The organism is Bradyrhizobium sp. Kon58 (genome assembly GCF_055807455.1).
Genome location: NZ_JBVVOT010000037.1, coordinates 1 through 54,042 on the forward strand (window position 1 = coordinate 1; position 54,042 = coordinate 54,042).

Here is a 54,042-nt window from a genome sequence, read left to right on the forward strand (position 1 = left end):
GCGCAGACATCTTCCTGTCTGCAATCTTGCTCGCAGCCGCAATCTCATGGTGGGCTAAATGAGTCCGGACCCTAGTGTCGGCTACTGTGCATGGGGTTGTTTTCGCGTTTTTTTTTGCGCCGGCCTGTGCAATCGGCCTCACGCCGCGTGCGACACCACGCGATTGCGGCCGTCGTGCTTGGCGCGGTAGAGCGCGGTGTCGGCGCGCTTGAGGACGTCGCCAACCGCCTCGCCCTTCTGCTCCAGCGTGGTCAGGCCGATCGAGATCGTGACCTCGATGCGCTTGGTGCCCTTGTGGATCGCAAAGGGCTCGCCGGCGATCGAGCGGCGCAGGCGCTCGGCGACCATGCCGGCGACGTGGAGATCGGTCTCCGGCATCACGATGACGAATTCCTCGCCGCCGTAGCGGCAGGCAAGGTCGATGCCGCGGATCGACTTGCGCACCCGCACGGCGAATTCGCGCAGCACGTCGTCGCCGGCGTCGTGGCCGTAATTGTCGTTGATCGACTTGAAGTAGTCGATGTCCAGGATCATCAGCGCCAGCGGCTTGCCGCGGGTTGCGGCCTGCTCGGCCAGCGTCGCGAGATGGCTTTCCATGTAGCGGCGATTGTGCAGCCCGGTGAGCGCGTCCGTGATCGCCATCTCGATCGAATTCTGCACGTTGTCGCGCAGATGGTCGGTGTAGCGGCGGCGGCGGATCTGGGTGCGGGCACGCGCCAGCAGCTCGATCTTGTCGATGGGACGCAGCAGATAGTCGTTGACGCCGATCTCGAGCCCACGCAGCAGCCGCGTCGCGTTCTCGGGGTCGGCGATCGCCAGGATCGGCACATGCCGCGTGCGCTCCAGCGAGCGCGCCTGGCTGCACAGCCTGAGGCCGTCGAAATTGTTGAGGTCGAGCGAGACGATCAGCAGATCGTAATTGCCCTCGGCGGCGTGGAACAGCGCCTCCGTCGGGTTCGGCTCGACGTCGATAGTGTGCTCGGCGGCAAGGATCGTCGCCAGCCGCTCATAGGAGGACTGGCGGTCGTCGACCAGCAGGATGCGGCCGCCCTTGCCGGTGTCGGAGATTGCACTGCGCTCGGGCGCCTGCATGCCGATCTCGAGCGAGGTGATGGCGCGCATGCGCAGCTCGTCGGTCATCATCTTCAGCCGCGTCAGCGAGCGCACGCGCGCGATCAGCACGACGTCGGAGACGGGCTTTGTCAGGAAATCGTCGGCGCCGGCTTCCAGCCCGCGGTTGCGATCGGACGGGCTGTCGAGCGCGGTGACCATCACGACGGGAATGTGGTGCGTAGCCGGATCGGTCTTGAGGCGGCGACAGACCTCGAAACCGTCCATGTCCGGCATCATGACGTCGAGCAGGATGATGTCGCATTCGGCGCGGGCGCAGATCGCCAGCGCCTCGGTGCCGTTCGCGGCGGTCATCACGTCGAAATATTCGGCGGACAGGCGGGCTTCGAGCAGCTTGACGTTGGCAGGGACGTCATCGACGACGAGGATACGCGCGGACACTGTGAACTCACTTCCTATCCGATGAAACGTCGGACCGTCTCAATGAATTTGCCGACCGAGATCGGCTTGGACAAATAGGCCTCGCAGCCGCCCTCGCGGATGCGCTCTTCGTCGCCCTTCATCGCGAACGCCGTGACGGCGACGACGGGAATACTGCGCAGCTCCGGATCGTCCTTGATCCAGCGCGTCACCTCCAGGCCCGAGACCTGCGGCAATTGGATATCCATCAGCACGAGGTCGGGCCGCATCTTGCGAACGAGGTCGAGCGCCTCGTAGCCATTGCTGGTGCCGGTGGTCTGGTAGCCGTGCGCCTCCAACAGGTCGCGGAAGAGCTTCATGTTGAGCTCGTTGTCTTCCACGATCAGGACGGTCTTAGCCATCCCGCCCTCCTGATTGGTCCGCAGACCGATGCATGTGACGCCTCAGGCGCCGGTCGCCGGCGCTTCGAAAACTGGATTCAAACTAGCCTCGAATTCGCTTGAGTTTCGTTAAACCCGAGGGCCGACTTTCTGCGATGTGGTTTCCAGTTGCTTGTCGGGGGTCGCAAGACTCAGGAACGAGACTCGGGCATGGTGACCCCAAAGTAGACACCTAAAGTTAACGGAAAGGCAAACCGGCCACGTGAAAAAGCCTGTTCACAACCCGCGCGAAGTCGCTGAAATCGTTGCGCTTCAGGCGCTGTCTTTCGTCGCGGGCGAGCCGGAGCGGCTGGGCCTGTTCCTGGCCGAGACAGGGGTCGGCCCGGAGATGCTGCGCAAGGCGGCCTCGGACCCCAATTTCCTGCTCAGCGTGCTCGATTTCGTGATGCGCGACGACGCCACCGTGAAGGCCTTTGCCAGCACTGCGGAACTGCATCCGACCAACGTTGCCGCAGCGCGGCAGGTCCTCGGCGACGCGCTCGGCGACCCCAATTGGGAGCGCGACGTGCCGTGACCTCCCTGGAGACGGCCGGACCCCGCTGCTTCTGCCGGGATTGTTCGGCCGATCTGGATATGGGGGTGCGGCGCTGTTCCGCCTGCGGTTCCCCCCGCCTCGCCCGCCACCGCGCGCTCGCTAGCCTGACCATCGCCCATATCGACTGCGACGCCTTCTACGCGACCGTCGAGAAGCGCGACAATCCCGACATCGCCGACAAGCCCGTCATCATCGGCGGGGGCAAGCGCGGCGTGGTGTCGGCGGCCTGCTACATCGCCCGCACCTACGGCGTGCGCTCGGCCATGCCGATGTACAAGGCGCTGGAAGCCTGCCCGCATGCGGCCGTGATCCCGCCGAACATGACGAAATATGTCCGGGTCGGGCGCGAGGTGCGCCAGGCCATGCAGGCGCTGACGCCGCTGGTCGAGCCGCTCTCGATCGACGAGGCTTTCCTCGATCTCTCCGGCACCGAGCGGGTTCACGGCATGATCCCGGCCAAGGTGCTGGCGCGGTTCGCAGGCAACATCGAGCGCGACATCGGCATCAGCGTCTCGGTCGGCCTCTCCTGCAACAAGTTCCTGGCGAAGATCGCCTCCGACCTCGACAAGCCGCGCGGGTTTGCCGCGCTCGACCAGGAGGAAGCGCGCGAGATGCTGGCCGACAAACCGGTCGGTTTCATTTTCGGCGTTGGACCCGCAACGCAGGAGCGTCTGGTGCAGCGCGGCTTCCGCATCATCGCCGACCTGCAGAAGGCCGACGAGATCGAGATGATGCGGCATTTTCCGAGCGACGGCCGCAGGCTGTGGCGGCTCGCGCGCGGCATCGACGACCGCCGCGTCGAACCCGATCGGGGCGCCAAGACGATTTCGAGCGAGACGACGTTTGAGACCGACATCCGGGATTTCGCGACGCTGGAGAAGATTCTGTGGCGGCTGTGCGAGAAGACGTCGTCTCGCCTCAAGAGCAGCGAGCTCGCCGGCTCGACCGTCACGCTGAAGCTGAAGACCGCCGATTTCCGCCAACGCACGCGCTCGCAGTCGATCACGGCCCCGACGCAGCTTGCCGCAAAGATCTTTTCGATCTGCCGCGAGATGCTGGCGAAAGAGATCGACGGCACCGCCTTTCGCCTGATGGGCGCCGGCGTCAGCGCCCTGCGCGAGGGTTCGGTCGCCGACGACACCGACATGCTCGACCGTCGTGCCGCCCACGCCGAGCGCGCGGTGGACAGCTTGCGTAAGAAATTCGGCAGCGCCGCCGTGATCCGCGGCATCGCGTATGAGGGGCCGGAAAAGGCGCAGGAGTGATGACAGGCGAACACGACCTCGACGCGCTGCTGAGAGACATGAAGCCGGATCTGCGGCCAGGCATCTTCGTGTTCTGCACGATCCCGACAGACCAGCCGCCTCCCGCGGCGCTCAGCCCTTTGCTGACGTTCCGCGAGCAGGAAGGAACGACACTCGTGATCCCTCGCGACGAGGCCGAAGCGGCGGGACTACGCTACGCATTTGCATCGTGCCTGATCACCCTGACGGTCCACTCCGCACTCGATGCGGTCGGTTTCCTGGCGGCGATCACGGCACGTCTCGCTGGAGCCGGCATCAGCGTGAACGCCGTGTCGGCATTCCACCACGATCATCTGTTTGTGCCGGCTGACAGGGCAAACGACGCGATGATTCTTCTGCAAGAGATGTCGCGCACGAGGGAAGCGTAGCCCGGATGGAGCGCAGCGCAATCCGGGATGGCGCATCTGCGTACACAGCTTCCCGGATTACGCTTCGCTCCATCCGGGCTACGGGATCAATCCGCGACCGCCACCGCCTCGATCTCGATCATCCATTCCGGCGCGGCGAGCGCCGAGACACCGACCAGCGTGCTCGCCGGCGGCTCCATGCCTTCGAAGAAGGCCGAGCGGGCCTTGCCGATGATCGGGCGCAGTTCCGGCTTGTAGTTCACGACGAAGGTCGTGATCTTCACGATGTTGGCGTAGCTCGCGCCGGCTGCTTTCAGCGCGTGCCCGAGATTCTGCATCACCTGCGTGGTCTGCGCGGCGAGATCACCCTCGCCGACGATCCGCCCTTCCTCGTCCACCGACACCTGACCAGAGATGTAGATCGTCCGCGCCCCCGTGGCGGTGACGACATGCGAATAGGCGGGATTGTGATGCAAGCCGCTGGGGCGAAGATGATCGAGCTTGGGCATGGTGAACCTCCCGGATGTTTGTGGTTGGGAGGAGCGTAGCCAGAGACCGCGTTGCAGGCCAGCCCTCAATTGCAGGGCTTGCTGTCCTTCGCGTCGAACTTGCCCATCGCGCCCGAAATCACAAAATCGTTGTAATCGAGCACAAGCTGGCGCGAGACGCCGTTCTCGTAGAGCTCGAACGCCATCGCATAGACCGGCGTCTGCTCGCCTTCCTTCTGCTGGGCCTCGCGGTCGAAATAGCTGACGGTGACGGGCCAGCGCTTGAGCGACTTCATGTGCTCGTCTGACGTCGACGGATCGGGCGAACCTTCGCGCTCCGCCGGGATCGGCTGACCGATCACGGTCAGCGTGTTGTAGACCTTCTGGCCATCGTCGGAGCCGTCATAGACGGAGAGCTCAAGCAGGGACTTGCCCTCCTTCGCGGCAGCAATGATGCGCTGGATCTGTTCGGTCGGAAACACGATCTTTCCGTCGAGCGTAAAGCTCTTCGGCGCCGGCAGCTTCAGCTTGACATTGATGTGGTCGCCGTCGCGCTCCGCCGAGCCGTCGACCCGGCCGGCATCCGCCTCGTTCATCCGCGTCTCGATCTTGAAGCGGTAGCTTTTGCCGCCGGCGTCCTCCCAGGAATTGGAGCGGAGGTCGCTGAGCGTGACCTTGCCCTCGCCGCTGTCGAGCTCGGAGACCTGGCGGAATTCGGAGGTGTAGCCCTCGCACGAACTTCCGGTGAAATTGTAGAGGATGCGGCCGCGCGCGCTGTTGATCGAATTGGAGCGCGATTTCACCAGGCTCAAATCATAGAGCGCCTGATGCGCGAGGAACGGACCGTTCGCGGCCAGCGCACCGCCTCCGGGGCCGAGAGCGGCCGCCGCGAGCGCCGTCACACCGAGCGAAGTCCGGAAAAGGTGCAGCATGTCTGGTCCCTTGGGGAAAGCGCAGATTCGACATTTTAATGAACGTTCCATTGCGTCGCAACTGAGGCCGTTTCACGTAAAGTTGCGGCCTTTGCGTTGAACCTCCTGCCCTGCCTCAACAAATTGCCACCCCCGACGGTTGCTTGCATGTGGCGGCACGATGGGCGAAACAGGGCCCGCCCGCGCTGCAAGGGATGCGCCCGGGCGGATGGATTTTTGGACAACGAGGTCGGACATGGCGGGCACGGTCGAGCAAAAGCTGGCGGAACAAGGCATCAAGCTGCACGAGGCCCCCACCCCCGTGGCCAATTACGTCCCGTTCGTGCGCACCGGTAATCTGCTGTTCGTCTCGGGCCAGGTTTGCTTCGATCCAGCCGGCAAGCTGATCGCCAAGGGCAAGCTCGGCGCCGGCGTGACCATCGAAGATGGCGCCGCCGCCGCCCGCGGCTGCGCCGTCAACCTGCTGGCCCAGGTCAAGGCGGCGCTCGGCGACCTCGACAAGGTCGTGCGCGTGGTGCGCCTCGGCGGCTTCATCAACTCGGCCCCGGACTTCCTGGACGGGCCGAAGGTCCTCAACGGCGCCTCCGACCTGATGGTCGCCGCCTTCGGTGACAAGGGCCGTCATGCCCGCACCACCGTCGGCGTCGCCTCCCTGCCCGCGGATGCGGCGGTCGAGGTCGAAGGCGTGTTCGAGGTCGCCTGAGGCGAATGCGCGCTCCTGATTGGCTGACAGCCCGCCCAGTCGCCCATCGCGGCCTGCACGACATTTCCCGCGGCATCGTCGAGAACATGCCGGGCGCGGTGCAGGCTGCGATCGCGGGCAATTTCTCGATCGAGGTCGACATCCAGCTCTCCGCCGACGGCGAGGCCATGGTGCATCACGACCATGCGCTCGGCCGCCTGACCGGGGCCACCGGCCCGCTGGTCGAGAAAACCGCCACTGAACTGAAGGCGCTCACGTTCAAGGACACGGCCGAGCGGATGATGTCGCTCAGCGACCTCTGCGCCCTTGTTGGCGGCCGCGTGCCGCTGGTGATCGAGGTCAAGAGTCATTTTGACGGCGACCGCAAGCTGGTGAAGCGGATGGCCGAGGTCCTGGCGTCCTATGACGGCCCCGCCGTCGGCATGTCCTTCGACCCGGACCAGGTGCTGGCGCTGCGCGAGCTGTTGCCCTCCCGTCCCCGCGGCATCGTCGCGCAGCGGAGCTATGAGGACGAATACTGGGCTTACCTGACCCAGGAGCAGCGCGACAGCATGCTGTACCTGCGCCACGGCTTCCAGACCCAGCCGCATTTCGTTGCCTTCAGGGTCGACGACCTGCCCGCCGCCGCCCCCTGGATCGCCCGCAATGCGTTCGGCTGCGCCCTGCTTGGCTGGACCGTGCGCACGACCGAGCAGCGCACGCGGGTTGCGCAACATGCGGATCAGATGATCTTCGAAGGCTTCGTACCGTAGGCTTGATGTTTCCCACTCTTGAAGTCGCTGCTGCAATGCACGATCTTGGGCACGATGGCACCATCCGAAATCACCCTTGAGGCCGTACCTTCCATTGGCGAAGTATCGCCGGACGACTGGGACGCCTGCGCCAATCCCGGCAAGTCTTGCAACGGGCATGACAAGGGAACCGCATCCGGGCTTCCAGGCGATTCTCTCGGCCTCTCAAAGCCTGCCTATAACCCCTTCGTCTCCCACGCGTTTTTATCGGCCGTTGAGAAATCAGGTTCGGCCACGATCCGTACCGGCTGGGGGCCGCGGCATCTCGTGGCCAAGATCGACGGCCGCGTCGCCGGCGTCGTGCCCTGCTATCTGAAATCGCACTCGCAAGGCGAGTACGTCTTCGACCGCGGCTGGGCCGATGCCTATGAGCGCGCAGGCGGGCGCTACTATCCGAAGCTGCAGGTTTCGGTTCCCTTCACGCCGGCCACGGGACCGCGGCTGCTGGTCCGCGACGGCGTCGACCGCGAGCGCATCATGGAGGCACTGGCGAGCGGGCTGGTGGCGCTGTGCGGCGTCAGCAAGGCTTCCTCGGTCCACGTCACCTTCGCCCGCGAGGCGGAGTGGAAGCTGCTGGCCGAGCACGGCTTCCTCCAGCGCACCGACCAGCAGTTCCACTGGCACAACGAGGGTTTTGCAAGTTTCGACGATTTCCTGGCGACGCTGAACTCCCGTCACCGCAAATCGATCAAGCGCGAGCGGCGCGATGCGCTGGCAGCCGGGATCACCATCCACTGCCTCACGGGCAAGGACATCACCGAAGATGCCTGGGACGCCTTCTTTCAATTCTACATGGAGACCGGCTCACGCAAATGGGGCCGGCCTTATCTGACGCGGGAGTTCTTTTCGCTGATCGGCGAGACCATGAGCCAGGACGTGCTGCTGGTGATGGCACGCCGCAACGATCGCTGGATCGCGGGCGCGATCAACTTCATCGGCTCGGACACGCTGTTCGGCCGCAATTGGGGTGCGGTCGAGCATCATCCCTTTCTGCATTTCGAGGTCTGCTACTATCAGGCGATCGACTTCGCCATCAAACGCGGCCTGGGGAATGTCGAGGCCGGCGCGCAGGGCGAGCACAAGATCGCACGCGGCTACCTGCCCCGGACCACCCACTCCGCTCACTTCATCGCCGATCCCGGCTTGCGCCGCGCCATCGACGATTACCTCAAGCGCGAGCGCGCCTATGTCGCGGAAGCCGGACGTGAGCTGGCCGAGCTCGGCCCGTTCCGCAAAGGCGCCGACGAGGCGCCTTGACGGTACGCTGCGGCTGGTGACAGTAAGCGCAAAATTCCAGGGAGCCGCCGCCATGACCGCCTACGACCCCAACAACATTTTCGCGAAGATCCTGCGCGGTGAATTCTCCTGCCACAAGGTTTACGAGGATGAGCACGTCCTCGCCTTCCTCGACATCATGCCGCGGGTGCCGGGCCACACCCTGGTGATTCCAAAAGCCCCTGTCCGCAACATCCTCGACATCAAGCCGGACGACTACGCCCATGTCGCCCGCGGCGCGCACAAGATCGCAGCCGCGGCGATGACGGCATTCAAGGCCGACGGCATCACCGTGCAGCAGTTCAACGAGGCCGCCGGCGGACAGGTGGTGTTTCATCTCCACATGCACGTGATGCCGCGCCACGACGGCGTGGCGATGCTTCCGCCCGCCAGCCGCAAGGAAGACGTCAAGGTGCTGGAAGAGAACGCGACCAAGCTGATCGCGGCGTTGAAGGCGGGCTGACGCTCTCCACGCGTCATTGCGAGCGCAGCGAAGCAATCCAGACTGTGTCCGTGGTGGCAGTCTGGATTGCTTCGTCGCAAGAGCTCCTCGCAATGACGGAGGAGAGACTTCACTCCGTCTGGAAATCCCCCGGCTGCGGGGCGGCCAGTGGCGTGAACTCGCAACGATCCGGCTTGATGTCGATCAGCGGCGTGTTGTCGAGGCAATCGAGCCCGCGCACCAGAATCGCGTTGCCCTCGATACCGACGAGCTTCACGATCGACGTGCCGATCGGATTGGGGCGCACCGGCGAGCGCAGCGAAAACGTGCCGCGGGTCTTCTCGTTGTTCTTCGGGCTTTGCAGGACAATGTCGCGGCGCGACTTGTCGAGCCAGTAGAGCACTTCGAGATTGCTGTAGAAATCGACGCCCTTGATCGCGGGCACGAACGGCTCGAAGATCTCGAGGCGGCATATCGGGCCGTCATGCCGGCCCTGGCGTGGGGTCTCCAGCCGCGAACTCCATGGCGTGCGGATGCGCCCGATGAAGACGAGGCCGGCATCCTGCGTCGGCGGCAGCTCGATGGAGACTTCACCCTCGCGGAGCTCGTTTTCGCGAACCATATTTCCAATTCCCTGCTGTTCGCCAGCGGTTTTAGCCCAACCACCACTTGCCGGCCAGCATGAAGACTTCGCCCGCGACCACGCCCGCGAAGATCGAGCGGCGGGTCAATAGGAAGACGACGAGGCCGGCGCCGACCGCACCGTAGCGCAAGGCATCCGGCACGCTCGCAAGCGCCCCGGGCGGCTCGACCACGATCTGGGCGATGACGCCGGCCAGGATCGCGGTGGCGACCGCCCGTACCCAGACCAGAAGCTCGGAGCCCTCGTCGATGCCGCCGCCAAACCACAGGCCGAGCATGCGCCATATCTGGTTGGGAACGACGCCGGCCACGAACAGCACCGCCAGCGCGTGCCAGTCGCCAATGAGCTGCGCAAAGCTCATGCGCGCACCTCCCGCCACCAATGCACGCCATAGGCAATCGTGCCGGCTACGAGGCCGCTGACGAGGATGTCGAGGCCGGAGTTCATCTTCGCGGCCAGCGGATAAAGCAGAACCCCGAGCGCGAGTGCGACGACGTCGGCGACCTCGCGGCTGTTGCGTGCGGTCGAGAACAGGAAGGACAGCGGCGTCAGCAAAAGGATCGCGGCGCCAAGCGTCTGGGTCAGATTGGCGGCAAGGAAATAGCCGACCGTGTTGGCGGTGAGACACACCGAGACGAGACCGAAGCCAAGTCCGTTGACAAAGGCGATCCGGCGCTCACGCGGTACCTGCGGCAGGAAGCGATGGCATTCGACCCACAGTGTTACCGCGGTGAGATGCGCCGCGAAAAACAGCTCGCGCCGTTTTGTCGTCGGCGTGCGCATCAAGGGCAGCACCGAGACCACCATCGGAAACAGGCGGATCGCACTGACGGTGACCGCGATCGCCGACTGGATGACCGTCGCGCCGGAGCCGAGCGTGGTGATCAGGATGATCTGCGCCGGCCCCGCCCAGACGAACAGCGTCGAGCAGAGCGCCCATAGCAGGCTGAAGTGGGTGTCGTGGGCGAGCGCGCCAATGCCGAGATAGGTCGCGAACAGGACGAGGGTGAGGATCGTCTGCGTGATCGAGCGCAGTCCCCACGCAAAGGCGCGCCAGGGACTTTGCCATTGAGGTGAATCGAGCGGAGGAAGCGCCACGGGAGTCTTGGCCGGGTGAGGAATCGTGCCTGCATAACGGGCAATGCGGCGCCTCGCGTCAAGGAAGCACGCGGCGGGGCTGGCATGCACGCTGGGACAGATGCCCTATCCGCTCACACCGCGATTCTTCAGCACGAAGCATGCCCCGCCAGCCTTGCGGATACGACCGCAGAGTTCATCGGCCTCGCTCCGCGTATCGGCGCCGATGCGCACCTGGTAGAAGGCGCGCGTGCCACGGCTGCGCATCACTGAACTCAGCAGGCTCGGATCACGTTCGCCGATCGCGGCGCCCAGCCGCGTGACCGCGCGGGAATACATCGCCAAAGCCCGGTTGCGGTCAAAGCCCGCGGCGAGCTGGACGCCCCAGATCTTTGCAGCCGCAAGCTCCACATGCTGCTCGAGCTCGGCGACGAAGGCATTCGGCGCGCGCTTCAACAGCGCCATCAGATCGCGGCAGCTTGTCGGCGGCGCGCTCGGCGGCCCCTTGCCGGTCGCGCCTGCCTTGGCCCAGGCATCGACGCTCGTGCCAGTGATGGCAAGAACGTAGTTGCGGGTCTGCTCCGGCATGCCGCCGGTGCCGGCGAGCCATTCCTGCACCCGGCGCGGCCCGGCATTGTAGGCGGCCGCCGCCAGCCCGAGATTGCCGAACTGGTTGCGCAGCTCGTTCAGGAATTCCGCCGACTTCGGCAGCGCCTGCACCGGATTGAAGGGATTGAGCAGCCCGCGCTCGCTCGCGGTGCCCGGCATGAATTGCGCGATCCCCTGCGCGTGTTCGCCGCTGCGCGTCATGGGCCCCACCGCATCGGCCTGGAAGCGACTCTCCTGCCAGATCACGCGGGCGAAGAACTCCAGCGGCAGATTGGCATCGCGCGCTGCGGCCTCGACGATCAGGCAGATCGATTCCCGCGTGTCGCTCTCCCGCACGTCCGCGGGCTTCGCCGGCGGCGTCGCGAGCTCTTCGACGCTGGGGACAGCGACATCGGTCTTAGCGGGCGAACTGTCCCCCGCCGCGGCCCATGTCGCCGAGACAAGCAGCGCGGGGATGATGCACATCGCCATCTGCACCCATCCTGTGCGGGCATGGCGGTGGCGCGCCTCGGCGCGGCATGCGACAGTGTGATCTGCCATGTTGTGGCATCGTGCCATGGTTCGACGAGTTGCCAATATATGCTGCCTGACCTGCTTCTCCCAATGCGTTACCCGGCCAAACGGATCCGCGCGATCCTTGTCCTCGCCGCGCTCACCCTGAGCGTCGCGCCAGCCTCCGCTCAGGTGGCGTCTCGGGACGCGTCTCAAGTCAATTGGCGGATGACCACGGAATACCCTGAGAATAACATCTCCGGGATTGGACTCTCGACTTTCGCCAGCCGCGTCTCCGACCGTACCCACGGTTTCGTGACCGTGACCAACGCCTTCGACAACCAGCTCAAGATCAACTCGGGCGAGATGCCGCGCGCGGCGCTGGACGGCCGGATCGCGGGCGGTGATGCCTTCGCGGGCGCGCTCTCGGGCCTCGATCCCGTGCTCGGGCTGTCCACCCTGCCCTTCCTGGTGCAATCGGTGGATCTCGCCCGCGCCACCAATCTGCGGGCGCGCCCGCTCTATGAGAAGGCGCTCGCGGCGCGCGGCCTCAAGCTGCTGTATGTGACGATTTGGCCGGCCACGGGCCTCTGGTCGGAGCGGCCGCTCGAAGGCGCCGACGACCTGCCGAAACTGAACTTGCGAACCTACGATGCCAACTCCACCGACGTCATGCGCGCGGCCGGCGCGAACGCGCAATTCCTGCCGATGGACGCGGCGCTCGCCGGACTGAGGGAACACCGGCTGAATGCCTTCCTCACCTCCGGCGACGGCGGCGCGGGGCGCAAATTGTGGGACTTCCTGCCGCATTTCACGGCCATCAATTACGCGATGCCAATCTCGATCGCCTTCGTCCGCAGCGAAGCCTTTGCCGAACTGTCCGAACCGATGCAGCGCGAGGTGCTTGCCGCGGCGGTCGAGACCGAACAGAGCCAGCTCGCGCTACTAACCCACCGCACCATCGAGAACTATGCGCGCATGCGCGACAATGGCGTCCATATCGCCGAGCCGGCGCCAGCGTTCCTTGTCACGGAGTTGCGGAAGGCAGCAACGAACGCGGTCACCGCCTGGGAAACCCGGGCAGGCGCGGAGGCGACCGCCATCGTCGAATGGGCGAGACAGCAATGAGGGAGCGCTAGCGGCATCAGCAATGTACGTTCCGCTGGTGTCGCTGCCTACTGCCTTAGTTCTTGACCGGAACCGGGATTTCGCCCCGGATGGCGCGGTCGAGGGCATCGATCAGCGCCTGGATCTCGATAAACTTGTTGCGCGCGCGCTCGGCCGTGTCGCGCACAAAGGGAGCGGCCAGCACTTTCGCATGCGCGTCCCTGTCCTCGATCATGCGATCACGGGCCTTCTTCAGAGTTTCAAGTCGCTCGCTCATCCGGCCTCTCCTGAAAAATTCTCTCGATCCGAGCCCGGAATCGCCGATCAACGAGAACGCGGCGAACGAGCAACCCTCAACAGCCGCGGCAGATGTTCTTCAGCTTCGCTGCGGTTCTGGCCTCTTCCGCCACGAACGGGTCCTTGTAGGCAGCACGGGACCCATCGTTCTCCGCAGCGGGCTTTTTTTCCTTCGGAGGAAACGCAGCATCGTAGCAGGCGAGACGTCCGCTCGTGCTTTCGATCGCGCGGCAATCCGGTCCTGCCGCGACAGCGCCTTGCGACAGTGGGCCAAGTATCAATGTGCCAAGCATCAATGCGACAAGAACCGCTCTCCGGCGGATCCAGTCGACCAGACGAAATCGAATCATGCACGCTCCTGCTCAGTCGGCGGGAGCGCTGGTGACCCTCAGTCACCGGTCGATGCCAATGGAAGGCGGTGATGGCGCGACTCTACGCTTCCCTCCCGCGAATAGCGAGCTTTAAGGGATACGCGGTATCAAGAAGGCGATTTTCGGCGTGGCAATGGTTGCGCGTTTGCCTTGGTCCGCGGCGTCGTTTAGGTCTGGCATAGACGGCGGTAGCAACACAGGCGCGGCAACATGGTTACGATCTATTTCGATCTCGACGGCACGCTGACTGACCCGAAGCCCGGGATCACGCGCTCGATCCAGTACGCCCTTGAGCGGCTCAACGTCGCGGTGCCGAGCGAGGACGAGCTGACCTGGTGCATCGGCCCGCCGCTGCATGCCAGCCTGCAAAAGCTCACGGGCAGCGCGGAACTCGCCGACCGGGCGCTGCTGCTCTATCGCGAGCGCTTCAGCGATGTCGGCCTGTTCGAGAACGAAGCCTATGCCGGTATCGTGGACACGCTGACAACGCTTGCTGCGACAACACCGCGCATGTTCGTGGCCACCAGCAAGCCCGCGGTCTACGCCACCCGTATCGTCGAGCATTTTGGCCTGAAACCGTATTTCGAGCGCGTGTTCGGCTCCGAGCTCGACGGCACGCGCGTCGACAAGCGCGACCTGCTGCGCTACGCGCTCGACGAAGCCAGGGTCGATGCCGCCAGCGCGATCATGATCGGCGACCGCAGCCATGATGTGGTCGGCGCCCGCACCAACGGCATGACCGCGATCGGCGTGCTCTATGGCTACGGCAGCGAGGCCGAGCTGCGGGACGCCGGCGCGCATCACATCTGCGCCGCGCATCCCGAGCTGCTCGGTCATTGCGTGATCTAGCCGATCAAGCGCTGACGGTCTCCGCCGCCGCCAGCATGCCGGTCCTGGCGTGACAGTTCAGATATTCGAAGAACTGCTCGTCGGCAGCCGCCACGGTGACCTCGTGGTAGAGCCGCAGTTTTGCCGAGGGGCCGAGCGTCGACAGGTATTTCATTGCGGCGCCGAATATCCTGACATGGGTCGGATGCGATTCCGCCCACCGCTCCAGCGCCGCCAGGCTCTTCCACCAGCTTTGACCGTAGGACTTTTCACTCGCGTCCCCACCGGCTGCAAGGACGCGCATGTAACGGTTGGCGTAGCAGCCGATGCCGAGACCGTCATCGCGCAGGAAATCCATGCCCTCGCGCAACACCGGTTCGACGTCGTCGAGATAGAGCTTTCGCTCCGAGGTCTCGGTATCGCTCCAATCCTGGCCTGATCGGATCAGGCAGAGATTGTCGTGCGCCTGCACGCGCAGTCGCGCGCCGTCGCGGATCAATTCGGGATTGCCGCCCGGCGACATTGGATCGGTCTGCGACAGCGGGATGCGGTCACGCATGCCGCCCCAATAGGCGTGCTCCTGCACCTCGCCGCTCATGCCGTCGGCGATAGCGGCGACGCCCTCCGGCCGCCCCAGCGAGGAAAACAGCGTCTCGTGCCGCGCCACAATGGGGCGCAGCACCTCGATGAAAGTGCCGATGCCCTCGGGCTGCGTTCCGGTCCAGACCTCGCGCGCCGGTGTAAACCACTGGTCGAACCGCGCAATGTCGTCCCAATAAGCCACCGAGACGACGTTCTCATAGCCGGCCTGATCAACATATTGCGCCCGGTCCCAATGCGAGGGACCGCCTTCCGCGGCAAACCGCGCCGCGATGTCGGCGAGCGCATCCGTCGCAGCCGCCGGCGCCGTGCCGCGATATTGCAGGCCGAAATAGGCCATCGCGACCCGGTTCACTCCAGGCTTATAGCGCGCCACGAAGGACGGGTATGGCGGCTGGTAATCGTCCGGCACGCGCTTGTGGCGCGTGCGCGGGGTCTCGAGATGCAGAGGAATTGCGGATTCCATGATCGTGCCTCCCCTTGATTCGGCGATCAGCTCGCCGCCGCGGCAATGTCCGTGGGCTCGACCGTGTCGACCGGCAGCGCAAACTGCTCGACGCGCTGGTATCGCTTCTTGTTGAGCAGCAGCCGCGTGACGTCGGGGCGCGAATAGTGCCCGGCTGGATCAGCGGCGTTCTTGGCGACGCCGATGGCGCCAAGATCGATCTCGGCGATCAAGAGGCCCTCCTGGTCCGGCGCGAGCTTGTCGCCGATCTGGCTGCCATCGGGGCCGTAGATCGCAGCGAAGCCACCGCCGGCATGCAGCAGCGCATGCTTGTCCGGCCGATCACAGAGTTCGTCGATCATCGCCTGCGAGACCGTTGCGCAAGGCGCCAGCACGAAGCAGGAGCCCTCCACGGCATAGACGCGCGAGGCGGCGTTGTTCACCTCGGCGCCGAGCGCCGGCGCGAAGGGATCGTAGAGCGAAAAGCTCGGCCAGGCCGCGACATGGACCTGCTCGTTCTGGGCGTACATCGCGTATTTCGACAGCGGTTGGAGATGCTCCCAGCAGCACAGTGCGCCGATGCGGCCGATGTCGGACCGCGCGTGCACGGCGAGATCGCTGCCGTCGCCCTCGCCATAGACCGTGCGCTCGGCATGGGTCGGCCGCAGCTTGCGGCGCTTCGCGATGGTCTCGCCGTCAGGCCCGATCAGCCATTGCGCCAGATAGAGACTGCCGCCGTCGCGCTCGGACAGACCGAGCACGGCGGTGAGCTTGGCCTTGCGCACGGCATCACGCAGCCGCTCGGCCTGCGGACTGTCATAGGACAGCGAATTGTCGAAATAGCGCTGCACAAAGCCGCGACCGATCGCCCAGGCCGGCGAATCCATCCAGATGTGCCAGGGGTAGCCGGGGATGAAGGCTTCCGGAAAGGCGATGAGCTTGGCGCCCTTCTCGGCTGCGTCCCTGATCAGGGCGATCGACTTGTCGATCGAGGCATCGAGATCGAGCCAGGCGGGCGCCGCCTGCACCACCGCGACCTTGTATTTCGGATGTTCGATGCCCATTCCCACCTCCCTTGCCGGTTGATCGGAAGCCAGGTCCGATGCAGTCTATTTGACCAAGCCGGGCGGTGGGCGCTCGACCACGGCGGAACAAAAACTCGACCGGACGGAATCGCCGGCCCGGTACGGGATTTGCCTGCGATTAGGCGGGACCTGCGCCGACACGCGATGTTGCGGGATGTGAAAGGGAGGCTCTGCAGATGCCAATCCAGTTCACCACGGACGACAGCCCAGGCCACCGCCGGCTTGCGCTCTGGCAGGATATCGTCTGCGACGTCTTCGTCGGGCTCGACTGCAGGTCAGATCTTGGCAGCGCCTTTCGCGGCTCGGTCACCCGGGCGCCATTAGGCAAGGCGGAATGCTCCGAGGTCTGCTCCGACCGTCAGCACGTGTTGCGCACGCCCTCGCGCATCGCGCGCTCGGATCAGGATTTCATCCTGATCGCGCTCGGCAATCACGGCACCGGCGCCGTGGTGCAGGACGGCCGCGAGGCCGTGGTGCATCCGGGAGAATTTGCGCTCTATGATACCACCCGTCCCTACGAGCTGAAATTCGACGGCATGTTCACGCAGACCATCTTCAAGGTGCCGCGCGAGATGCTGCAGCGCCGGCTCGGCGCGACCGAAACCCTTACCGCCAGCGCTTTCGGACCGGACTCACCGCTGCAGCGGATCGCCTACGATTTCATCTACCGGCTCTGCCAGAACGCGGATCAGATCGATCCACACCACGCCGCCGCTCTGTCGGAACAGGCCGTCGATGTCCTGGCGATGGCGCTGGGCGAGCGGCTAGGCAAGACGCCGCTGCCGCGCTCGACCCATCGCTCTGCCCTGCTCTACCGGCTGAAGGCGCATATCCGGGCTCATCTTGCCGATCCCGATCTCTCGCTGTCCGAGACCGCAGCGGCGCTCGGCATCTCGTCCCGCTATGTCAACGATCTCCTCGCCGACGAGGACACCTCGTTCCAGCGCTACGTCCTCAGTGAGCGCCTCGCTCAATGCAAGCGCGACCTCGCCTCCCCCGTGCTTGCGCACCGCCACATCAGCGAGATCGCCTTCGCCTGGGGCTTCAACGACCTCTCGCATTTCGGCCGCGTCTTCCGCGAGCATTTCGGGATGTCACCGCGCGACTTCAGGCAGAGCCAGTCGCGGCATTGACGCAAGGTCTGCCGAGAGCTTCGCCTACGGCACAAGCGCATCGCTGGGAGATACGACGCGGGCCTTCATCGCTTCGCTCATCGGAAGCTGGAGGTTCTGCCCTTTCGGCGGAATCGGCGACTCGAACCACTTCGCGTAGAGCCTCCCGAATTCACCGGACACCATCTTCTCCTTGATCACGGCATCGACGACGGCCTTGAACTCGGGATCTTCCCTGCGGGTCACTAGCCCATAGTAAGAAGGCGCATAGGTGGCCGCCAACATCCGGAAAGCCCTGGGATCGGAGGCGTTCGCGACGAGACCGGCAACCAGGATATCGTCCTCGAACCACGCCGCGGCGCGACCCGTTCCCAGCACGAGGAGCGACTCGGCGTGGTCCTTGGCCTGCACGATCGTCACATTCAGCTTCTGATCATCGAGGAGCTTCTTGGCGACCCCGAAATTCAGCGAGCCCTGCGTGATGACGACCGTCTGCCCGTCAAGTCCTTTCGGCTCCATCAGCTGCGACGAGGCCGATACCAGCCAGCGCGGCGATGCCACATAGGTCGCAACGGAGAACGCCACCTGTTTTTGCCGTTCGGCCGTATTGGTCGTGCTGCCGCACTCGACGTCGATGGTACTGTTCTGGAGCAGCGGGATGCGATTGGACGCATTCACCGGAACATATTCGACCTCCAGCTCAAGCCGCTGCAACATGACCTTGACCTTGTCGGCCACTGCGGCACAGAGGTCGAGCGAGAGCCCGGTCGGTTTCTGATCTGCGCCGAGATAGGCGAACGGAATCGACGCCTCGCGGTAGCCGAAGGTGATCTTGCCGACCTCCCTGATCTTTTCCAAAGTCTGACTCGCCGCTTGCGCGGCCCCCATCTCGAGCAGCGCAAGTGATGCGGCGGCAATGGCGAGCTTCGGCGCGTGTACGCGGATCATGTCAGCCTCCAACCAGTTGCTAAGCAGTGGGATTTCGCGACAGCTCATCGAGACTTTCCCTCAAAGCCCGATCAAGGATCTCAATGGCGCGGTCGATCTCCTCGGTCGAGACGGTCAACGGCGGCGCGATACGCCACACCGATCCGCGCTCGGGGCGGCGGCGGATGTTCATGCTCAGCCCGTACTCGAAGCACTTCTTCGTGGTGAGGCCGCCAAGCTGGTGGGCTGGGCGTCGGCTGTTGCGATCACTGACCAGCTCGACGCCAAGCAGAAGGCCCATGCCTCTGATGTCGCCGATCTGCTCGTATTTCTGCTGGAGCCCTTCGAACCGGCCTCGCAGGTAGGCACCCATCTCGTTGGCGCGTGCGACAAGTTTCTCCTCAGTGATCACGCGCAGCACCGCGAGCCCGACCTCGGCAAGCAAGGGATCGGAGACGTGGCTGGTGTAATAAGTAAAGTGATCCTCGTGGAGCTTGCTCTCGATCGCCTCGGTGGTCGACACCGCCGCAAGCGGAAGCCCACCGCCGAGCGTCTTCGACATGGTCATGATATCCGGAACGACCCCGAAATATTCGGATCCGGTCTTCTTTCCGATACGCCCGAAAGCAGTCTGGGCCTCGTCGAAGATCAGCAGCATGCCGCGCTCATCGGCCGCCTTTCGCAGGGCCTCCATGAACGCCTTCGGCGGCACCAGCACGCCGCCGGCGCTGATCACGGGCTCCGCGATGATCGCAGCACCCCTCCCGCTCGACTGCATGTCGAACATCTTCAGGGCGAGTTCGAGATTGGCGAGCGCAGACTCGTCCTCGCTGCCCTTTGCGATGTAGGGCCGGTAGGCGTTCGGCTCCGGGATGACGAACACGCCGGGCGGCGGCACGCCATATCCCTTGCGGTCGCTCGCCATCGAGACCGAGGCGGCTCCGCCGGTGATGCCGTGCCACGAGCCGCCGAGAACGAGCACCTCGTAGCCGCCGGTGTACATCTTGGCCATCCGGAGCGCGACTTCGGTCGCTTCCGAGCCGGTATTGATGAAGATCGAGCGCTTGAGATTGCCGGGCAGCCAATCCCTCGCCAGCACCTGGGCGAGCTCGGCGACCACTTCGGGGATCATCCCGCTGAAGAGATGGAAGGCCTTCTTCCCCGCACTCTCCACCGCCGCGACGATAGCCGGATGGTTGTGGCCGATGGTGGCGCACATCTGGCCCGAGGTGAAATCGAGATAGTCGCGCCCGTCGCTGTCGGTCACGATCGTCCCCTTCGCCGAGGTGAAGAGGTTCGGAAACACGTCTCCGCCATAGCGGACGAGGAATTCGTCGGCGGCCTGTTTCAGCGCTGAAGTCATGGGTTCTCCTCGGGCAAGCGGCATCCGCCGCACAGCCGTGCGGTGTGGCGATGCACTCGCCGTTGTCGGGTCGGTCTTTTGGGGCACGAAGCTGTTGCTTCAGGGCGTTTGCGGTACAAGAATTGCCTGAGCAACAGATAAATTCGTACCGGGCAGACATGATGGGCGCCAGTTCAAAAAACTCAGCAGCCGATGAGGTGGAGTCAACACCGCGGTCGAGAATGCCGCCGCTCAAGGCGCTGTCGGCATTCGAAGCCGCTTCGCGCCACGGCAGCTTCAGCCGCGCCGCAGAGGAGCTCGGGGTTACGCCCTCCGCGATCAGCCACCACATCCAGAAGTTGGAGGATTTCCTCGGCGTTCGTGTTTTTTCGCGGCACGCCGGCCGCGCGGTGCTCACCAATGCCGGCCGCGTCTATGCCGCCGAGATCGAGCGCGCCTTCGGAATGATCATGGGCGCGACGCGGCTGGTCGCGCCGCAGTCGCAGCGCAATCATCTGTTCATCGCGAGCGGCCCGAGCTTTGCAGCCAAATGGCTTCAGCCGCGGATCGGGAATTTCATCGGCGAGCATCCGGAGATCGGGATCAGGCTGTCAACTATCGCCGACTTGCGTGACCTCGATACCATTCGCTTCGATCTCGCCATCGCCTATGGACGCCCGCCCGTCCTCAACGACCGGCAGATCGAGCCGCTCCTGGCTGAGCGTCTGCGTCCGCTCTGTAGCCCGCTTCTGATCGAGCAACTCGGACTTCACGAGCCCGGCGATCTTGCCCGCGCCACGTTGATTCATTCGTCGAACGCGCTGACCTGGACCGACTATCTGCGAAAGGTCGTCGGCACGACGATCAAGGCACACCACGAATTGTGGTTCGATCGGTCCACCATGGCCATCGACGCCGCTGTCGAAGGTCTCGGCGTCGTCCTGGAGAGCGAGATCCTCGCCGCCGACGAGCTGGAAAAGGGCACCTTAGTCGCGCCGTTCCATCAGCCCCAATTCGAGGTCGAGACCGTGTCTTATTATCTCGTGCGGTCCTCCGAGGCCAAAGGCCGCAGCCATGTCGACGCGTTCGAAGCCTGGCTGCGCGCGAAGATCACGGCTGCGAATTTGAAAGGGACAATCGTGGCGTAACGCGTGCGGCCCCAGCAGAGCCGCTATGTGAGCACGCAATAGGACACGGCGCGTGCTTGCTCTACCATCCGGCACAGGGGCTGCGGGGATCAATCAGCGGCCAGCCAAGGAGCATATTGATGGAATACCGACGCTTGGGCCGCTCGGGCCTCATGGTGCCCGCCTTGAGTCTTGGGACCGGCACCTTCGGCGGCGTTGGCCGCCTCGCTGCGTGGGGCACCACTGATGCGACCGAAGCGCGGCGCCTTCTGGATATCTGCCTTGATGCCGGCGTGTCGATGTTCGATACCGCGAACGTCTATTCGCTCGGCGAATCCGAGCGCGTTCTCGGCGAGGCCATCAAGGGCCGCCGCGACAAGGTTTTGGTCTCGACCAAGGCGACGTTCCGCTTAGGCGACGGCCCCAACGACATCGGGTCGTCGCGCCAGCATCTGCTCGCGGCCATCGATGCTTCGCTGAGCCGGCTCGGCACCGATTACATCGACCTGTTCCAGCTCCACGGCTTCGACGCCTTCACCCCGCCCGAAGAGGTGCTTAGCACTCTCGATGTGCTCGTGCGCGCCGGCAAGATCCGCTACGTCGGCGTGTCGAATTTTTCGGGCTGGCACCTGATGAAATCGCTTGGCGTTGCCGACAAGCATGGCTTCCCCCGCTACGTCGCCAACCAGACCTATTATTCACTGATCGGGCGCGACTACGAATGGGAGCTGATGCCGCTCGGCCTCGACCAGGGCCTCGGCGCGGTGGTCTGGTCGCCGCTCGGATGGGGACGCCTCACCGGAAAGATCCGCCGCGGCCAGCCAAAGCCTGACGTCAGCCGCCTGCCCAAGACGGCCGAGTTCGGCCCACCCGTGCCGGACGAGCACGTCTATCGCGTCGTCGATGCGATCGACGAGGTCGCCAGGGAAACGGGCAAGAGCGTCTCGCAGATCGCGCTGAACTGGCTGCTGCAGCGTCCGACCGTCTCGACACTGATCATCGGCGCGCGCAACGAGACGCAGCTGCGCGAAAATCTCGGCGCGGTCGGCTGGTCGTTGACCAAGGACCAGATCGCAAAGCTCGATGCGGCGAGCAAGGTGACACTGCCCTATCCTTACTGGCACCAGCGCACGGCCTTCACCGATCGCAATCCGCCGCCGGTGTAGCGACCGCGCGCGGCGCAGTCCGGCTTGAGCTGCATCAAGCCGGCCCGCACCGACAGTGGCATCGTGCGCACCCGCGAGGCAGCCCGATGCGCCGATTTGCCATGAAGGCCCTGTTCACCGCTCTCAATCTCAACCGCGCCGAGCGGAGCGGAATCGATTGGGACCGCACCATCCTGATCGTCTCGACCGCGGTGACGATTGGGCTCGTCGCGCTCTATGTGTTTGGGAAGTCGACCTCGCGCTGGTGAGCCCCGCGAATGCCGTCCCGACCCATGCCCGCGGTGCCAGGAGACCCGCGCCCGGCGCAGGAACCGTCCGTATCCTGCCGGGTTGCGATGCATCTCGCAATTTCCTAATCCGGAGACGAACCACGGCTCGAATCAAGCACGCCGCCATTATGTCGCCAGCCCTCATGGAGCACGCCGACGGCCTGCCGCAGCCGCAGCGGGGCCAGGCGGTCCTGACCATTGCGCTCGGCATCATCATGGCAGTGGTCGACAGCGCCATCGCCAACGTCGCGCTCCCGACGATCGCGGCCGACCTCGACGCGAGCCCGGCGTTCTCGATCTGGATCGTCAATGGCTACCAGCTCGCGATCACGATCTCGCTGCTGCCGCTGGCTTCGCTCGGCGAGATCGTCGGTTATCGCCGCGTCTATCTGGTCGGGCTGGTGCTGTTCACGCTTGCCTCCGCATTCTGCGCGCTGGCGCACACGCTGCCGCTGCTCACGATTGCACGCATCGTGCAGGGGTTCGGCGCGGCCGGCATCATGAGCGTCAACGCAGCGCTGGTGCGTTTCACTTACCCCCGCAGCCAGCTCGGCCGCGGCATCGGGCTCAATGCCCTCGTCGTCGCCTTCTCGGCCGCGGTCGGTCCGACGCTGGCCGCCGGCATCCTCGCGTTCGGCAGCTGGCCCTGGCTGTTCGCCATCAACGTTCCGCTCGGCGTGGTGACACTGGTGCTGGGCCTGCGCAGCCTGCCGCACACCAGGCCTGCGAGCCATTCCTTCGACTGGCAGAGCGCGGGGCTGTCCGCGATCACTTTCGGCGTCGGCATCGCGGCCGTCGATAGTGTCGGTCATGGCGAAGCGGCGATCACCTGCCTCGTGCAGTTCGCCGTCGCGCTCGTCGCCGGCGCGCTGCTGATTTACCGCGAGACCCACATGGCCTCGCCGCTGCTGCCGATCGACCTGTTGCGCATCCCGGTGTTCGCGCTGTCGATTGCAACTTCGATCGCCTCGTTCTGCGGGCAGATGCTGGCCTTCGTTGCGATCCCCTTCTACCTCCAGAGCCGCTTCGGCTATTCGGCGGTGCATATGGGCCTCTTGATCACGCCGTGGCCGATCGCGGTGGCGTTCGCAGCCCCCCTCGCCGGCCGCCTGGTCGAGCATTATCCGGCCGGCCTGCTCGGCGGCATCGGCCTCACGCTGTTCGCCTGCGGCCTCGCTGCGCTCGCCTTGCTGCCGGCGGCGCCGACGCCACTCGACGTGATCTGGCGAATGGCGCTGGCCGGCGCCGGCTTCGGCCTGTTCCAGACCCCCAATAACCGGACCATGATCGCAGCCGCCCCGCGCGAGCGTGCCGGCGGCGCCAGCGGCATGCTGGGGACGGCGCGGCTGCTTGGGCAGACCACCGGCGCAGCGCTGGTCGCGCTGTTCCTCGGCCGCTATCCGATCGAGGGAACCAGAATCGCGTTGCTGACCGGCGTCGGCTTTGCGCTCTGCGGCGCGGCGCTGAGCATGTTGCGGCTGTCGCCCGCAGGAGCGCGCGGCGCCGAGCATGTTCGCGTACAGGACGACCAGCGCCTGCGCGGCGAATAGCGCGCGACCATTTGGGAAGGCCGATTTCGGCTGCCTCCGCCCCTCCTCACATCTTCACCATCTCGGTGCGATATTTCGGCAGCAGTGCTGCGATCAGCCTGCCTTTCTCGGCCGTCTCTTCCGGAGTCGGCTTCGGCGGTGGCGACGTGCGGCCTTCGACGGGAAAGCCAACCGCCAGGAAGAATTCGTCCTGTCCCGCTGGCGTGCACATGCAGAGCATACGGGCCGTCTTGCCGGACACGTTCTTGAACGCGTGCGGCGCGTTGGCCGGAACGTTGACGGTCGACCCCGCACTTACGGTGTGGGACTTGCCGCGAAAGGTGAATTCAAGTTCGCCTTCGAGCAGCGTGAACATTTCCTCGAAATCGTGGCGGTGCGGCGGGGGCCCGCCGCCGGCAGGCACCAGCATGTCGACCAGGCAATAGCGTCCTGCGGTCTGCGCGCCTGACACCAGGACCGTGTAGGTGCCGCCGGCCACAGAGATATGCGGCACGTCAGCGCCGTCGGGATCGGCGACCGTCAAGGCGCGTGCGGGATCGTCGGCGGGGATCGAGGAAGCTGACGATGAGTTTGCAGAAGGCATGTTGGTCATGTCGGATCTTCTTGCTTATATTTGGCTGCCAATAAGAAAGGCCGGCTTTTCAGCCGGCCTTTTCAATTCATCGCGTGCGGATCAAGCCTTGACCAGCGGGCTCTTGGTCGGCCCCTTCGAGCCGCCGGGGCCGCCGGGTTTGGACTTGCCCGGCGGGCGCTTGCGGGCTCCGGGGAGCTTCTCCTGCTTCGGCGTGACCGGACCCTCGACGAACTCGAAGCCGATCTTGTCCTTGGTCTCGTCGGCCTCGTCCTTGACCAGAACGACGCGGACATGGCCGCCGCCCTTGAGCTTGCCGAACAGCACCTCGTCGGCCAACGGCTTCTTGATGTGCTCCTGGATCACGCGAGCCATCGGACGTGCGCCCATCTGCTCGTCGTAACCATGCTTCACCAGCCAGGTCTTGGCGGGGTCGGACAGTTCGATGGTGACATCGCGATCGCCGAGTTGCGCTTCGAGCTGAAGCACGAACTTCTCGACCACCGTACCGATCACCTCGACGCTGAGATGGCCGAACGACACGACGGCATCGAGACGGTTGCGGAATTCCGGCGCGAACTGCCGGTTGATCGCCTCGTGGTCGTCGCCTTCCCGCTTCGAGCGCGTGAAGCCGAACGCCTGCTTGGCGAGATCGGACGCGCCCGCATTCGTGGTCATGATCAGGATCACGTTGCGGAAGTTGACCTGCTTGCCGTTGTGGTCGGTGAGCCGGCCGTGATCCATGATCTGGAGCAGCACGTTGTAGAGATCGGGATGCGCCTTCTCGATCTCGTCCAGCAGCACCACGCAATGCGGATGCTGGTCGACGCCGTCGGTGAGCAGGCCGCCCTGATCGAAGCCGACATAGCCGGGAGGCGCGCCGATCAGGCGCGACACGGTGTGCCGCTCCATGTATTCGGACATGTCGAAGCGCAACAGCTCGACGCCGAGCGACGCCGCGAGCTGTTTCGCGACCTCGGTCTTGCCGACGCCGGTCGGACCCGAGAACAGATAGCAGCCGATCGGCTTCTCCGGCTCGCGCAGGCCGGCACGCGCCAGCTTGATCGAAGCGGCGAGCGACTCGATTGCCTTGTCCTGACCGAACACGGTGCGCTTCAGGGTCTGCTCGAGATGCTTGAGCACCTCGGCATCGTCCTTCGACACGCTCTTCGGCGGGATCCGCGCCATCGAGGCGATCGTGGTCTCGATCTCCTTGATGCCGATGGTCTTCTTGCGCTTGTTCTCGGCGACCAGCATCTGCGCCGCGCCGGATTCGTCGATCACGTCGATCGCCTTATCCGGCAGCTTGCGGTCGTGGATGTAGCGCGAAGAGAGCTGCACCGCAGCCTCGATCGCCTCATTGGTGTATTTCAGCCGGTGATAGTCTTCGAAGTACGGCTTGAGGCCCTTGAGGATCGCGATCGCGTCCTCGACCGTCGGCTCGTTGACGTCGATCTTCTGGAAGCGCCGCACCAGCGCGCGGTCCTTCTCGAAGTGCTGCCGGTATTCCTTGTAGGTGGTCGAGCCCATGCAGCGGATGGTGCCGGAAGCGAGCGCGGGCTTGAGCAGGTTCGAGGCATCCATCGCCCCGCCCGAGGTCGCGCCCGCACCGATCACGGTGTGGATCTCGTCGATGAACAGGATGGCGTTGGGATGCGCCTCGAGCTCCTTCAGCACCTGCTTCAGGCGTTCCTCGAAGTCGCCGCGATAGCGCGTACCGGCGAGCAGCGTGCCCATGTCGAGCGAGAACACGGTTGCAGCAGCCAGCACCTCCGGCACCTCGCTGTCGACGATGCGCTTGGCCAGGCCCTCCGCGATCGCGGTCTTGCCGACGCCGGCCTCGCCCACGAACAGCGGATTGTTCTTCTGCCGGCGGCACAGCACCTGGATCGCGCGGTTGATCTCGGAATTGCGTCCGATCACCGGATCGATCTTGCCGTCGCGCGCCTTCTTGTTGAGGTTGACGCAATAGGTCTCGAGCGCCTCGCCCTTCTTCTTGGCGTCCTCGCTGCCCTTGGTCTCCGTCTCCTCGTCGACGCCGCGCACCGGCCGCGCCTCGGAGACGCCCGGTCGCTTCGCGATGCCGTGGCTGATATAGTTGACGGCGTCGTAGCGCGTCATGTCCTGCTCCTGCAGGAAATACGCGGCATGACTCTCACGCTCGGCAAAGATCGCGATCAGCACGTTGGCGCCGGTCACCTCTTCCCGACCGGACGACTGCACGTGGATCACCGCGCGCTGGATCACGCGCTGGAAGCCTGCGGTCGGCTTGGCGTCGTCGGCGCCGTCCGTCACCAGGTTCTCGAATTCGGTCTCAAGATAATTGACGAGGCTCGTACGGAGCTTGTCGAGGTCGACGCTACAGGCGCGCATGACGGCGGCTGCATCGGAGTCGTCGATCAGGGAGAGCAAAAGATGCTCGAGCGTCGCGTATTGGTGATGACGCTCGTTTGCGATCGCCAGTGCACGATGCAGGGATTGTTCAAGGCTTTGGGAAAAAGTCGGCATTCGCGTCCTCTATGGCCCCCACCATCATGATCGCCATCGCCCGGTCAGGCAACAACAACCTTTGTCACATATAGTTATACAAGATCGCGGCGAAAGACCGGTTCCGCGACTCAGGCGGCTGCACAGCTGAGGTATTTTTCGATGCAAAACCCGTTCCGGTTTGGGTACGATCGGCCTCGGTCCGAAATTCCGTAGTTTTGCCGTCTGCAACGAACATCGCGCGCAGACATCACGCGGCAATCACACTGCGGCATGCACAAGCCGGTTTCGAACGCGCCGTAACGTGTCGAGTCTTACTTCTTTTCCATCACGCATTGCAGCGGATGCTGGTGCTTGCGAGCGAAATCCATCACCTGCGTCACCTTGGTCTCGGCGATCTCGTAGGTGAACACGCCGCATTCCCCGATCCCGTGATGATGAACGTGCAGCATGATCTTGGTTGCAGCCTCGGCGTCCTTCTGGAAGAATTTCTCCAGCACATGAACGACGAATTCCATCGGCGTGTAATCGTCGTTCAGGATCAACACACGGTACAGGTTCGGCCGTTTGGTCTTCGGCTTGACCTTGGTGATGACGGACGTGTTTGGCGCGGAAGGACCGCCGGAACGGTTCTCGTCGTTGCTCATCAGGGCAGCGTGGGCGGCGGCGGCCGCGGACGGGTCTGGTCTGGAAGACAGTTGCGGCATGGCTCAGGCGTTCAAATTCCCCACGGAAACGTATGGTGGTTCGCCGCGCGGCCCCGGCTTTCGGAGCTTCGCACAGGCGCACCGCCTTGTTGGATCGCCGCTTCCAGCCGGTCCGGTCCAAGCCGGATCGGCCTCACCGAATATGGGCCTGCCCCCGGCTCGCCGCAAGCGTGCGACAGCTCGGCCGAGGCGGCCATGGCGGTCCCGATTCCCGGTCCGGGCGATCCTTGCCAAGGTTAATCAATCCGGACTGATTTGACAAAAGCTTCCGCCCCGCCCGTTTAGAAGATGTTGACCAGGAACCCGGCCGGTAACGCGGCTGCGGCGGTTTCGCGCGGGCTATCTCCGGTTTTCTACGGACCGATTTACCCTGCGTTCAACGGCGTGGCGCGAAAACGGGCAAAGTCACAGATTTCCGGGAATCGTCATGTCTCGCCTGCCATTCGCCAGCCGTATTGGTCGACACCTCGCCCGGTTTGCTGCGGCCGAACAAGGCAATATCGCCGTGATCTTCGCCATCGCGCTGCTCCCGGTTCTAGGCTTCGTCGGAGCTGCAATCGATTACAGCCGCGCGGCCCAGGCTCGTTCCGCAATGCAGGCGGCCCTCGATTCGACCTCGCTGATGGTCTCCAAGGATCTGTCGTCCGGCACCATCACGACGTCGCAGATCGGCATCAAGGCGCAGGCTTATTTCAACGCCCTGTTCACCGCGACCAATGCCCTGCCGTCGGTCAGCATCGCGGCCACTTACACCGCAAGCACCAGCATGGGCTCCACCATCCAGGTCACCGGCACCGGCACCTACACGACCACCTTCATGAAGGTCGCAGGTTTCCCGACACTCGACGTCGGCGCCAATTCCACCAGCGCCTGGGGCCTGGTGCGCATGCGCGTGGCCTTGGTGCTCGACAACACGGGGTCGATGGCCGACGACGGCAAGATGGCGGCGATGCAGACCGCTGCGAAGAGCCTGGTCGACCAGCTCAGCCCACTCGCCAAGACCAATGGCGACGTCTACATCTCGATTGTTCCGTTTGCCAAGGACGTCAACGTCGGCGCCAGCAACTTCAGCAAGTACTGGGTCGATTTCAGCGATTGGGATGCGGCCCGCGCCACTAGGTCCGCCAACCACAACACATGGACGGGATGTGTGGTCGACCGCGACCAGGACTACGACACGAAGAACACGATGCCCACGAGCGGCAACGCGGGAACGCAGTTCCCGGCGGAACAGTACTCCTACTGCGACCCCGGCAGTTCGTCCTATCTGCAGCCAATCATGCCGCTGAGCTACGACTGGAGCTTGCTCAAGAGCCGGATCGACGCCATGAAGCCCACCGGCAACACCAACCAGGGCATTGGCCTCGCCTGGGGCTGGATGACGCTGTCGGCTGGCGATCCCATGAACGCGCCGGCCAAGGACCCCAACTACACCTACAAGGATGCGATCGTGCTGCTCTCCGACGGTCTCAACACGCAGAACCGCTGGTACAGCAACGCCTGGCAAATCGACGCGCGGCAGAAGAAGCTGTGCGACAACGCCAAGGCGGCGAACATCACGATCTATACGGTGCAGGTGAACACCGGCAGCGATCCGACGTCCAGCGTGCTGCAATATTGCGCGAGCGGCACCGACAAGTTCTACCTGGTGACGAAGGCAGATCAGACCGTCACAGTGTTCAAGGACATCGGCACGTCGTTGTCCAAGCTGCGCGTAGCGCGCTGAGATCGACACGCCACGACAAACAAAAAAGCCCGGCTGCTTCAGCCGGGCTTTTGATTCCAGGACGTCAGGAAACGTTAGCTGGCGGCCGGAGTGAACTTCGACACGATGGCCTCGACCGGCTTGAAGGCCTGCTTGGCGAGGTCGCCGTAAAGGCCGGCGATCTTCTGCGATTCCGCGACGAAGGACTCGTAGGCGGAACGGGCGAATTCGGTCTGCGCTTCGACGGCCTTGTCCAGCGACTTCACGCCGGAAAGCTTCTCGACGAAGGACTTGGTGTCTTCGAACGACTTCTTGGTGTAGTCGCCATAGGCGCTGGCGATCGCCTGAAGGCCGTGCTGCATCGAGGTCGCGGAGGCGACGTACTGCTCGAAGTGCTCTTTCCCGTAGCCTTGAAAGTCTTCAACCTTGAACATTCGGAATCCTTTTCCCTAGCTCTCGTCGGGAAGCCCCGGCTCCCTGACTCTGCTCACAATTAGTGCAACGCACAAAAAAGTCAACAATTTTGTGCGTCGCACAAAAATGCACGCGAATTTACCGAGATTCCCGGGTTTTCCCGCAAGGGTTCCTTAAGCTTTTGGAAACCGCAGCGCCCTACCTTGATTCCCTGGACGTGTTCAACTTCCACAAGCGGCCGAAAGCCGTTGGAGAACATCACCTTAGCCAGAACAGCGGCTCAGGCCCAACGTCCCCCGCGGCCAACACCTGCGGAGGACAGCCTGAGCAGGTAATGATCCCGGGTCCCTTGGGCACAATTTCGCCTCACGAGCCGGTGATCAAGTCAGAAACGGGGACGGGGTTTCATGCTTCGTAAAAACTTGTCTTCCTCGCGCTTTGCGCGGGTTGGCGTTTTGGGGCTTCTTGCGGTCACCAGTGCAGTCATCTTCACCACAGATGCTGCCGAGGCGCGGCGCCACCGGCGTCAGTACGCGCACCACCGCGTGCAGCGCGATGTGTCCGAGAGTTCCAGCCCGAAATTCGCGTCGATCATCGTCGACGGCAATTCCGGCTCCGTGCTTCAGGCCACGAGTCCCGACGGGATTCGCCATCCGGCCTCGCTGACCAAGATCATGACGCTCTATCTGCTGTTCGAGCGCCTCGAGTCAGGGAAGATGAAGCTCGACACCGAGATGCCGGTGTCGCAGCACGCCGCCGATCAGGATCCGACCAAGCTGAACCTGCGTGCCGGCCAGACCATTCGCGTCGAGGACGCGATCAAGGGTCTCGTCACCCGCTCCGCCAACGACGCAGCCGTTGTGATCGCGGAAGCGATTGGCGGCGACGAGGACGACTTCGCCCAGATGATGACGCGCAAGGCGCGTTCGCTCGGCATGTCCAGGACGGTTTACCGCAACGCCAACGGTCTTCCCAACGACGAGCAGGTCACGACCGCGCGCGACCAGGCCACGCTCGGCCGCGCCATCCAGGAGCGCTTCCCGCGCTACTATCGCTATTTCGCGACCTCGACGTTCAACTGGCGCGGACAGTCGATCCGGAACCACAATCATCTGCTAGGGAATGTCGAGGGCGTGGACGGCATCAAGACCGGCTACACTCGCGCCTCCGGCTTCAATCTCGTGACCTCGATGCGCCGCGGCAACCGCCACCTGATCGGCGTGGTGCTGGGCGGCCGCAGCGGCGGCTCGCGCGACGCCATCATGCGCAACCTGCTCGCGGAGAACCTCGACAAGGCCGCGACCACCCACACCGTCGCCGCGGTCACCGAGCGCAACGGCTCCGACGCCGCTGCCGAAGTCGCCGATGCGTCGGATACCCCGGCCCGCTCCGCTCCGCAGGTTCAGGCTGCCCCTGGTCCCGAAGCAGCCCCGTCGCGTCTCGCCGCGCGCCTGTCGACGCTTGCGGCTGCGACTGCCGCGGTGCCGCCGGCTCAGCCCAGATCCGAAACCAACAAGCCTGAAGTTCGGTCGATTGAATCCAAGATCGAGCCTGCGCCGCTCACCAATGGCGTGATCTCGAGCCAGCCCCTCTCGATCATCCCCGGCTCGTCCGAGCCGATGAAGCCGGTCCGGGTCAAGACCGTGCAGGTCAAGGCCGGCACCGTGAAGGTCGCCTCCGCCGCCCCGGCTCAGATCGCACCGCAGGTCACGAGCACGATCGCGTCGCGCTCCGACGTCGCCGAAACCTCCGGCGCCGTCGTGGCCCGGGCAGACCTCATCAACAAGCCCGAGGTCGCCAGCCAACCGGAGGCGCCGAAGGCCGAGATCGCCCGTACCGAGCTGCCGCGTCAGCCGGCGGGCTTCGGCACCGGCAATGGCATCCTCGGCGTATTGCCGGCCGCCACTGCCGCCGCGCCCGCCCCGGCTGCTACGAAGCTTGCGTCAGCCGACCCGGCGCTGCAGCCGGTCCAGATGAGCGCCACCACGAAGCCGGTCGTCACCCACAGCGGCTGGATCGTCCAGGTCGGCGCGCTCGAGAGCGAGAACGAAGCCCAGCAGCGCATCGACGCGGCGCGCAGCTCGGCTCGCGGCCTGCTCAGCAAGGCCGATCCGTTCACCGAGCCGGTCGTCGCGAAAGACAATCGCAAGCTCTACCGCGCCCGCTTCGCCGGGCTCGACCGCGACCAGGCGGAAGCCGTCTGCCGCACCCTGAAGCGCGCCGATATCTCCTGCATGACCGTCCGCAACTGATCTTTTCGCGCCGTTCCAATCAAATGCCCGCGCCTTGCGCGGGCATTTTCATTTTCGGGACGCGGTGACCGACGAGGCTGTTCCACGACAACCTCTCGTCAAGGATTTACGGTTAAAACTTTACGCAAGGGATCGACCACGCCGACAATGGCGGGCATCGGGGCGACGGCAAACAGAGCAAGCGGGGCTCACACGGGACGAGCGTTTGTAGCGTGGTGCCGGAGTTAGCCGTTATGCGTGCGAAGCAGAGTATCCTTGGCCTCGTTTACCCGGGCAGCGAGATACGTCGAGCCCCCCTGGTCGGGATGCAGTTTCTTCATCAGGGACTTGTGAGCCCGGCTGATGTCGTCACGCCCCGCCCCCGGCTGCAGGCCAAGGATCTGATAGGCCTCCTCCGTCGTCATTTTGCCGGTCGCCACCGTGCGGCGCTGCCCCCCTGCCGCGTCGCCCTGCGCGTTCTGACGCCAAGCGGGAAACCGGCGGTCCAGATAGCTTTCAAGTAGGGCCACGCTCTCGGCGTCGAACGCCGGGATCATTGCCAGCAGGGCCGCGAGATCGAAGTCATCGAGATCGCGCCCGGCGTGAGGCCCGGCGACGATCCGGCCTCCGAGCTGGCCGGAATCGTGATCGAGCCGCATGTCAAGGAATTGCGAGCGCACGCGCGAGGCCTGTCCAGCCGGGCGCGTCGCGGCCCCGCCGAACAGCCCGCCGATATTGCCGAAGCCGGCGTTTGCCATCGGTGTCCAGCCCAGGAGCCCGGCGCCGAATATCCCGAGCGGGATCGCCACCACCAGTTCGCCCTTCAATCCCGTGAACGCCGCGACAGCCAGCGCGACCACGCCGCCACCGAACCTGATCGCGCGTGCCAACACGGCCGGATTGGCCGAACGGAACATCTGGAGCAGCAGATAAAGGGTGATAACAGCGATAGCACCGGCAATCAGGGTCATGGCCGGAATATAGTCGGCCTATCGCCAAAAAGCATCGTGTCCGTGCGCCCCCGCCGACCGCTGCAGCGCTACTTCATCTGGCCGATCAGCCTGGCCGCGCCACTGGCGGTCTTCGCCAATTGCAACAGCGCCTCGCGTCCGCCGGCCGCGTAGGCGGCGGCTGCGCGCAAAAGCTCGCGCAACTGCGCCGCCGCGCCCGGATCGAACCGGCACCAGGCGCCGCCGGTCAGGCGCGCGATCTCGCGAAAGGCCTGCTCGGCCACCGCGTCATGGCCTTCCTGAAATACGAACACAGGCACCTTGAGCATGCCGAGCTCGCCGGCCTTGGCGCAGAGCTCGTCGACGTTCTCCTCCATGGCGTCGCCGACGAAGACAACGGCGCGCACGCCGGATGCGACAGCCTCGCGCCGCGCCTCGCTCAGCACCTTGCCAATCTGGGTGTCGCCGCCACGGCAATCGATCTTGCCCATCAGCGTCGCAAGCCTGGCGCTGTCGGAGATCCATCCCGTGGCGCGGCACTCGTTGAAGCCGCGATAGTAGACGAGCCGGATGTCGAGACTGCCGAGCGCGGCGGTCTCACGGAACATGTCGGCCTGAAGCGCGCAGGCCATGTCCCAGGTCGGCTGCCGGCTCATCGTCGCATCCAGCGCGAAGATCAGCCGCCCTTTCGCACCGGGCGCCTGCGGTGACAGCGCGCGCGCGTTTGCTACGAAGGCTGCGATGTCCTCCGAGGTCGAGGTCCCCGCCTGCGGCACAGCGCCGCCTGGTTGCGCCGAGACGGCATCGCGGCCGCGCGGTTTGATAGGTTCGCCCGACATCCGTTGACCCTGCGTGAGCGGCTAATGTGGCCAGCGCATGCGGCCCGGTCAATGTGCAAAGCCCCCGCAGGTGGAAGCCGGCGGAGGCTTTGAAAATCGGTATCGACGACGAGGACGGCGTCAGCTCTTGGCAGGCGCCATCAACGCGACCGGCCCGGGCTCGAGAATCTTGGGCGGGGACGATTGCGTGTCGACCGGTGCCACTTCGCTGTCGGTCGCGCTCAGGAACTTGTCGAGCATGCCCTGGATCGAGTTCTTGGCAGCGTCCGGACCGGTGTCGCGCATGTCGTTGTGCTGGAATTCGGTCTTCACGACCTGGATGCCGGCCTTCTCGCATTCCTCGTCGGTCGGGATCACGCCCGCATCGGCCTTGAACTGCGGATCGGTGGAGCGGAACGACAGGATCTTGAACTTGCCGGCGGTGACGAAGGGCACGCGAAGATTGTCGAGCGTGACGACCTTCTTGACCTCATCCGGATACTGCTTGGCGAAATACATCGTGATGTCGCCGCCCATGGAGTGGCCGACCATCGTCACCTTGTCGTAGTCGGCGTTGGGCTGAACCTTCCTCATCTCCTGCATGGCGAGATGGATGTTGGCCACGCCGCGCAGGATCTGCGGCAGCCGGCCGACATAGATCTCGCCGGGCTTGGTCACCATCGGAGGATCGGTCGGCAAATCATGCTGCGGGCTGACGACGAGGTAGCCGCGCGCAGCGAAAATGTTGGCGAGGAAGCCGTACTCGGTGTTCTTGACGGTGTTGCCGTGGTTGATCACGGCGACCGGCATCGTGATCATGCCGGCATTGGCCTGCATTTCCTTGTCACGACGGATCGCGATATCGACGGGCACCGCACGGTTGTCGCGCGAGGCATCGTAGAAGGTGATGGTCTCGTGCCTGATTGCCCACTTGCTCGCCGTGAAATAGGCGACGCCACAGAGGGCACTGACCGAAACCAGAACGGCAATTCCACGCTTCATTTTCGTCCTCAGCCTCAGGCTCTTGCGGCCTGAATCCCTGTTGAAAATCGTGTTCTTCCGGAGCTCTTCGGCCCCTGGTCGCCTATTCCCTAATATATGTCACAGCCGCGTGACAGGAAGGCTAAATATTGTGAACCATCAGCCCTTTCATTGTGCGGCGCACACGTTTGTTGGGCACCTCGCTCTCATACGGCTACGTCAGGGTGCACGTCACCTTCCGACGCAACCTGTCTCGATCGGGTTCAATTTTGCAGTAAACGCGGGGTGAAAACGGTTGATCGCGGGCTCGGTTCCCACGGGAACCGGCCGCTTTGATCGACTGGAAGTAGCGCTATACCGCTGCCTCAGGCGCCGAGGATGTCATGGACCTCGAGCGGCTTGTCGACCTGGTTGAACCACTCGGCGCGGTTGGCCGCGCGGCGGCGTCCGCGTTCGTCGAGCGGAAGCTTGAGCTGGCGGAGCAGGCTCGTCACCTCCTCCCGCGCGGTGAGATGGCCGAGATTGGGCCGCATGCCGAGTGTGGCCTCGTCGATCTCGTCCAGCGCGGTCAGGCCGCGCGGGAAGAACTCGCGATAGACGACGCGTTCGGCGAAGCCGTCGACGTAGCGGAAGCCGAGCCGCAGCGACAAATCCTTCAACCCATCGGCAACCAGCTGCTTGTTGCGGGAGCCGAGCATCGACAGGCGGTTGCGCACCACGATCCAGTCGGTGGTCGCGCCGTCGAGCTGGCGGCGCTTGCGCCTGACATCCCGCACCATCTCGGCGTAGTGGCTCTCGCCCGTCACCGCGTAATTTGCGGGGTCGACGGTGCCGAGCACATCGAAATCGAGAAAGCTGTCGTTGATCGGGGTCACCAGCGTGTCGGCCATCGAGTGCGCAAGCCGCATCAAATAGCTGTCGGTGCCGGGCGTATCGATGACGATGAAGTCAAAGCTGCTCTCGACCGCCGAGACCGCCTCCATGAACTGAAGGAACTCCGAATTCTCGTTCTCGGCGACCTGCATGGTCTCGCCGAGCTTGATGCAGCGATGCAGCGGCAGTTCGAGGTCGAGCTTGGTGCGGCGCGCCCAGGCGGAACGGTTGTTGATGTAGTGAGTAAAGCTCTGCTGACGGCAATCGAGGTCGATGGTGGCGACACGCTGGCCGGCTTTCAGAAGCGCGACTGCGATGTGCAGGGCGGTCGTCGACTTGCCGGAGCCGCCCTTCTCATTGCCGAGCACGACAACATGCGCCGAGCCGGACTGGCCTTGGCTAGCTTGCACAAGCATCGCGATCCTCAACACCCCTAACGAATATCTTCGAGTTGGCCGCGTCTGCGGTCAAGTGAAATGCGTGACAGGCAATACAAATCGCGGTGCGCCGTCCTTCATCATGAATCGCCGCGCCGCTTCGCGTCTGTGATCCAGCCCACAATGTCGCGACCTCTTGCGCGGCTTTGCGCGGGTGCTGTGCCGCATCCGGATGCGTGGCGTCCATGGTCGCCGCTTGTTAAGGTTAGCCCGCCGGGCGCCGGGACGCGCCCGCCGATTCCCAACCCCGTCGAGCTCTGATGTCACGCAGCCCCTTGATCGCCCGCACGATCCCCACCCTGCGACGCGCCGTCGACAATCTTCGCAAGCGAAAGGCCACGATCGCGCTGGTCCCGACCATGGGAGCGCTCCATGACGGCCATGTGTCGCTGGTGCGCCTGGCCAGGCGACGCGCGAGCCGCGTCGTGGTGTCGATCTTCGTCAACCCGACCCAGTTCGCTCCGACCGAGGATTTTGGCGCCTATCCGCGAACCTGGAAGGCCGATCTCGCCAAGCTCGCCGCCGAGGACGTCGATATCGTCTGGCATCCCGGCGCCGAGGCCATGTATCCGGAGGGCTTTGCCACCCGCATCGTGCCGGAGGGACCGGCGCTGGCCGGCCTCGAGGACCGCTTCCGCCCGCATTTCTTCGGCGGCGTCGCCACCGTCGTCGGCAAGCTGTTCACGCAGTGCCGGCCGGATGTCGCGATCTTCGGCGAGAAGGATTTTCAGCAGTTGCGGGTGGTGGCGCAGATGGCCCGCGACCTCGACCTCGGGGTCAAGGTGATCGGTTCCCGCACCGTGCGCGAGCGCGACGGGCTCGCGATGTCCTCGCGCAACGTCTATTTGTCACCACAGGAGCGGCAGACAGCAACGACGCTGTACCGCGCCATGAAGGAGAGCGCCGGGCGCATCCGCGCCGGCGAAGCGGTCGCGGCCGCAATGGCGCGCGGTGCCGCGATGATCACGGCGGCCGGCTTCGAGCTCGACTATTTCGAGGTGCGCCATGCAGCGACCCTAGCGCCTGTCACCTCGCGCAAGGACGGCCCGTTGCGCATCCTGGTCGCGGCCAAGCTCGGAGCGACGCGGCTGATCGACAATATCGCGGTGTAACCGCCAAGGTTGATCTTGCACCTTTGCTCGCCCGGATGGATGATCGGCGCGATGAAGCGAGCCGACTGGCGGGGCATGTCGTCCATCAGCGCGAGGATCGTGAGCGGTGTGCTGGCGCTTGTTGCAGCAGGCGCCGTACAGGCACAACAGCGTCCGCCGATCGGTGCCTTCGGCTCGCCGCCCGACGCCATGATCTTCTACGTCGCCCATGGCCCGGCCGATGCCTGCGGGCCGGGGTGTTCGGACTGGATTGCCGCCGAAGGGGCTGTGCAGTGGGACAGCTACAAGCGGCTGATCGCGATCCTCGACCGTCAGGCCGGGCGCAAGCTTCCTGTCGTGATCCATAGCTGGGGCGTATCCAATCTCAAGGTCGCAAGCAGCCTCGGGCGCATCCTGCGCGACCGCGGCCTCGACGCCACGGCCGGGACGACCGAGGTCACAGCCTGCGCCGGGAAGCCGGACGCCGAATGCTTTGCGCTGAAGCGTCCGGGCGGACCGCTCGATGCAAGATTGTCAGTGTCGAATCTGATTTGCGATTTTGCCTGCGTGCTCGCGCTGGCGGGCGGCGTGCATCGCAGCCTGCCGCCGGGCACGAAGGTTGTGCTGGGCAGCCGCTCCGTCCGTAACCGGCTCGCGCCCAACATCCCGGCCGAGCAGCGCGAGAGCCTCACGGAGTATTTTGGCGAGCAACACCGGAAATATCTGAACGAGATGGGCATTGCGCCCGATCTCGTCGACATCGTGGATGGCATCGGCGAAGGCGGGCGCCCCGTCGTCATACCGCCGTCCGACTGGGCGCGGCTGCACATCGTGACGCCTTCGCAGTGACGCCTTGGGAGGAGCGGACTACAACAGCCCGAGATCGCGCAGCTCGCGCCGCATCGGCTCCGGCATCGCCGCGATCGAGCCGGCGGCGGACTTGCCGAGATCGGGCGGCACCGAATCGTCGGCGAGATAGCGCCAGCCCTGGAACGGGCGCATCGGCCGCGGCGACACCGGGATTACCTTCGGCTGCATCACGATCCGGCAGCGTCCGATGCCGTCCTTGTCGCGGAACGGCTCGATGCCGATGATCTTTTCGCGCGCGGCGACCTCGCCCTTGATCACCCAATAGAGCGACCCGCCCGACAGGATCTCGGCGTCCCGCTTGGGCACCATGCGGGTGATGTGGATGTGATGTTGCGGCAGACCCTTCTTCTTGGCGGTCTGCATCCGTTCGGCGGTCCACTCCTTCAATTCCTTGACGGATTCGCAGCCGACGGCGAGCTTGATCAGATGTAGTGGCATGCCCCCAGCATTAGCCGGGCAGCCACGCATTTGGAATGCCGATCTACTCGTTATCCGCAGCCGGGGGAGCCGCGGCCGGCGGCGTGAGCGGAACCGGTGCTGCCGCCGGCGCCCGCGCAGCCTTCGGCGCAGGCGGCTTCTTCGCGGCGGGGGCTGCGGCCTGTGCCGAGGCCGCTGCCGGGGCGCGCGGAGCCGCTGCGTTCGCGGCGGGCGCAGCCTGGCGCGTCGGCGGCTCCGGATTCATGATGCTGACCGGCGGCGTCGACGAGGCACTCGGGAACTCCGCACTGGTCGGCTTGCCCGTCGGCATCGACGGCGGCAGTCCGGCAAGCGCGGCAGTGGCCGGCAACGATTGCGCCGTTGCAGGCGCATTCCAGGTCGGCGCGTGGCGCGCGACCAGCGTGTCGTAGAGATGGGAATCCATGTTGGCGGCGACCTGCTGCTGGTCGGTCAGCGAGCGGAAGGCCGCACAGTCGAACTGCGTGCAGCCGTCGCGCGCGACCAGCACCTGCGCGACCAGGCCGTAGCGATCACGCTCCAGCGACTTGCGCAGCACCTTGATGTCGGGAGTCAGGCTCTTCTCGGCGGTCGCGGCATCGCCGAGCGCCGTCAGCCGGTCGATCCTGGCCGCAATGGTGGAGACGGCCGCAGCCGCCACGTCAGGCGCGCCGAACAGCGCTTTCTCGCAGCCAATGGCCACGGCATCGCCGGCGAGATCGTCGAGACAGGACAACGCCGGCAGGCTCGCGGTCATCGCGGCCTGCGCGCGCGCCTCGGTCGGCGTCGTCTGCCCCGCCGGTCCATCGACGCGCACGACGGCAGCCAGCGCGATGGCAATGGCGAGCAGCGTAACGACGGCCAGCGCACCGTTGGCGACCGATCGCTCGGCGCGCAGCAGCGTGACCAGGAGGATCAGTCCGAAGAAGCCGGCAGCCGCCAGCATCATCCACATTGGAAAGGCCGGCGAGCGCCAGATTTGGTCGAGCGACGAGGCCCATGGCCAGTTCATGCGCGACGTCCCCTCACGCGAGCAGAGAGCGAATGGTCAAAGCGAGCACCGAGAGTCGGCAACTGCCCCCGGGCCCCCTTTTGAAGGTGAAGCGGGCCTTTTGACGGCGGCAGAATACAAATTCCTGGGAACGCGCCAATGCGCGGGTAGCGTCGGCCTTCAGGACAGCGCGAGCTGGCTTTCCTTGGCGACGCGTTCGAAGGCTTCGGTCGAGCTCTTGATCCGGTACTGACAGTCGTCACCATCCGTCGGCAGGAGGCGGATGACCTCATACGAGCCGCTGGCAGCGGGGCGTGCGACATTGCTGGCGGTGAACAATACGCGCGCGCCAATAGGGAATTTGTGCTTCAACACCCTCTCCATCACTCAAACAACGCCTGCCACGCCCATGGTCCCACTGCGTCGGCCGGCCGGAAACCCGGGCGTGGTATAGCATGCGGCGGGCGTTTTTGGCCAGCAGTATGCAACATGGCAAACGTGCGAATTTTGCAGTTATTTCAGAGTGATGCCGCCAGCCGATGATACCGCTGGAACCGGTTCTTCAGGCGCTATGGGGCAAACGGCCGTCGGGCTGGCGTGATCCACCGCCTTGGGCGGTTCCCGGGCCGTGAGGTCCCTCTCCTTGCCGACCACTCGGGCGATCGAGCGCCGCCGGCTTGCTGCGCCAAGCGAGGCCCGATCGCAACCACGGATTACACGTTCTCGAACTTCTCGATGACGAGCGTTTCGGCGAGCCCGTCCCGGGTCCATTCCTGGAACGCCGGCAGCGCCAGCATCGTGTCCATGTAGGCCTTGGTCTCCGGCGTGACCTCGATCGCGTAGGTGCGGAAGCGGTGCACGACCGGGGCATACATCGCATCCGCCGCGCCGAAGCGCCCGAACAGGAACGGTCCATTGGCGCCATACCGGGTCCGGCATTCGCGCCAGATCTCCTGCACCCGCGCGATATTGGCCTCGGCATCCGCCGACAGCGTCACGGGGCGCTCCGGGCGGTGCAGATTCATGCCGCATTCGTTGCGAAGGGCCATGAAGCCGGAATGCATCTCGGCGCACACCGAACGGGCATGGGCGCGGGCGGCGGCATCGTCCGGCCACAGCTTCACTTCCGGGTAGCGCTCGGCGATGTATTCGATGATGCTGAGCGAATCCCACACCGTGATGTCGCCGTCGACCAGCACCGGCACCTTGCCGGCGCGGCTGAACGAGATGATCTGCTCCTTGTCCGCGGGATTGTCGGTGTAGAGCGGGATCAGGGTCTCCACGAACGGAATGTCGTTGGCGCGGAGCGCGAGCCACGGCCGCATCGACCATGACGAGTAATTCTTGTTGCCGATTGCGAGTTTCAGCGCAGCCATGTCATCAGTCCTTCTCGATCCGCCTTGAAGCGAGCCGCTTTTAACGCCATCGCCTGCCGCCAATCAATCGTTGCTGCGCCTCGCCATGCGTGGCAAGCGTTGCGATCCTCGCCAGGAGACAGACATGAGCAGGCATTGGGTCGACATCACCGCCGTCGGCTTCTTCATCATCGAGTGGCTGGTCTACGCGTTGACGCTGGAGCATTCGGCCTATGGCCGCGACAGCCTGTCGGCGCGCATGAACAGCTACCGCGAGGTGTGGGTGCGCCGGCTACTCGACCGCGACGCGCGCATGGTCGATATGCAGATCATGGCCTCGCTGCAGAACGGCACCGCCTTCTTCGCCTCCACCAGCCTGATCGCGCTCGGCGGCGCGCTGGCGCTGCTGCACGCGACCAATGACGCGATCACGATCTTGAGCAAGCTGCCGATCGATCTCAGCACCTCGCCGGCCATGTGGGAGCTGAAATGCGTCGGCCTTGTCCTGATCTGCGTCTACGCCTTCTTCAAATTCGCCTGGTCGTATCGCCTGTTCAACTATGTCGCGATCCTGTTCGGTGGCATGCCTGCGGCCTCGCAGCGTGACACGCCGGAGGCCGAAGCCCATGTGATCCGCACCTCGCGCCTGTTCGAATCCGCCGGCCGCCATTTCAACCGCGGCCAGCGCGCCTTCTTCTTCGCACTGGGCTATCTCGGCTGGTTCGTCAGCCCCTGGGTGTTGTTCGTGACCACGGCCGCCGTGGTGATCGTGACCTGGCGGCGGCAATTCGCCTCAAGCGCGTGGGAGGCCATGGCGCCGGAGGTGGTGGATGGCGAGGAGATGCGGAAGCGCGGTCGTTGACGCGCTTGTGTCCCAGACGAGTTGCAGCGCTCTTGCGCTGCGTCCGGTACGAGAGCGGAGTGTGGCGGACAAGTCGCTGCGCTCGCATTGACGCAGTATGAGGCGGCAGCGCCACTTTTCCAGCTCGCATTTTGAATTGCAGACATAGCTTCGCACTCTCGCGGCGCATTTCGCCCGTATCTTTGCCCGGTCACTTCCCCCCTTATCCAAGGGCACAGGGAAGCCTGCGATCATAATCCTAAGCCGGCGTCTCGGCCTGTGCAGCGATTGCCTCATGGGAACTCATGAAGTCGCTTTGATCTATCTCAATTCTCTGACTTGAGCGGGCATCAGTTTGAGGGAGTCGCGTCCATCGCTTCGCCGCGCCGGCCGGGCGGTTGGGCGCTTCCGGGGAGCTCGATATGATCAAGTCGCTCGGAATTGCCACGTCCGCCTTCTTCTTCGCAGTATCGGCTCAGGCGATGACACCTGCCCCGATTGCACAGCCCGAAAGCCTGATTACGGAAGTCGCTGCTGCCTGCGGCGTCGGTAGGACACGTATCAACCGCGTGTGCGTGGCACGGACCACCGTCCGGCATACCCGTCGGGCGGTTCGCAGATGTGTGAGAGGGACGACGTGCTGATTGGTTGTCCTCAAGGACAATACGCAGATTGGTGCGTCGCGATTAGAGTTCTGGAGTACCGACCCCAACGGTACATCGACGCCCCCACCGGCCTCAGTCCTTCCAGACTGAGGCCGTCTTGCGCCTGAAAGGTTGGACGGACCTGGTCACCTTGTGGGATTTATCGACGCGGGGAACAACTCCAACTGCAAAGCTGATGCCGGCACGCCAACAATCAGCCTTCGAGAGCCGGTCATCGTCAACCGACGAAGCCGACGAAGCCGACGATGCCGACGATGCCGACGATGCCGACGATGCCGACGATGCAGATGAATAGCGCAGACACAAAAAGCAAATGTTTACGCAATTTACCCCGCGACCATCAACGCGATGGTCTTCATTTTCCCGTCTGATAATTGCCTTGCGCGCCTTGTTTGGTCGGATGCTCGGAGTGGTCCTGTCGTAGCGGAGATGGCCGGCATGTCCGAAATGGTGGAAGTCCTCGCCGGAACGAGTTTATTTCTACTCGCCTTCTCGCTGCTGATATTCGACATACCCCGCTACACCTTATCGTTGGTGTCTCTTGCTCTGTTCAGCTCGAAGCGGCGAAGCGCCGGTGGGACGGTTCGCCAAGCGACGGTAAGCGTGATTATCCCGACGTTCAACGGTGGCTCCGGGCTTGCTCCTTCGATCAGCTCGCTGCGCCGGCAAACCCTGCGACCTGTCGAAATCATCGTCGTCGACGACGGCTCCACCGACGCAACACGCGCGGTCGCGGAGCGGGCGAGAGCGCAGGGCCTGGTTGACATGGTCATCTGCCATGGGACCCGCTGCGGCCGCAGCGCTGCCATCAACGCTGCAGCACGGTTTGCCCGCGGCGATCTTCTCTTGACCGTAGATGCCGACACTGTCTTCGAACCGAACGCGGTTGAGCGCCTCGCGGCTGCGTTCGGCGATCCGCTCGTCGCCGGCGCAAGTTGCAGCATCGCGATCAGCAACGAGCGCGACTCGATATGGACAGGACTTCAAAGCGTCGAATACCTGATGTCGATCACAGCGGGGCGGTCGATCCTAGACGTGGTGGATGCGATCGCGTGCCTGTCCGGCGCCTGTTCCATGTATCGCCGGGATATTTTCGCGCAGCAGGGCGGGCTCGACGTCGGCCCGGGAGAGGATATGGAGTACACCTTGCGGCTCCGCAGACTCGGCTATGTCATTCGGTTCGTTTCCGACGCCTGGGCGGAAACAGCCGGCCCCGCAAGCGGCATAAGTCTGTTGCGCCAGCGCGCACGCTGGGATCGCGATGCTCTGCGCATCCGCTTCATGATGTATGGCGAGCTGAGTTTTCGCCATCCGCTAGAGCGTTTACCGGACACGATCCAACGGCTGGACTTCATCGTCTTTGATCTCGTTCCGACGCTCAGCCTGCCATTCTACTTGGCCTACATTGTGCTGTTGTTCGGCTCGGATGCCGTGTTGTTTCTTTCGGCGATATACGTGCTGCTGCTCTGGATCTCGGTCTTCAATATGGCGCTCGTGTTCGCCCTGTTCCATCGATCCGTCGGAACCTTGGGCTGGAAGATGGCTCTTATCTTTCCCTTTTACCAGGGTGTCTATCTGAAGTGCGCGCGGTTCTTTTCCTACACTTCGGAAATCATTTTTGCCTCGTCGCGGAACGATGATTTCGTGCCGCCGCGCGTTCGCCGTGCACTATTCGGCGATCGGACGAAGGAAGTGGCCAAATGACCGTCACCCTAACACGACTCGATCCCCATATCCCCGATCCCATCGAGAGCCGTCGGCGTGCGGCCGGACGGGCCGTCCGCGCCGCCTATGCGACAATCGTATTCGGCATACTCGCATTCTTTGTCATCTATTTCGGGAGGCCAATTCTTTATCTCGGCGGCCCGGGCAGCGTGTCCTCACCAAGATATTTGGTTTCAATGCCTTACATCGTGCAGATCAACAGCATCACCGTGCTGAGAGGTGCATCGGTCAAGGCCGGCGACGAAATCGGAAGGGTTCGGTCTCCGCAGCACGATGAAATAGTCGCCACCTATATGCGCTCGCTCGCGGACATCGCCGGTCGCAAAGCGGAACTGCGCGTCAAGGCCCGGGTTGCGCGCGAATCTCTCGACGCGGCGCGCTCACATCTGCGGCTTGCTGAGGAAGCTGTCGAACTTATCGCAAACTCATCGGCCGCGAGCCTGAATTACCGCATAGACATGTCCCGGGAGCGCGCCCTGGCTAATAAAGCCGTGGTCTCGCAGGAGGCGGAAGCCGCCGAGGCCAGCACTCAATTGGCCGCTCTCGACGAATTCGGCCGGCAACTCGGTGACCGCCTCGAAAAGGTTGAAAGCAGCTTTGCAGACGGGAGAGTCTTCGCACCCATAGCTGGAATAGTCGCGAACAATCCTGCGCGCGCCGGCCAATCGCTGGTGGCGGGCACTCCGATCGCAGAAATTCTCGACCCCACGGATGTCTTCGTCGACTGGTACGTTCCCAACGAACGCCTGTCCGATCCAAAAGTCGGCAACGAAGTCTTTGTGCTGTTCGGCAACCGACGAATTCTGGGCAAGATCGCGGAAATCCTGCCGGTGTCAGATGTGTACCCGGGACCGGGCTCGTCAGTGATGCGCGAGCGTACTGCCTCGCAAATCGCGCGAATCAGGTTCAGCCCAGGCGCGCATTCCCCCGCGCTGAACTCGGCCGTCGACGTTCACATGCACTACACGCAACTCAGCGCGCGGATCGCTTCCATGCTGGTGGGACTATTCGGGCTCGACGAGCTGTGAGAGGGAGCGAAGTGCAGCATGCAGATCGAAGGGACTCAAACGAATTGCCCGGCTTGCGGCTCATCCGCTCTGATCTCGTTTCCGGTATTCCACCACATGATCTGCGCCTATGTTGGTCCGGAGTATGACTTCGCACCGAACATCGCGGGATATACGTGCCCGAAGTGCTGCCGCGACATTGTGTCGGCTGACCCAGCTTGCGAGATCGTGGGCACTAGCGCGCGGTGCACAAGGTGTTGGGTTGAGATGGTGGTGTCTCCAGCGTGTGCTCCGGCTGGTTTGTAAGGATTGGCGGCGATCTCGACTTGTCCGTCGCCAGACGCAAAGTTGGACGTACGGTCATTCTATGCGCTGAGCAGCAAGTCCGGATGGAGCGCAGCGGCGTAATCCGGGAAGGTGCCGAATGCCGGGCGAGCGCTCCTGGATTGCGCTTCGCTCCATCCGGGCTACATGATGACCTGCTACCCGCCAAAATCCCGCGGGCTGAACGGCAGGTCCATCACCTTCCATTCCCCGTATTTGTCGGCCGGCAGCATCTTGTAGGGCTGGCAGGCCTGAAGCGCGCTCATGGCGGACTTCACAAGCGCCACGCCCTTCGCGGACGGCGGGGCTTCGATCAGGATCGGCTCGCGCGCCAGCGTGCCGTCGGTCGCGAGCACCGTGCGCAGCTTGATGTTGACGTTGTCGGTCGGCGCGACCCCCGCCGGCAGCTTGGCGCAGCTTCGCAAGTGACGGCGCAGCTCGGCGATGATTTCGGCCGGCAGCTTGGCTGCGATTGAATCCTTGGCATCGCCGCCATCGTCCTTGGGGGCGTCCTTCGGCAGCTCCGTCGGCAATTCCGGCGGCAGGCCCAGCATGACGCCGTACTTGACGGTGACGTCGGGCTCCGGCGCCTGATAGGCCGGGGGCGGCGCGGCCTGTGGCTGCGGCATCGCTTGTGGCAGGAGTTGCGGCGCCGGGGGCTGCGGTGTCGGGGGCTGCGGCGTCGCCTGAGGCGGCGGCGACTGCGATGGCTGAGGCTGTGGCTGTTGAGGCTGCGTTTGCGTCTGCGCGTTTGCCTCGCGCTGCTGCTGCTGCTGCTGCTGAGGCGTCTGTGAAGGCTGTGGCTGCGGCTGTTTTTGCTGCGGCTGTTCGGGTGAGGCCTGCTGCTTCGAGGACGGTGCTGCGGCCTGCTGCTTCGCCTCGGGCTTCGGCGCGGCGGCCGCCTTGTCCTTGTAGGTGAAATCCAGCTTCGGCAGTTTCAGGTCAGGGGTCGGCTCCGGCGGCTTCGCCTTGAGTTTTTCCTCGGCCTTCCCCTCGGCCTTGGCCTCCTCCTGCTTCACCTGCTCCGGCGTCACGATGCTGACGGAAACCGATTCGGGCGGGCTGGCGTGAAACGGATGGACTTCGCTGATCACGATGATCAGCGCGACCAGCGTCAGATGGGCGATCGCCGACGCTGCAATGTCCGTCCGTATGATCTTCCGCAGTTCCATCGCCTGACTTCAGGTTGCCAAGCTGGTCCTAGCATACGGCAGCCCCCTCTCAATCCCATTTTGGCGCGAAGCCGAAATCGGTCAGGCGGCCCTTGGGACTGGCCAGCGCGGCGATTTGGGCCATCTCGTCGTCCGAAAGCTCGAAATCGAAGATCTCGATGTTTTCCGACAGGCGTTCGACGCGCGAGGTGCGCGGGATCGCAGCGACATTCTGTTGCACCAGCCAGCGCAGGCAGACCTGCGCCGGCGTCTTGTGATGCAGACGCCCGATCTCGGCGAGCGTCTGGTCGCTCTTGATCCGCCCCCTGGCGATCGGGCTGTAGGCGACCAGCGCGAGCCCGTGCTGATCGCAGGCCGCCCTCACCTTCGTCTGGTCGAGATAAGGGTGGTATTCGACCTGGTTGCAGGCCAGCGGCGCCGGCGACAACGCCACCGCCTGTTCGATCAGCGCGACGGTGAAATTGGAGACGCCGATGTGGCGGGTCAGGCCCATGCGCTTGGCATGCGACAGCGCGCTCAGCGTCTCCTCCAGCGGCACGTGCGAATTGGGCCAGTGCAGCAGCAGGAGATCGACAGAGGGAAGCCGCATGCGCACCAGACTCTCCTTGACCGAGCGCTCGAGATCGTGGGGCGCGAAATGATTGGTCCAGACCTTCGTCGTCAGGAAGATGTCGTCGCGGCGCACGCCGGAGGCGCGCAGGCCGTCGCCGACCTCGCGCTCATTGTCGTAGACTTGTGCGGTATCGATGTGGCGATAGCCGAGCCGCAGTGCCTGCTCGACCACACGCGCGCACATGCGCCCGCTCAGCTCCCAGGTTCCCAGCCCGATCGCCGGTATCCTTGCGCCATTGGTCTCGACGAACAGCATGAGGAATCCTCTCTGTCGCGGTCGCCCCAAATCATCGTCTAGGCGTCATTATGAACCCGGCTGGCGACACTGCCAACGGGCGACGTCAGCGCCCGAGCCGGATCTTCAGCGCAATGCTAACGGGAGGTTCGCGCCAGACCTTGATGTCAGGCTTTGAGCTCAGGCTTTGGCGAGCGCCTGGAACACGGTGTCGGGCGCATGCGCGATCACAGCGAGCAGCGCGCGGGCCGGCCCCCGCGGCGCCCGTTTGCCCTGCTCCCAGTTGCGGATGGTCTCGACGGGAACGCCGAGCTTGGCGGCGAACTCCATCTGGGTCAGGCAGGCGCGGCGACGCAAATCGCGCACGGCGAGCGAGCCGGTGTCGGGCGGCGCTGCGTTGGGTACGGGCTGGATTGGAAACGGCTGGACCGGAAACTCCTGCCCATCCCGCAACTCGACAATCCGTCCGTCCGCCTTCAGCCGCACACGCATGCTCATTCCCCCAAGCAAGGCGATGATGCGGCAGCTCGCTTAAGTTCGGATTAAAGATGATGGCCAGTAGCCCGGATGGAGCGCAGCGCAATCCGAGCGTCTCTGGAGACGCAGCGGCCCCGGATTACGCTTCGCTCCATCGAGGCCACGGATTTCGACAGCTCCTACCTGAGCCCGAACCACAAGGTCGCAATTCCCAGGAAGGAGAAGAAGCCGACGACGTCGGTGACCGTTGTCACGAACGTGCCTGACGCCACCGCCGGATCGGCTCGCACACGTTCGAGCGCCATCGGGATCAGGATGCCGCCGAGCGCGCCGGCGAACAGGTTCACGATGATGGCGAGCCCGATGACGAGGCCGAGGCCCGGGATCCTGAACCAGGCCACCGCGGCAACGCCCGTGATCACGGCAAAGGCGAGACCGTTGACGAGGCCGACCAGACCCTCGCGCACCACGACGCGCCATGCATTGGAGGAGCCGAGCTCGCGCGTCGCCAGCGCCCGCACCGCGACCGTCATGGTCTGGGTCGCGGCATTGCCGCCCTGGCTTGCGACGATCGGCGCCAGTACGGCGAGCGCCACCATCTTCTCGAGCTGCCCCTCGAACAGGCCGAGCACGGAGGACGCCAGAAAGGCGGTGGCGAGATTGACCAGCAGCCAGTTGAACCGCGCGCGTGCAATGGTGAACACGGTGTCGGACAGCTCTTCGTCGCTGTTGACGCCGCCGAGCGCCTTGAGGTCCTCGTCCGCCTCTTCCTCGATGACGTCGACGACGTCGTCGACGGTGATGACGCCGACGAGGCGGTCCTGGGTGTCGAGCACCGGGGCTGCGACGAGGTTGTACTTGCCGAACATGCGCGCCACCTCCTCCTGGTCCTCCAGGACGGAGACGCGGCGGCGATCCTCATCGGTCAGCTCGGCAAGCGCCACCGGGCGGCGGGCACGCAGCAGCACGTCGAGCGAGACCGCGCCCTGCCAATGCTGTTCCTTGTCGACGACGTAGATCTCGTAGAAGCGGTCGGGCAGATCCGGCGTCTCGCGCATGTAGTCGATCGCCTGCCCGACGGTGAAATCCTGGGGCACTGCAATGAACTCGGTCTGCATCCGGCGGCCGGCGGAATTTTCCGGATAAAGCAGGCTGCGCTCGAGCACGACGCGCTCCTTGAGCGGCAGCTTCTCGAGGATCTCCTCCTGATCGGCCTGATCGAGCGTTTCCAGCAGCTCGACCGCGTCGTCGGATTCGAGCTCGCGCACACCTTCCGCGACCGTCTGCGGCGGCAGTTCCTCGAGGATCTCCTCGCGCACGCCCTCGTCGAGCTCGTTCAGCGCGGAGAAGTCGAAATCGCGCCCCGTCAGTTCGACCAGGCGGACCCGATCGTCGGGCTCGAGAGCCCCGATGAGATCGCCGAGATCGGCCTCGTGCAGCTCGGCAACGCAGGCGCGCAGCGCGGCGCTGTCGCCGGCCTCGATCGCATGGGCAATTTCCGCGACGAATTCGTGACGAATCTCGCCGTCTTCATTGCGCATCGGCACGTGGTCGAGTACCGATTCCGCGGCAGACGCGACACCGTCCAGATATTCATCCATGGCGCGCCTCGCCGTCCGACAGGTTGGAACGAGTGGTCTGAGCTGTTGGTTCAGGCAATACCCACAAGGCAACTCCGAGCGCAATGACAAAGATGCTTCGACTGAGGCGGACCTCGATGGCGGCAGGCGCAGCCCTCGCGGCCCTCACCGGCATCGCCTCGACTGAAGCCGCCGAGTGCCCGCGCAAGGACGCGCTCGGCACCTCCCGCATTCTGAGCGTCGATGCCAAGACCACGCCGCGCGTGGGTCTGAAGAGCTTTCCGCAGACGTTGGCCCTCGCCGATCACGAGGTCGTGCTGACCTTCGACGACGGACCGTATCCACCGACGACCTCGAAGGTATTGGCGGCGCTGGCCCAGGAATGCGTGCGCGCGACCTTCTTCCTGATCGGCCTCCACGCCTCCGAACATCCTGACATGGTCAAGCGCATCGCGCGCGAGGGCCACAGCATCGGCCATCACACCTTCTCGCATCCGTTCATGGCGCGGATCCCGCTCGAAAAAGCAAAGAACGAGATCGACCGCGGCATTGCCGCCGACGAAATGGCGCTGCACGGCACGCCGACGACGACACCCTCGACGCCGTTCTTCCGGTTTCCCTATTTCGAAGCCACGCAAGCCGAGCTCGACCTGCTGCACTCCCGCGGCATCGTCGTGTTCGGGGCTGACCTGTGGGCCAGCGACTGGAACGAGATGACGCCGGAGCAGGAATTGAAGCTCGTCACCGAGCGCCTCGCCGCCGCCGGCAAAGGGATCATTCTGTTCCACGATCCCAAGGCGCGCACGGCCGCGATCATGCCGGCCTTCCTGCGGTATCTGAGGGAGAACGGCTATCGGGTGGTTCACGTCGTACCGGCGGGCACATCACAGAAGAGTGCCGACGCGCATTGATGCCGGAATGTCACGCCGGCGCAAAATGGGGTGATTTGGGCCCTATTAACAGTCTGTTCATGCTACGCCATGCAAGTATTGAGGGGACTTGCAATGGCAAAGGCTCGGGGTAAGCGTTCTTGCGCCTGAACCGTTTGCTGATGTCTCCGACCTACTATGGCGGCAATCGCGTAAGAGGGCAGACGGGGTTCATGATCGGAAGTAGCGTTGTTGCTCGGACGCGATCGTGGATCGTCCTTTGCTTTGGCGGATTCCTCGGCGGATTTTTGGGTGTCCTGACCATCGGCTCGCCGGCCATTGCGGCCGACTGCCCCGGCCATCCGGACGCACTCGGGACCTCCCGCACGCTCGTGGTCGACCCGCACGAGCATCCCCGCATCGGCACCATGCAGTACCGCGAGACACTGCCGCTGAAGGACCATGAAGTCGTCCTGACCTTCGACGACGGTCCGTTGCCGAAATATTCCAACCAGGTGCTGCAGATCCTCGCCGACGAGTGCATCAAGGCGACCTTCTTCATCATTGGCGAACAGGCCAAGGCGAACCCGGAAGGCGTGCGCAAGCTGGTCGCAGCGGGCCACACCGTCGGCACCCACAGCATGAACCATCCGCTCACAATGGACCGGATGCCGCTCGACAAGGCCGAGGCGCAGATCAATGGCGGCATCGAGTGGACATCGGCCGCAATGACCGATCCGTCCAAGCTCGCGCCGTTCTTCCGCATTCCCGGCCTGATGCGCGCCGACGGCGTCGAGAACGTTCTGATCTCGCGCGGGATCCAGGTCTGGAGCGCCGATTTCCCGGCCGACGACTGGCGCCATGTGTCGTCCGATCGCGTCTATCAGCTCGCGATCCAGCGGCTTGAGGCCAAGGGCAAGGGCATCCTGCTGCTGCACGACATCCAGGCCCGCACGGTGGCGGCGCTGCCGAAGATCATCCGCGACCTCAAGGCGCGCGGCTATCGCATCGTGCACGTGGTGCCCGCGACCGCCGAGCAGCCGGCGACGCCGACAACGCCGGTGGAATGGCTGCTGCATCCGCCGACCGAGACCACACCGATCGCGCGCTGGCCGGCCGTGCCGAACTTCGTGTTCGCGCAGACCAAAACGCTTCCGGCGCCCTCGCTGGCCGACCTCAACGCGCAGACCGCGCACCAACCGCTGCTGCCGCGCAAGACCATGGCACTCGCCAATGTCGCGGCCACCCTGCCCGTGCCCGCCCGCGATCTCTTTGCGATCCCCGAGGGCTCGGTCGAGGTGCTGCTGTCGACGACTTTGTCGCGGCGCGCCGCGACGCGCCTGGCAATGGCGGCCGAGACGCCCCGTGCGGCCAAGGGCAAAGCCGGCAAGTCGCACGCGCCCCGCACCGCGCGCGCTGCTCATAGCACACCGAAGCATGCCGCAGAGACCGAGGGCACTGCCGCCAAAAGTACAGCGCCCAAGAGCACTGCGCCGCGCCCGACCCGTGTGGCGAGCCTGAAGAAGCGCGCGCAGTAGAGCTTACTGTCGCATGATGTTGGCGACGCAGAGCAAGACGATCAGCGCCAGGAAGAACAGGTCCATATAGGACTTGACCTCGCCGTCGCGCCGCAGCCGGGCGACGTCAACCACGACCTGCTTGCGCACACTCGTTCCGCCAGCGCCGTCATTGAGCGGGGCCTGAAGGCGCTTGGTCTCGGCTTCCAGCTTCTCGATCTTCTGGTAAAAGTAGAACGCCCGCAGCGTCGAAGCTGCGCGCATGCCGGTATAGACCAGCACCAGGATCGCGATAATCGCCCGGTTCTGGTACTTCTCCATGAAATTCAGGCTGAAATAGACCATCGCCATGAATGCGAAATTGGTCACGAAGCGATAGACGAAGCTTAAAAAGACCATGCGGGCTCAAGCCTTGAAGGGTGGCGCAACCGGACCGTGTTGCAAATGCGGGGATCAGGAGCCCAGACCGGAACAGCCGGCCTGAATGCCATGCAGGCCCGTCTACGCCAACTTTGTTTCAACAAAGATACTATTGCCCCTGCAATGCCGCCTTTTAGCCACGCCCGGCCATAATGCAAGCCGGAGCACGGCCGCCGGTCCGGTCCGCGTGCCGCCCGGCTGCAACGGCTCCTTGGAGATTTGGCGGAAGTCCCGATAGACTGGGCCGCCACATGTGGGGTCTGCCGATGCCGAAGAAGGGAATCACCGGCCACGACGACTGGGTTCTGACCGAGGCGCTGGCGACTGCGCTGGTCGCGCTGGAGCAGCTCGACACCAAGCACCAGCCGAGCGCGCATATGGACGACATCCGCAAGATGCTCTCGAACGGCAAGGAGCCGGCGGCGGTGAGCCTGCATCTCGCCCAGGCCAAATGCCGGCTGTTTCCCGACCTCGATCCGCTGGAGATCTACCGGGAATACGGCATCGGCGAAGAGTATGGCTGAGAGCGCCGTTGACGGCCGGACCTAAGGCCCGCCGGCGACCGATCCGGCGATCACCATGACCAGCGCGGCCAGGTCGATCTTGCCGTTGACGATCAGCTCCTCCGAGGCTTTCGCATCGTCCGCGCGTTCGACCTTCAGCGATTGCGGCCGGTTGGCCGCCTGCCGCTTCAGCTCCTCGACGATGGCTTCCGTGAGTTTCTCTTCCAGCATGGGCTTGTCCTCAGGCCGCCATCGCACGGCAGGATTGTGCGCAGGAGCGGCACATGGCGACGCACTCGTCCATGCCACCGACCCGCTCGCAATCCTCGGCGCATTCGCTGCAGATTTCCGCGCATTCGCCGCATGTGTGCCGGTGATGCGGCGTGTTGATCAGCATGAAATGCCCTGCCGTCCGGCACATTTCGGCGCACGCCATCATCAGGCGGAAATGCTTGGGCTCGACGTGCTTGCCGCCGGTCTCGAGGCAATGGTTCATCGCGGTGCCGAGGCAGGTCTGGTAGCAGCTCATGCAGAGCGCGATGCAGCGCGTCATGTCTTCGGATTGAGCCATCCGGTTTCTCCAATGCTCGCCCCCTGCACCGCTCAACCCGTGGGATGTTGTGATCGTTCCTGCTGTCGTGCCGATTGTGGCTTATGGGGAACCTCGCAAAGCTAGCCGTAACGCCTCGCGCGCACCGCCCGGTAGCGAGCATCGGTCTGCGGCTTGATGAACAGCGCCGCCACGCTTGGATGACGTTTGCGTATCTCGTTCTCGATCGCAACGACGCATCGCTCGATGTCGTCGGCGCGCTTGTCATCCGCAAATTCGATGCTGAGGGCCGCAACGATTTCGACCGGCGACAGCTGCACCGTCAGCAGGCCGTTGGCCCTGAGCACGCCGGGCGACCGCCTTGCGATGTCGAGGATCGATCGCGCAAGCTCCGGATCGGCAGGCTCGCCGATCAGCAGGCTCTTGCTCTCGCGCGCGAGACCGATCGACACGATCGCCAGCAATATCCCGATCAGGATCGAACCGATCCCGTCCCAGACCGGCTGGCTCAGCCATACGGCGGCCGCAGTGGCCGCCGCGGCAATGGCGATGCCGACCAGCGCCGCGCTGTCCTCGAGCAGCACCATGAATGCCGGAGGATCCTTGCTGCGAACGAAAGCCTGATAATACCCGAACCGCTGGCCGTCCGGGCTGAAGCGCCGCAGGGCAACCAGCCAGGAGCCGCCTTCAAACAGGAACGACAGCCCGAGCACCACGAAGCTGACGATCGGACTTTCGATCGGCTCGGGCGCGGCGACATGCAGAATGCCCTGATACAGCGAGACACCGGCGCCCAGCGCGAAGATCAGCAGCGCAACGATGAAGCTCCAGAAA

58 protein-coding genes (1 of these 58 only partly in view) are annotated in these 54,042 nt (G+C 64.4%); 24 read left to right on the forward strand and 34 right to left on the reverse strand.

Features of this window, described 5'->3' with window-relative positions:
* Positions 1–138 precede the first annotated feature (138 nt).
* Complete coding sequence (locus AC0L20_RS34990) at positions 139–1,512, reverse strand: PleD family two-component system response regulator (protein WP_018455158.1); 1,374 nt, start codon at positions 1,510–1,512, stop codon at positions 139–141.
* A gap of 14 nt (positions 1,513–1,526) precedes the next feature.
* Positions 1,527–1,892 (reverse strand): response regulator, encoded by a 366-nt coding sequence (locus tag AC0L20_RS34995; RefSeq protein WP_007603272.1) that lies wholly within the window; start codon positions 1,890–1,892, stop codon positions 1,527–1,529.
* 241 nt (positions 1,893–2,133) lie between these two features.
* Between AC0L20_RS34995 and AC0L20_RS35000 the strand changes: the two genes are divergently transcribed.
* From AC0L20_RS35000 to AC0L20_RS35010, 3 genes are read left to right on the forward strand one after another with little or no spacing between them, the layout of a single operon-like run.
* Positions 2,134–2,445: a DUF3572 domain-containing protein gene (locus AC0L20_RS35000; protein ID WP_456769577.1), complete on the forward strand. Its 312-nt coding sequence runs from the start codon at positions 2,134–2,136 to the stop codon at positions 2,443–2,445.
* Complete coding sequence (locus AC0L20_RS35005; protein ID WP_473294987.1) at positions 2,442–3,731, forward strand: DNA polymerase IV; 1,290 nt, start codon at positions 2,442–2,444, stop codon at positions 3,729–3,731. Before AC0L20_RS35000 ends, AC0L20_RS35005 begins: the two co-directional genes overlap by 4 nt.
* Complete coding sequence (locus AC0L20_RS35010; RefSeq protein WP_473294988.1) at positions 3,731–4,138, forward strand: ACT domain-containing protein; 408 nt, start codon at positions 3,731–3,733, stop codon at positions 4,136–4,138. Before AC0L20_RS35005 ends, AC0L20_RS35010 begins: the two co-directional genes overlap by 1 nt.
* 86 nt (positions 4,139–4,224) lie before the next feature.
* Here the strand turns inward: AC0L20_RS35010 and AC0L20_RS35015 are convergent, their stop codons facing one another.
* Positions 4,225–4,626, reverse strand: a complete 402-nt coding sequence (locus tag AC0L20_RS35015; protein WP_007603265.1) for a RidA family protein — start codon at positions 4,624–4,626, stop codon at positions 4,225–4,227.
* Between the two features lie 65 nt (positions 4,627–4,691).
* Positions 4,692–5,537: a cell envelope integrity EipB family protein gene (locus AC0L20_RS35020; RefSeq protein WP_085384481.1), complete on the reverse strand. Its 846-nt coding sequence runs from the start codon at positions 5,535–5,537 to the stop codon at positions 4,692–4,694.
* A gap of 235 nt (positions 5,538–5,772) precedes the next feature.
* Here AC0L20_RS35020 and AC0L20_RS35025 point away from each other — a divergent pair, with 235 nt between their 5' ends.
* From AC0L20_RS35025 to AC0L20_RS35040, 4 genes are read left to right on the forward strand one after another with little or no spacing between them, the layout of a single operon-like run.
* Complete coding sequence (locus AC0L20_RS35025; protein WP_007611287.1) at positions 5,773–6,240, forward strand: RidA family protein; 468 nt, start codon at positions 5,773–5,775, stop codon at positions 6,238–6,240.
* A gap of 5 nt (positions 6,241–6,245) precedes the next feature.
* The gene (locus AC0L20_RS35030) at positions 6,246–6,992 is read left to right on the forward strand and encodes a glycerophosphodiester phosphodiesterase (RefSeq protein WP_473294989.1); all 747 of its coding nucleotides are present in this window, start codon (positions 6,246–6,248) and stop codon (positions 6,990–6,992) included.
* 54 nt (positions 6,993–7,046) lie between these two features.
* Positions 7,047–8,288 (forward strand): GNAT family N-acetyltransferase, encoded by a 1,242-nt coding sequence (locus tag AC0L20_RS35035; protein WP_473294990.1) that lies wholly within the window; start codon positions 7,047–7,049, stop codon positions 8,286–8,288.
* Positions 8,289–8,340: 52 nt separating this feature from the next.
* Positions 8,341–8,769 carry an HIT family protein gene (locus AC0L20_RS35040; protein WP_473294991.1) on the forward strand — a complete coding sequence of 143 codons (429 nt, stop codon included), beginning with the start codon at positions 8,341–8,343 and terminating at the stop codon, positions 8,767–8,769.
* 109 nt (positions 8,770–8,878) lie between these two features.
* Here AC0L20_RS35040 and tsaA read toward each other — a convergent pair whose 3' ends face one another.
* The 4 genes from tsaA to AC0L20_RS35060 all read right to left on the reverse strand — a co-directional run bounded on the left by tsaA (position 8,879) and on the right by AC0L20_RS35060 (position 11,548).
* Positions 8,879–9,370 carry a tRNA (N6-threonylcarbamoyladenosine(37)-N6)-methyltransferase TrmO gene (gene tsaA / locus AC0L20_RS35045; protein WP_354158402.1) on the reverse strand — a complete coding sequence of 164 codons (492 nt, stop codon included), beginning with the start codon at positions 9,368–9,370 and terminating at the stop codon, positions 8,879–8,881.
* Between the two features lie 31 nt (positions 9,371–9,401).
* A complete protein-coding gene (locus tag AC0L20_RS35050; RefSeq protein WP_007603256.1) occupies positions 9,402–9,752 on the reverse strand; it encodes an AzlD domain-containing protein in 351 nt (116 codons plus the stop codon).
* Positions 9,749–10,489: an AzlC family ABC transporter permease gene (locus tag AC0L20_RS35055; protein WP_035994751.1), complete on the reverse strand. Its 741-nt coding sequence runs from the start codon at positions 10,487–10,489 to the stop codon at positions 9,749–9,751. The genes AC0L20_RS35050 and AC0L20_RS35055 overlap by 4 nt, the downstream gene beginning before the upstream one ends.
* Positions 10,490–10,594: 105 nt before the next feature.
* Entirely contained in the window at positions 10,595–11,548 is a 954-nt protein-coding gene (locus AC0L20_RS35060) for a lytic transglycosylase domain-containing protein (protein ID WP_473295029.1), read from the reverse strand.
* A 108-nt stretch (positions 11,549–11,656) separates the two neighbouring features.
* On the opposite strand from AC0L20_RS35060, the gene AC0L20_RS35065 reads away from it, so the two are divergent.
* A complete protein-coding gene (locus AC0L20_RS35065; protein WP_473294992.1) occupies positions 11,657–12,697 on the forward strand; it encodes a TRAP transporter substrate-binding protein in 1,041 nt (346 codons plus the stop codon).
* Between the two features lie 55 nt (positions 12,698–12,752).
* Here the strand turns inward: AC0L20_RS35065 and AC0L20_RS35070 are convergent, their stop codons facing one another.
* Together AC0L20_RS35070 and AC0L20_RS35075 are read right to left on the reverse strand one after the other, a co-directional pair.
* Positions 12,753–12,953, reverse strand: coding sequence for a hypothetical protein (locus AC0L20_RS35070; protein ID WP_106944186.1), 201 nt, complete (start codon positions 12,951–12,953; stop codon positions 12,753–12,755).
* A gap of 76 nt (positions 12,954–13,029) precedes the next feature.
* Entirely contained in the window at positions 13,030–13,323 is a 294-nt protein-coding gene (locus AC0L20_RS35075; RefSeq protein ID WP_473294993.1) for a hypothetical protein, read from the reverse strand.
* 231 nt (positions 13,324–13,554) lie between these two features.
* Here AC0L20_RS35075 and AC0L20_RS35080 point away from each other — a divergent pair, with 231 nt between their 5' ends.
* Complete coding sequence (locus AC0L20_RS35080; protein WP_473294994.1) at positions 13,555–14,193, forward strand: HAD family hydrolase; 639 nt, start codon at positions 13,555–13,557, stop codon at positions 14,191–14,193.
* Between the two features lie 4 nt (positions 14,194–14,197).
* Here AC0L20_RS35080 and AC0L20_RS35085 read toward each other — a convergent pair whose 3' ends face one another.
* Positions 14,198–15,238, reverse strand: a complete 1,041-nt coding sequence (locus AC0L20_RS35085; RefSeq protein ID WP_473294995.1) for a phenylacetaldoxime dehydratase family protein — start codon at positions 15,236–15,238, stop codon at positions 14,198–14,200.
* Positions 15,239–15,264: 26 nt separating this feature from the next.
* Positions 15,265–16,281 carry a carbon-nitrogen hydrolase family protein gene (locus AC0L20_RS35090; protein WP_247286861.1) on the reverse strand — a complete coding sequence of 339 codons (1,017 nt, stop codon included), beginning with the start codon at positions 16,279–16,281 and terminating at the stop codon, positions 15,265–15,267.
* A gap of 197 nt (positions 16,282–16,478) precedes the next feature.
* Between AC0L20_RS35090 and AC0L20_RS35095 the strand changes: the two genes are divergently transcribed.
* A complete protein-coding gene (locus tag AC0L20_RS35095) occupies positions 16,479–17,435 on the forward strand; it encodes an AraC-like ligand-binding domain-containing protein (protein ID WP_473294996.1) in 957 nt (318 codons plus the stop codon).
* 24 nt (positions 17,436–17,459) lie between these two features.
* Here the strand turns inward: AC0L20_RS35095 and AC0L20_RS35100 are convergent, their stop codons facing one another.
* Positions 17,460–18,362 carry an amino acid ABC transporter substrate-binding protein gene (locus AC0L20_RS35100; protein WP_473294997.1) on the reverse strand — a complete coding sequence of 301 codons (903 nt, stop codon included), beginning with the start codon at positions 18,360–18,362 and terminating at the stop codon, positions 17,460–17,462.
* Positions 18,363–18,381: 19 nt separating this feature from the next.
* On the reverse strand, positions 18,382–19,704 hold the full coding sequence (locus tag AC0L20_RS35105) for an aspartate aminotransferase family protein (protein WP_473294998.1): 1,323 nt from the start codon (positions 19,702–19,704) through the stop codon (positions 18,382–18,384).
* A 221-nt stretch (positions 19,705–19,925) separates the two neighbouring features.
* Here AC0L20_RS35105 and AC0L20_RS35110 point away from each other — a divergent pair, with 221 nt between their 5' ends.
* From AC0L20_RS35110 to AC0L20_RS35125, 4 genes are all read left to right on the forward strand, one after another.
* Positions 19,926–20,831 carry a LysR substrate-binding domain-containing protein gene (locus AC0L20_RS35110; protein WP_473294999.1) on the forward strand — a complete coding sequence of 302 codons (906 nt, stop codon included), beginning with the start codon at positions 19,926–19,928 and terminating at the stop codon, positions 20,829–20,831.
* Positions 20,832–20,950: 119 nt separating this feature from the next.
* The gene (locus AC0L20_RS35115) at positions 20,951–21,976 is read left to right on the forward strand and encodes an aldo/keto reductase (protein ID WP_473295000.1); all 1,026 of its coding nucleotides are present in this window, start codon (positions 20,951–20,953) and stop codon (positions 21,974–21,976) included.
* 86 nt (positions 21,977–22,062) lie between these two features.
* Entirely contained in the window at positions 22,063–22,224 is a 162-nt protein-coding gene (locus AC0L20_RS35120) for a hypothetical protein (RefSeq protein WP_456769562.1), read from the forward strand.
* A gap of 149 nt (positions 22,225–22,373) precedes the next feature.
* Positions 22,374–23,795, forward strand: a complete 1,422-nt coding sequence (locus AC0L20_RS35125; RefSeq protein ID WP_473295001.1) for an MFS transporter — start codon at positions 22,374–22,376, stop codon at positions 23,793–23,795.
* Positions 23,796–23,841: 46 nt separating this feature from the next.
* Here AC0L20_RS35125 and AC0L20_RS35130 read toward each other — a convergent pair whose 3' ends face one another.
* The 3 genes from AC0L20_RS35130 to clpS form a co-directional block, all read right to left on the reverse strand.
* On the reverse strand, positions 23,842–24,387 hold the full coding sequence (locus tag AC0L20_RS35130) for a cupin domain-containing protein (RefSeq protein ID WP_473295002.1): 546 nt from the start codon (positions 24,385–24,387) through the stop codon (positions 23,842–23,844).
* 81 nt (positions 24,388–24,468) lie between these two features.
* A complete protein-coding gene (clpA, locus tag AC0L20_RS35135) occupies positions 24,469–26,874 on the reverse strand; it encodes an ATP-dependent Clp protease ATP-binding subunit ClpA (RefSeq protein ID WP_018455181.1) in 2,406 nt (801 codons plus the stop codon).
* 293 nt (positions 26,875–27,167) lie between these two features.
* Entirely contained in the window at positions 27,168–27,500 is a 333-nt protein-coding gene (gene clpS / locus AC0L20_RS35140; protein WP_018455182.1) for an ATP-dependent Clp protease adapter ClpS, read from the reverse strand.
* A gap of 487 nt (positions 27,501–27,987) precedes the next feature.
* Between clpS and AC0L20_RS35145 the strand changes: the two genes are divergently transcribed.
* Entirely contained in the window at positions 27,988–29,286 is a 1,299-nt protein-coding gene (locus AC0L20_RS35145) for a vWA domain-containing protein (RefSeq protein WP_473295003.1), read from the forward strand.
* A 74-nt stretch (positions 29,287–29,360) separates the two neighbouring features.
* On the opposite strand, the gene AC0L20_RS35150 is transcribed toward AC0L20_RS35145, so the two are convergent.
* On the reverse strand, positions 29,361–29,699 hold the full coding sequence (locus tag AC0L20_RS35150) for a phasin family protein (protein ID WP_473295004.1): 339 nt from the start codon (positions 29,697–29,699) through the stop codon (positions 29,361–29,363).
* A 387-nt stretch (positions 29,700–30,086) separates the two neighbouring features.
* On the opposite strand from AC0L20_RS35150, the gene AC0L20_RS35155 reads away from it, so the two are divergent.
* Positions 30,087–31,931, forward strand: a complete 1,845-nt coding sequence (locus tag AC0L20_RS35155) for a serine hydrolase (protein WP_473295005.1) — start codon at positions 30,087–30,089, stop codon at positions 31,929–31,931.
* A 224-nt stretch (positions 31,932–32,155) separates the two neighbouring features.
* Here the strand turns inward: AC0L20_RS35155 and AC0L20_RS35160 are convergent, their stop codons facing one another.
* From AC0L20_RS35160 to AC0L20_RS35175, 4 genes are all read right to left on the reverse strand, one after another.
* Positions 32,156–32,881: a DnaJ domain-containing protein gene (locus AC0L20_RS35160; RefSeq protein WP_473295006.1), complete on the reverse strand. Its 726-nt coding sequence runs from the start codon at positions 32,879–32,881 to the stop codon at positions 32,156–32,158.
* A 68-nt stretch (positions 32,882–32,949) separates the two neighbouring features.
* On the reverse strand, positions 32,950–33,699 hold the full coding sequence (locus tag AC0L20_RS35165) for a vWA domain-containing protein (protein WP_473295007.1): 750 nt from the start codon (positions 33,697–33,699) through the stop codon (positions 32,950–32,952).
* Between the two features lie 120 nt (positions 33,700–33,819).
* A complete protein-coding gene (locus AC0L20_RS35170; protein WP_247462698.1) occupies positions 33,820–34,680 on the reverse strand; it encodes an alpha/beta fold hydrolase in 861 nt (286 codons plus the stop codon).
* Positions 34,681–35,024: 344 nt separating this feature from the next.
* Positions 35,025–35,948 carry a division plane positioning ATPase MipZ gene (locus AC0L20_RS35175; protein WP_018455186.1) on the reverse strand — a complete coding sequence of 308 codons (924 nt, stop codon included), beginning with the start codon at positions 35,946–35,948 and terminating at the stop codon, positions 35,025–35,027.
* Between the two features lie 281 nt (positions 35,949–36,229).
* On the opposite strand from AC0L20_RS35175, the gene panC reads away from it, so the two are divergent.
* Both panC and AC0L20_RS35185 read left to right on the forward strand, forming a co-directional pair.
* Positions 36,230–37,081 (forward strand): pantoate--beta-alanine ligase, encoded by an 852-nt coding sequence (gene panC, locus AC0L20_RS35180; RefSeq protein ID WP_473295008.1) that lies wholly within the window; start codon positions 36,230–36,232, stop codon positions 37,079–37,081.
* 75 nt (positions 37,082–37,156) lie between these two features.
* Positions 37,157–37,909, forward strand: a complete 753-nt coding sequence (locus AC0L20_RS35185; protein ID WP_473295030.1) for a hypothetical protein — start codon at positions 37,157–37,159, stop codon at positions 37,907–37,909.
* Positions 37,910–37,927: 18 nt separating this feature from the next.
* Here the strand turns inward: AC0L20_RS35185 and AC0L20_RS35190 are convergent, their stop codons facing one another.
* From AC0L20_RS35190 to AC0L20_RS35205, 4 genes are all read right to left on the reverse strand, one after another.
* Complete coding sequence (locus AC0L20_RS35190) at positions 37,928–38,368, reverse strand: DUF1489 family protein (RefSeq protein WP_007603229.1); 441 nt, start codon at positions 38,366–38,368, stop codon at positions 37,928–37,930.
* 43 nt (positions 38,369–38,411) lie between these two features.
* Positions 38,412–39,377, reverse strand: a complete 966-nt coding sequence (locus tag AC0L20_RS35195; RefSeq protein WP_473295009.1) for a hypothetical protein — start codon at positions 39,375–39,377, stop codon at positions 38,412–38,414.
* A 159-nt stretch (positions 39,378–39,536) separates the two neighbouring features.
* Positions 39,537–39,740 carry a hypothetical protein gene (locus AC0L20_RS35200; RefSeq protein ID WP_007611353.1) on the reverse strand — a complete coding sequence of 68 codons (204 nt, stop codon included), beginning with the start codon at positions 39,738–39,740 and terminating at the stop codon, positions 39,537–39,539.
* A 329-nt stretch (positions 39,741–40,069) separates the two neighbouring features.
* The gene (locus AC0L20_RS35205; protein ID WP_473295010.1) at positions 40,070–40,732 is read right to left on the reverse strand and encodes a glutathione S-transferase family protein; all 663 of its coding nucleotides are present in this window, start codon (positions 40,730–40,732) and stop codon (positions 40,070–40,072) included.
* Between the two features lie 124 nt (positions 40,733–40,856).
* On the opposite strand from AC0L20_RS35205, the gene AC0L20_RS35210 reads away from it, so the two are divergent.
* The 3 genes from AC0L20_RS35210 to AC0L20_RS35220 all read left to right on the forward strand — a co-directional run bounded on the left by AC0L20_RS35210 (position 40,857) and on the right by AC0L20_RS35220 (position 44,970).
* Complete coding sequence (locus AC0L20_RS35210; protein WP_473295011.1) at positions 40,857–41,573, forward strand: DUF599 domain-containing protein; 717 nt, start codon at positions 40,857–40,859, stop codon at positions 41,571–41,573.
* 1,082 nt (positions 41,574–42,655) lie between these two features.
* Positions 42,656–43,921 carry a glycosyltransferase family 2 protein gene (locus tag AC0L20_RS35215; protein ID WP_473295012.1) on the forward strand — a complete coding sequence of 422 codons (1,266 nt, stop codon included), beginning with the start codon at positions 42,656–42,658 and terminating at the stop codon, positions 43,919–43,921.
* Positions 43,918–44,970: an HlyD family secretion protein gene (locus tag AC0L20_RS35220; protein ID WP_473295013.1), complete on the forward strand. Its 1,053-nt coding sequence runs from the start codon at positions 43,918–43,920 to the stop codon at positions 44,968–44,970. The genes AC0L20_RS35215 and AC0L20_RS35220 overlap by 4 nt, the downstream gene beginning before the upstream one ends.
* Positions 44,971–45,431: 461 nt before the next feature.
* Here the strand turns inward: AC0L20_RS35220 and AC0L20_RS35225 are convergent, their stop codons facing one another.
* The 4 genes from AC0L20_RS35225 to mgtE all read right to left on the reverse strand — a co-directional run bounded on the left by AC0L20_RS35225 (position 45,432) and on the right by mgtE (position 49,370).
* Positions 45,432–46,445, reverse strand: a complete 1,014-nt coding sequence (locus AC0L20_RS35225) for a hypothetical protein (protein WP_473295014.1) — start codon at positions 46,443–46,445, stop codon at positions 45,432–45,434.
* Between the two features lie 49 nt (positions 46,446–46,494).
* Entirely contained in the window at positions 46,495–47,313 is an 819-nt protein-coding gene (locus tag AC0L20_RS35230) for an aldo/keto reductase (protein WP_473295015.1), read from the reverse strand.
* A 159-nt stretch (positions 47,314–47,472) separates the two neighbouring features.
* Positions 47,473–47,790, reverse strand: a complete 318-nt coding sequence (locus AC0L20_RS35235) for a helix-turn-helix domain-containing protein (RefSeq protein ID WP_473295016.1) — start codon at positions 47,788–47,790, stop codon at positions 47,473–47,475.
* A 158-nt stretch (positions 47,791–47,948) separates the two neighbouring features.
* The gene (mgtE, locus tag AC0L20_RS35240) at positions 47,949–49,370 is read right to left on the reverse strand and encodes a magnesium transporter (protein ID WP_473295017.1); all 1,422 of its coding nucleotides are present in this window, start codon (positions 49,368–49,370) and stop codon (positions 47,949–47,951) included.
* Positions 49,371–49,486: 116 nt separating this feature from the next.
* Here mgtE and AC0L20_RS35245 point away from each other — a divergent pair, with 116 nt between their 5' ends.
* Positions 49,487–50,260, forward strand: a complete 774-nt coding sequence (locus AC0L20_RS35245; protein ID WP_473295018.1) for a polysaccharide deacetylase family protein — start codon at positions 49,487–49,489, stop codon at positions 50,258–50,260.
* Positions 50,261–50,451: 191 nt separating this feature from the next.
* Positions 50,452–51,756 (forward strand): polysaccharide deacetylase family protein, encoded by a 1,305-nt coding sequence (locus AC0L20_RS35250; protein ID WP_473295019.1) that lies wholly within the window; start codon positions 50,452–50,454, stop codon positions 51,754–51,756.
* Between the two features lie 3 nt (positions 51,757–51,759).
* On the opposite strand, the gene AC0L20_RS35255 is transcribed toward AC0L20_RS35250, so the two are convergent.
* Positions 51,760–52,134, reverse strand: coding sequence for a hypothetical protein (locus AC0L20_RS35255; RefSeq protein WP_456769543.1), 375 nt, complete (start codon positions 52,132–52,134; stop codon positions 51,760–51,762).
* Between the two features lie 287 nt (positions 52,135–52,421).
* Between AC0L20_RS35255 and AC0L20_RS35260 the strand changes: the two genes are divergently transcribed.
* Complete coding sequence (locus AC0L20_RS35260) at positions 52,422–52,679, forward strand: hypothetical protein (RefSeq protein ID WP_007603214.1); 258 nt, start codon at positions 52,422–52,424, stop codon at positions 52,677–52,679.
* A 21-nt stretch (positions 52,680–52,700) separates the two neighbouring features.
* Here the strand turns inward: AC0L20_RS35260 and AC0L20_RS35265 are convergent, their stop codons facing one another.
* The 3 genes from AC0L20_RS35265 to AC0L20_RS35275 form a co-directional block, all read right to left on the reverse strand.
* A complete protein-coding gene (locus tag AC0L20_RS35265) occupies positions 52,701–52,889 on the reverse strand; it encodes a hypothetical protein (protein WP_247286900.1) in 189 nt (62 codons plus the stop codon).
* A gap of 10 nt (positions 52,890–52,899) precedes the next feature.
* Positions 52,900–53,229, reverse strand: coding sequence for a four-helix bundle copper-binding protein (locus AC0L20_RS35270; protein WP_473295020.1), 330 nt, complete (start codon positions 53,227–53,229; stop codon positions 52,900–52,902).
* Between the two features lie 101 nt (positions 53,230–53,330).
* On the reverse strand, positions 53,331–54,042 hold the 3' portion of the coding sequence (locus AC0L20_RS35275) for a cation diffusion facilitator family transporter (protein ID WP_473295021.1). The gene runs 233 nt beyond the window's last position; the window shows 712 of its 945 coding nt (coding positions 234–945); its start codon lies beyond the right edge, outside the window — the gene reads right to left on this strand; it ends in the stop codon at positions 53,331–53,333.

Bases quoted from the DNA above. Each gene is read 5' to 3' on its own strand.
- AC0L20_RS35220 (WP_473295013.1), top strand. From the start codon at position 43,918: ATGACCGTCACCCTAACACGACTCGATCCCCATATCCCCGATCCCATC.
- AC0L20_RS35080 (WP_473294994.1), top strand. From the start codon at position 13,555: ATGGTTACGATCTATTTCGATCTCGACGGCACGCTGACTGACCCGAAG.
- AC0L20_RS35230 (WP_473295015.1), bottom strand. From the start codon at position 47,313: ATGCTGTTCGTCGAGACCAATGGCGCAAGGATACCGGCGATCGGGCTG.
- AC0L20_RS35105 (WP_473294998.1), bottom strand. From the start codon at position 19,704: ATGACTTCAGCGCTGAAACAGGCCGCCGACGAATTCCTCGTCCGCTAT.
- AC0L20_RS35125 (WP_473295001.1), top strand. From the start codon at position 22,374: ATGTCGCCAGCCCTCATGGAGCACGCCGACGGCCTGCCGCAGCCGCAG.
- AC0L20_RS34995 (WP_007603272.1), bottom strand. From the start codon at position 1,892: ATGGCTAAGACCGTCCTGATCGTGGAAGACAACGAGCTCAACATGAAG.
- AC0L20_RS35235 (WP_473295016.1), bottom strand. From the start codon at position 47,790: ATGAGCATGCGTGTGCGGCTGAAGGCGGACGGACGGATTGTCGAGTTG.
- AC0L20_RS35155 (WP_473295005.1), top strand. From the start codon at position 30,087: ATGCTTCGTAAAAACTTGTCTTCCTCGCGCTTTGCGCGGGTTGGCGTT.
- AC0L20_RS35245 (WP_473295018.1), top strand. From the start codon at position 49,487: ATGGCGGCAGGCGCAGCCCTCGCGGCCCTCACCGGCATCGCCTCGACT.
- AC0L20_RS35065 (WP_473294992.1), top strand. From the start codon at position 11,657: ATGCTGCCTGACCTGCTTCTCCCAATGCGTTACCCGGCCAAACGGATC.
- AC0L20_RS35015 (WP_007603265.1), bottom strand. From the start codon at position 4,626: ATGCCCAAGCTCGATCATCTTCGCCCCAGCGGCTTGCATCACAATCCC.
- mgtE (WP_473295017.1), bottom strand. From the start codon at position 49,370: ATGGATGAATATCTGGACGGTGTCGCGTCTGCCGCGGAATCGGTACTC.
- AC0L20_RS35270 (WP_473295020.1), bottom strand. From the start codon at position 53,229: ATGGCTCAATCCGAAGACATGACGCGCTGCATCGCGCTCTGCATGAGC.
- AC0L20_RS35100 (WP_473294997.1), bottom strand. From the start codon at position 18,362: ATGATCCGCGTACACGCGCCGAAGCTCGCCATTGCCGCCGCATCACTT.
- AC0L20_RS35215 (WP_473295012.1), top strand. From the start codon at position 42,656: ATGTCCGAAATGGTGGAAGTCCTCGCCGGAACGAGTTTATTTCTACTC.
- AC0L20_RS35130 (WP_473295002.1), bottom strand. From the start codon at position 24,387: ATGACCAACATGCCTTCTGCAAACTCATCGTCAGCTTCCTCGATCCCC.
- AC0L20_RS35145 (WP_473295003.1), top strand. From the start codon at position 27,988: ATGTCTCGCCTGCCATTCGCCAGCCGTATTGGTCGACACCTCGCCCGG.
- AC0L20_RS35020 (WP_085384481.1), bottom strand. From the start codon at position 5,537: ATGCTGCACCTTTTCCGGACTTCGCTCGGTGTGACGGCGCTCGCGGCG.
- tsaA (WP_354158402.1), bottom strand. From the start codon at position 9,370: ATGGTTCGCGAAAACGAGCTCCGCGAGGGTGAAGTCTCCATCGAGCTG.
- AC0L20_RS35010 (WP_473294988.1), top strand. From the start codon at position 3,731: ATGACAGGCGAACACGACCTCGACGCGCTGCTGAGAGACATGAAGCCG.
- AC0L20_RS35110 (WP_473294999.1), top strand. From the start codon at position 19,926: ATGCCGCCGCTCAAGGCGCTGTCGGCATTCGAAGCCGCTTCGCGCCAC.
- AC0L20_RS35115 (WP_473295000.1), top strand. From the start codon at position 20,951: ATGGAATACCGACGCTTGGGCCGCTCGGGCCTCATGGTGCCCGCCTTG.
- AC0L20_RS35165 (WP_473295007.1), bottom strand. From the start codon at position 33,699: ATGTCGGGCGAACCTATCAAACCGCGCGGCCGCGATGCCGTCTCGGCG.
- AC0L20_RS35210 (WP_473295011.1), top strand. From the start codon at position 40,857: ATGAGCAGGCATTGGGTCGACATCACCGCCGTCGGCTTCTTCATCATC.
- AC0L20_RS35170 (WP_247462698.1), bottom strand. From the start codon at position 34,680: ATGAAGCGTGGAATTGCCGTTCTGGTTTCGGTCAGTGCCCTCTGTGGC.
- AC0L20_RS35195 (WP_473295009.1), bottom strand. From the start codon at position 39,377: ATGAACTGGCCATGGGCCTCGTCGCTCGACCAAATCTGGCGCTCGCCG.
- AC0L20_RS35090 (WP_247286861.1), bottom strand. From the start codon at position 16,281: ATGGGCATCGAACATCCGAAATACAAGGTCGCGGTGGTGCAGGCGGCG.
- AC0L20_RS35030 (WP_473294989.1), top strand. From the start codon at position 6,246: ATGCGCGCTCCTGATTGGCTGACAGCCCGCCCAGTCGCCCATCGCGGC.
- AC0L20_RS35250 (WP_473295019.1), top strand. From the start codon at position 50,452: ATGATCGGAAGTAGCGTTGTTGCTCGGACGCGATCGTGGATCGTCCTT.
- AC0L20_RS35050 (WP_007603256.1), bottom strand. From the start codon at position 9,752: ATGAGCTTTGCGCAGCTCATTGGCGACTGGCACGCGCTGGCGGTGCTG.
- clpS (WP_018455182.1), bottom strand. From the start codon at position 27,500: ATGAGCAACGACGAGAACCGTTCCGGCGGTCCTTCCGCGCCAAACACG.
- AC0L20_RS35040 (WP_473294991.1), top strand. From the start codon at position 8,341: ATGACCGCCTACGACCCCAACAACATTTTCGCGAAGATCCTGCGCGGT.
- panC (WP_473295008.1), top strand. From the start codon at position 36,230: ATGTCACGCAGCCCCTTGATCGCCCGCACGATCCCCACCCTGCGACGC.
- AC0L20_RS35260 (WP_007603214.1), top strand. From the start codon at position 52,422: ATGCCGAAGAAGGGAATCACCGGCCACGACGACTGGGTTCTGACCGAG.
- AC0L20_RS35190 (WP_007603229.1), bottom strand. From the start codon at position 38,368: ATGCCACTACATCTGATCAAGCTCGCCGTCGGCTGCGAATCCGTCAAG.
- AC0L20_RS35075 (WP_473294993.1), bottom strand. From the start codon at position 13,323: ATGATTCGATTTCGTCTGGTCGACTGGATCCGCCGGAGAGCGGTTCTT.
- AC0L20_RS35200 (WP_007611353.1), bottom strand. From the start codon at position 39,740: ATGGAGAGGGTGTTGAAGCACAAATTCCCTATTGGCGCGCGCGTATTG.
- AC0L20_RS35255 (WP_456769543.1), bottom strand. From the start codon at position 52,134: ATGGTCTTTTTAAGCTTCGTCTATCGCTTCGTGACCAATTTCGCATTC.
- AC0L20_RS35085 (WP_473294995.1), bottom strand. From the start codon at position 15,238: ATGGAATCCGCAATTCCTCTGCATCTCGAGACCCCGCGCACGCGCCAC.
- AC0L20_RS35160 (WP_473295006.1), bottom strand. From the start codon at position 32,881: ATGACCCTGATTGCCGGTGCTATCGCTGTTATCACCCTTTATCTGCTG.
- AC0L20_RS35070 (WP_106944186.1), bottom strand. From the start codon at position 12,953: ATGAGCGAGCGACTTGAAACTCTGAAGAAGGCCCGTGATCGCATGATC.
- AC0L20_RS35060 (WP_473295029.1), bottom strand. From the start codon at position 11,548: ATGGCGATGTGCATCATCCCCGCGCTGCTTGTCTCGGCGACATGGGCC.
- AC0L20_RS35025 (WP_007611287.1), top strand. From the start codon at position 5,773: ATGGCGGGCACGGTCGAGCAAAAGCTGGCGGAACAAGGCATCAAGCTG.
- AC0L20_RS35150 (WP_473295004.1), bottom strand. From the start codon at position 29,699: ATGTTCAAGGTTGAAGACTTTCAAGGCTACGGGAAAGAGCACTTCGAG.
- AC0L20_RS35175 (WP_018455186.1), bottom strand. From the start codon at position 35,948: ATGCTTGTGCAAGCTAGCCAAGGCCAGTCCGGCTCGGCGCATGTTGTC.
- AC0L20_RS35265 (WP_247286900.1), bottom strand. From the start codon at position 52,889: ATGCTGGAAGAGAAACTCACGGAAGCCATCGTCGAGGAGCTGAAGCGG.
- AC0L20_RS35120 (WP_456769562.1), top strand. From the start codon at position 22,063: ATGCGCCGATTTGCCATGAAGGCCCTGTTCACCGCTCTCAATCTCAAC.
- clpA (WP_018455181.1), bottom strand. From the start codon at position 26,874: ATGCCGACTTTTTCCCAAAGCCTTGAACAATCCCTGCATCGTGCACTG.
- AC0L20_RS35185 (WP_473295030.1), top strand. From the start codon at position 37,157: ATGTCGTCCATCAGCGCGAGGATCGTGAGCGGTGTGCTGGCGCTTGTT.
- AC0L20_RS35205 (WP_473295010.1), bottom strand. From the start codon at position 40,732: ATGGCTGCGCTGAAACTCGCAATCGGCAACAAGAATTACTCGTCATGG.
- AC0L20_RS35035 (WP_473294990.1), top strand. From the start codon at position 7,047: ATGGCACCATCCGAAATCACCCTTGAGGCCGTACCTTCCATTGGCGAA.
- AC0L20_RS35225 (WP_473295014.1), bottom strand. From the start codon at position 46,445: ATGGAACTGCGGAAGATCATACGGACGGACATTGCAGCGTCGGCGATC.
- AC0L20_RS35095 (WP_473294996.1), top strand. From the start codon at position 16,479: ATGCCAATCCAGTTCACCACGGACGACAGCCCAGGCCACCGCCGGCTT.